Genomic DNA, 57,180 nt, shown 5'->3' with positions numbered 1-57,180 from the left:
CGAGCCGGAGGCGAGCAGCGCGCTCGCGTCGGCCGAAACCGAAACCGCGCCGGTATTCGAGATGGACACCCGCCGCGTGCTGACCGCCGGAGTGTTCAATTTCTCGCTGGTGTTCTTCGCGGTGGTCGGCGCACTGGTCAACAATCTCGATTTTCTGCTGCCGGGCGATATCTGGAACCCGCGCCGCATGCTCGACCTGTTCGGGTTCGACGACCTGTTCGCCGCGCTCGACATTGCCGCGCGCATCCTGTCGGTGATCGCGGCACTGTTCAGCCTGCTGGTCATCGGCCTGTTGGGTGGCATCATCCGCACGGGCCTGCGCGAACACGGCTTCCGGCTCGACCGCACCGAAACCGGTTTTCGCAGACGGCGCGGGCTGATCACGCTCACCGACGTGGTAATGCCGCTCCATCGCATCCAGGCAGCAGTGATCGCCACCGGGCCGGTGCGGCGGCGGCTGGGCTGGTTCGAGCTCAAGGTGCACAGCCTTGCCAGCGACAGCGACAAGGAGAGCGATCACTCGGTCGCCCCGCTGGCGCATGAAGGCGAGGTGCGCGCGATTCTGGGCGCGACAGGGATCCGATGGGACACCGATTACCCCGCGATGCGCGCCGTCGACCCCGCGATGTGGTGGGTGCCGCTGGCATTCGCGCTGCCCGTGCCGATGATCGGCATCGGTATATCGGCAACCTTAGCCAACCCCTGGCTCGCGCTGCTTTATGCGCTGGTTCCCGTCGTTCCGCTGATTTGCTGGCTGCAATGGCGCGCGCACCGCTATGCGCTGGAAGGCTCGCAGCTGTATGTTCGCGACGGCTTCTGGGCGCAACGGCTGACGCTGTTGCCGCTGCGCCGGGTGCAGAGTGTCGATATCAGGCAGAACGCGGTGAGCCGCTTCATCGGGCTTTCCGAAGTCCAGATCGGGGTTGCCGGACGGACAGCGCCGGTGACCATCCACGCGTTGCCGTTGGACGATGCGCTTGCGCTGCGGAGCCGTTTGCTCGGGGTCCACTGACAATCGACGGCCAAACTCGATGACGACCCGTCAAACCCTCCCCTGCAAGGGGAGGATTTATTGGCGTCAGAAATCGATCGCGATGCCCTTGAGCTCCCAATCGCCGAAGCGGGTGGGGCCGCGTGCGGCCTCTTGCGCCTGGTCCTCGGCGATCGGCTGCGGCTCAGGCGCAGGATCGGTCTTGGCCCAGTGCGCAGGCGGCTTGACGTGATCGGGACGGCGGGTGGCGCGCGGGGTCTCGGGCATGCGGACGGGTCCTCGGTTGGGCGCAGCCCGGATTGAAAGCGGGGCGTGCGGTATTACATCTGATGCAGGCAATATGGGGCAGACCACCCGAATGTGAAGCGGCCTGCCTCGACCGAAGCAAAAGGATTGAAGAGAAGAGCGATGAACGGGATGAAGACCACGATGCTGCTGGCAGCGATGACAGCGCTGTTCATGGCGCTGGGCTTTACGCTGGGCGGACCACGCGGCGCAGTGCTTGCGCTGCTGTTTGCTGGCGGCATGAACCTGTTTACCTTCTGGAACGCCGACAAGATTGTGCTCAAGATGCACAATGCGGTCGAAGTAAGCGCACAGAGCCACCCGGATTTCTACAATCTGGTGGCACGGCTGGCGCAGCGCGGCGGGCTGCCGATGCCGCGCGTTTACGTGATCGATCAGCCCGCCCCCAACGCTTTCGCGACGGGCCGCAACCCTGAGAACTCCGCGGTCGCCGCCACCACCGGGCTCCTGAACATGCTCAGCCGCGACGAAATCGAAGGCGTGATGGCGCACGAACTGGCGCATGTGAAGAATCGCGATACGCTGATCATGACCATGGTCACGACGATTGCGGGTGCGATTTCGATGCTCGCCAATTTCGGGCTGTTCTTCCGCGGCGACAACCGCAATCCCTGGGCGTCGATCCTCGCGGTCATTGTCGCACCGTTCGCGGCGATGATCGTCCAGATGGCGATCAGCCGCACCCGCGAATTCGGCGCGGACCGGGGTGGCGCGGAAATCAGCGGCAAGCCGATGGCGCTGGCCTCGGCGCTGGCACGGATTTCGAGGCAGGCGCAGGCCATTCCCAATCCGGTGGTCGAACGCAATCCGGCGGCGGCGCAGCTCTATATCGTCCCGTCTGGCGTCAAGGCGCTGTTTTCGACCCACCCCGACACCGGCGACCGCATCGCTGCACTGGAAGCGATCGCGCGCGACATGGGCACGGCGCCTGCACCCCGCCGCGCGGGCAGCGCGCTCGATCCACTGGGGCGCGGGTGACATCCGCAGATCCTCCCCGAGCTTGTCTCGGGGAGGGGGACCGCCGGCCGGGGGTGGAGGGGAAGCGGGATGGCACGCCCCACGATCGAAATCACTAGCCCGCTTCCCCTCCACTACCCGCTTTGCGGGCGGTCCCCCTCCCCCAGCGAGCTGGGGGAGGATTTTAGAAGGGGACTTAACCCCGCCACGATTTGCGCCTAACGCGCCCTCATGAACACGAACGCCCCATCCGATAACGCCACCCCCGGCCTTCCCGCACGCCAGGCCGCCTTGCGCATGCTCGATGCCGTCATGCGGCGCGGCGAGTCGCTTGATACCGCGCAGCATGCCGCGTGCCAGGGGATCGATGAACGCTCCGACCGCGCGCTGGCGATGGCGATCGCGGGTGAGGTGCTGCGGCATCTGCCCGGGCTCGACCTGATGATCGACAGCATGACCCGCCTGCCGCTGGCTGACGATGCCAAGGCGCGGATGGTGCTGCGCATCATGCTGGCGCAGACGCTCGCGCTGGAAACCCCGCCACATGCGACGATCGCCACCGCGCTGCCCTTGCTGCAGGGCGGGCCGCGCAAGCTGGCGCACGGCGTGTTCGGCAGCCTGATGCGCGCGGGCGCCACCCTGCCCGCGCCCGAACTCCCACCCGCCACCGCACACCGCTGGCAGGCGGCCTGGGGCGATGGCATGGTCGAGGCTGCAGGCGTTGCGCTGGGCACGCCGCCGCCGCTCGACCTGGCGCTGGCCGATGCCGCCGGAACAGATGCCCTTGCGCAGGAACTCGGCGGCATCAGCCTGATGCCCGGCCATGTCCGCCTGCCGCGCGGCGGCGCGGTCGAACTGATCCCAGGCTTCGAGGACGGCGGCTGGTGGGTGCAGGACATTTCCGCGAGCCTGCCTGCGCGCCTGCTGGGCCCGAGCCGGGGCGGCCATGTGCTCGACCTGTGCGCCGCGCCGGGCGGCAAGACGATGCAGTTGGCTGCCGCCGGGTGGAACGTCACCGCGCTCGACAACTCCGAAAAACGGCTGCGGCGGTTGCGCCAGAACCTCAAGCGCACCGGGCTGGAGGCGCAGACGGTGACCGCCAACCTGCTCGAGTGGCGCCCTGATGCGCTCGCCGATGCGGTGCTGCTCGATGCGCCGTGCAGCGCCACCGGAATCTTCCGCCGCCACCCCGACGTGCTCTACCGGATCGCCCCGCGCCATATCGAGGAACGCGCCGAACAGCAGGCGGTGCTGCTCGAGCGGGCATCGAACTGGGTCAAGCCCGGCGGGCTGCTGGTTTATGCGGTGTGCTCGCTCGAGCCCGAAGAGGGCGAAGCGGTGATCGACCAGTTCCTCGCCGCTGACAGCCGCTTTGCCATCGATCCGGTGCGCGCCGACGAGCTGCCCGCAGGGGTTGCTCCCGACGCCCGGGGTCATGTCCGCACGCTGCCTGGCATGCTTGCGGAATCGGGCGGACTCGACGGGTTCTTCATGATCCGGTTGCGCCGCACGGCATAATTTGCACCGCGTGTCCGGGGATGGGCCAAATCATGTGGAAAAGCCTGCGGACAAACCTTGCCCCACCAGATGTTGAGGGTTAAGCGCCTAAGCCTATGTCGCAGCCCCCACTGATAGCTCCATCGATCCTCTCCGCCGATTTCGCGCGCCTGGGCGAGGAAGTCCGCGCGATCGACGCTGCCGGCGCCGACTGGATTCATATCGATGTGATGGACGGGCATTTCGTGCCCAACATCACCATAGGCCCTGCGGTCGTCAAAGCGCTGCGCCCGCACACCACCAAGCCGTTCGATGTGCATCTGATGATTTCTCCGGTGGACCAGTATGTCGAAGCGTTCGCGAACGCAGGTGCCGACATCATCACCGTCCACCCCGAGGCCGGCCCGCACATCCATCGCACCGTCCAGCTGATCAAGTCACTGGGCAAGAAGGCAGGCGTGGTACTCAACCCTGCCACTCCCGCCAAGATGCTCGATTATCTGATCGATGATGTCGATCTGGTGCTGGTGATGAGCGTCAACCCCGGCTTTGGCGGCCAGAGCTTCATCTCCAGCCAGCTGCGCAAGATCGAGGCGATCGCCAAGATGATCGCCAAGACCGGGCGGCATATCGATCTGGAGGTCGATGGCGGCATCGATACGGTCACCGCGCCGCAGGCGGTGAATGCCGGGGCCAACGCGCTGGTCGCAGGCACCGCGACCTTCAAGGGCGGACCCGATCAATACGCGGCCAACATTCGGGCGCTCAAAGGCCAATGACCGATGCCCTGTCCGATAACCGGCGGACAGGCGCCCTTGCTGCCCAGGCCAGCGAATCCGACCGGCACTTGCCGATGATAGGCAGCGACGTGACAGAAACCCGCCCCGACCTGATCCACGCCAATGAGGCCGACGCGCAAAACGAGCGCAAGCAACTGATCCGGCTGGAGAACGACCGCGGCCTTTCGCTCACCGAAAGCATCGTGCATTATTTCACCCGGCTGACCTGGCGCACGCCGTTGCACAAATTGCGGCTCAAGGGCCGCTCGCCGCTGCGGCTGCTGGCTGCGCCCGACGATCCGTTCACCGGCGATGCCAAGCGCGGCAAGGCGATCCGCGCGGGCCATTTCCAGATCGCAGGCGCGCGCATCCCCACCGCCAAGCTCGATTACGCCAGCCTCAAAGGGCCAGACGAGGCGATCGACTATATCCACAGCTTTGCCTGGTTGCGTGATCTTGCCGCCGCCGCCCCGCGCGAAACCTGCGTGCCGATCGCAGAGGGCCTGGTTGATCAGTGGCTCGACGCGCATCTGGAAACCGTATCCGACCCTGCATGGCGCGCCGATATCGCCGCGCGCCGGATCCTCAACTGCGCCGCGCACGCGCCCTTGATCCTCTCGAGCAGCGATCTGGTCTATCGTTCGCGGGTGCTGCGCAACTTTGCCAGCACCGCGCGGCACCTCGATCATGTCGCCGACAAGGCACCCGAGGGCCTTGCGCGGCTGACCGCATGGGCCGGCGTGGTCGCGGCATCCTTGCTGCTGCCCGATGGCGAACCGCGCCGCATCTTTGGCGAAGCGGGGCTCAAGCGCGCGGTCGAAACCTTCATGGGTGAAGATGGCGGCGCGCTGTCGCGCTCGCCCTTGGCGCAGATCGAAGCGATCCGCGTGCTGACGATGCTCAAATCGGTCTATGCCGCGCGCAACGAACTGCTTTCGCCGATCGTCGAGCTCGCTCTCGGCCGGGCGGTGCCTGCGCTGCAGGGACTGACCCATCATGATGGCTCGCTGGGCAGCTGGCAGGGTTCGGCGGCGATCCCCGCCGAGGCGATGGCCACGCTGATCCGTGCTACGGGCGTGCGCTCGCGCCCGTTGCGCCAGGCGCGGCACTGGGGTTTCCAGCGCATTCCCGCAGGCCGCACCGTGGTGCTGGTCGATGCCGGTACCCCGCCGATCGCGCGCCACGCGGTCACCGGTTGCGCCTCTACGCTGGCTTTCGAGATGAGCCACGGCCCGCACCGGATCATCGTCAATTGCGGCGGTGCAGGCGTGCTGCCTGCCGATGTTCCCGCATCGCTGAACCGGGGTCTGCGCGCCACCGCCGCGCATTCGACCCTGTGTCTCGATGATACCAACAGCACCGCTGTGCTGCCTAAGGGACAGCTCGGCAAGGGAGTCGGGCTGGTCGAGCTCGACCGGCGCGACACCGACGATGCGGTTCGGCTCGACATGAGCCATGATGGCTATGCCAAGCGCTACAGCCTGACCCACCGCCGCCTGCTGGTGGTGCGCAGCGACGGCCGCGAAGTGCGCGGGGAGGATATTCTGGTGCCCGTGGTCAAGGGCGGCATCGGACGGGGTTTCGGGCGCGGCAAGCCCGGCGAAGTCCCGTTCGCCATCCGCTTCCACCTGGGGATCGATGCCGAGGCGCATCTGGCCAGCGACAATATGGGCGTGTTCCTGCGCATCGCCGACGGATCGCTGTGGCAGTTCCGTTCGGCAGCGTGCAACCTCACGCTCGAAGAAAGCCTGTGGGTCGATGACCGCGGGCAGATCCAACCCAGCCAGCAGATCGTGCTCACCGGCTCCGTGTCGAGCGCCGGTGGCAATTATGGCTGGCTTCTCAAACATATGGGATAATCTGAAGTGACTGATATTGCGATCAAACGCGCGCTGCTTTCCGTCTCGGACAAAAGCGGTCTGGCGCAGCTCGGGGCGAGCCTTGCTGCGCAGGGCGTCGAACTGGTGTCGACCGGTGGCACCGCCAAGGCGCTGCGCGATGCGGGGCTGACAGTGCGCGACATCTCGGAGATCACCGATTTTCCCGAGATGATGGATGGCCGCGTCAAGACATTGCACCCGATGGTCCATGGCGGGCTGCTCGCGGTACGCGATAACGCAGAGCACGTCGCCGCAATGGAAGCCCACGGCATCGGCGCGATCGATCTGGTGGTGGTCAACCTCTACCCCTTCGCCGCGACCGTCGCCAAAGGGGCAGAGCGCGACGAGATCATCGAGAATATCGACATCGGCGGACCTTCGATGGTGCGCTCGGCGGCCAAGAACCACGCGTTCGTGACGATCATTACCGATCCTGCCGATTACGCCACGCTCACCGCCGAGATGGACGCCAGCAACGGCGCCACCACCCTCGCCTTCCGCCGCAAGATGGCCGCCAAGGCCTATGCCGCAACGGCAGAATATGACGCGATGATCGCCAGCTGGTTCGCCTTTGCCGACCAAGGCGAGATGTTCCCCGAGAAGCTTTCGGTGCCGTTCCGCAAGGGCCAGGCGCTGCGCTATGGCGAAAACCCGCACCAGAGCGCGGCGCTGTATCTGCCCGCGTTCGCGCCGGGCGGATCGCCCGCCGACCACCGCCAGGTGCAGGGCAAGGAGCTCAGCTACAACAACCTCAACGACGCCGACGCCGCGCTCGAGCTGGTCGCCGAATTCCGCGATGGCCCGCCGACCGTGGTCATCGTCAAGCACGCCAACCCGTGCGGCGTGGCGAGCGGCGACGATCTGGTCAGCGCCTACAAGGCCGCGCTCCAGTGCGACAGCGTCTCGGCGTTCGGCGGCATCATCGCGGTCAACCGTCCGCTCGATGGCCCCACCGCCGAAGCGATCAGCGACATCTTCACCGAAGTCGTCTGCGCGCCCGATGCTGACGACGCTGCCAAGGCCGTGTTCGCCAAGAAGAAGAACCTGCGGCTGATCCTCACCGGCGACCTGCCCGATCCGGCGCGCGGTGGCATGGGCTTGCGGACCATCGCAGGCGGCGCCTTGTTCCAGTCGCGCGACAATGGACGCATCACCCGCGACGAGCTCAAGGTCGTCACAAAGCGCGCGCCTACGACACAGGAACTTACCGACTGCCTGTTCGCCTGGACCGTTGCCAAGCATGTGAAGTCCAACGCCATCGTCTACGCCAAGGACGGATCGACCGCGGGCATCGGCGCAGGCCAGATGAACCGCCGCGATTCGGCGCGCATCGCTGCCGCCAAGGCGATCGAGGCAGCAGAAACCTATGGCTGGTCGGAGCCGCGCACCAGGGGCTCTTCGGTGGCCTCGGACGCGTTCTTCCCGTTCGCCGACGGCTTGCTCGCCGCGGTCGAGGCAGGCGCGACCGCGGTGATCCAGCCCGGCGGATCGATGCGCGACGACGAAGTGATCGCGGCCGCCGACGAGGCAGGCTTGGCGATGGTGTTCACCGGAATGCGGCACTTCAGGCATTGATCGCAAGCGGGGGACTTCTGTTCCCCCGCATCGCGTCCTATATCCTGACCCATGGCGCTGCCGCAGATCATCCAAGACTGGTTTGCGCAGCGCGGTTGGGCTCCCCGGCGCCATCAGCTCGAGATGCTTGAGCAGGCCGACGCCGGGCACCATGCGCTTCTCGTCGCCTCGACCGGGGCAGGCAAGACGCTCGCCGGGTTCCTGCCGACGCTCGCCGATTTCACCGACGGCAAAGTCCATGACGGGCTGCACACGCTGTATATCTCGCCGTTGAAGGCGCTGGCGCACGACATTCAGCGCAATCTGCTGACCCCGGTGACCGAGATGGGGCTGGGCATCACCATCGAAACCCGCAGCGGCGATACCCCTTCGGACCGCAAGGCACGCCAGCGCGCGCGCCCGCCGAACATCCTGCTGACCACACCCGAATCGCTGAGCCTGCTGCTGTCCTACCCCGAGAGCTTCGAGATGTTCACGCGATTGAGGACCGTGATCGTCGATGAGGTTCACGCCTTTGCGACATCCAAGCGCGGTGACTTGCTCAACCTTTCGCTGGCGCGGTTGCAGGCCATCGCACCCGCGCTGCGCCGGGTTGCGCTGTCGGCGACGGTGGCGGATGCCGATGCCTATCGCGCCTGGCTCGCGCCTTATGGCGATATCGATACCGTGGCGCTGGTCGAGGGCGAGCCGGGCGCGGAGCCTGATCTTTCGATCCTGATCACCGACGACCGGGTCCCCTGGGCGGGGCACAGCGGCAACTACGCCGTGCCGCAGGTGCTCGAGGAAATTTCGCGCAATCAGACCACGCTCGTCTTCTGCAACACGCGCTTCCTCGCCGAGTTCATCTTCCAGAAGCTGTGGGAGCTGAACGAGGCGCATCTGCCGATCGGCATTCACCACGGTTCGCTCTCGGTCGAGGCGCGGTGCAAGGTCGAGGGCGCGATGGCGCGCGGCGAGCTGCGCGCGCTGGTCGCGACCGCGAGCCTCGATCTCGGCGTAGACTGGGGCAATGTCGATTGCGTGATCCAGATGGGCGCGCCCAAGGGATCGTCGCGGCTGCTCCAGCGCATCGGCCGCGCCAACCACCGGCTCGACAGCCCCAGCCGCGCGATCCTGGTGCCCGGCAACCGGTTCGAATATCTCGAGGCGCAAGCCGCGTTCGATGCGGTGACCGAAGGCCAGCGCGACGGCGAGAGCTTTCGCCCCGGCGGATTGGACGTGCTTGCGCAGCACATCATGGGCACGGCGTGCGCGGGGCCATTCCACGAGGATGCGCTGCTCGACGAGGTGCAGTCCGCTTTGCCCTATAGCGGCATCGACCGCGCAGCCTTCCAGAGGGTGCTGGGGTTCGTCGAGAACGGCGGCTATTCGCTCAGGGCCTATGACAAGTTCAAGCGGCTGGTGCGGCTGCCCGATGGGACCTGGCGGCTGGCACACCCCAAATTTGCTGCGCAATATCGCCTCAACGCCGGGATCATCGTCGATACACCGATGCTCGAGGTGCGGTTCAAGAACGGGCGTTCGCTGGGCAAGGTCGAGGAGAATTTCGCCGCGCAGCTCGCACCGGGCGATACCTTCATCTTTGCCGGGATGGGGCTCGAGGTCGAGCGGATCAAGGATATGGACCTGCTGGTCAAGGCATCGTCCAAGGCCTCGCAGATCCCCAGCTACGGCGGCGCGCGGATGCCGCTGACCACGCATCTGTCGCAGCGGGTGCGCAATTTCCTCACCGACCGGGCAAGCTGGTCGCGCTTCCCCGACGATGTGCGGGAGTGGCTCGAAATGCAGGACTGGCGCTCGGCGATGCCCGAGCCCGACCAGCTGCTGGTCGAGACCTTCCCGCATCACGGGCGGCATTACATGGTCTGCTATCCGTTCGAGGGATGGAACGCGCACCAGTCGCTGGGCATGCTGCTCACCCGGCGGATGGAGGATCGCGGGCTGCAGCCGATGGGCTTTGTCGCCAACGATTATGCGCTCGCCGTCTGGGGGCTGAAACCGATCACCGACCCCGGCGATCTTCTGTCTGCCGACATCCTCGCCGACGAGTTCACCGACTGGGTGCAGAATTCGTATCTGCTCAAGCGCGCCTTCCGCGAGGTTGCAGTGATCAGCGGGCTGGTCGAGCGCCAGCACCCGGGCAAGAAGAAGTCGGGGCGGCAGGTGACCTTCTCGACCGACCTGATCTACGACGTATTGCGCAAGTACGAGCCCGACCATGTGCTGCTCGAAGCGGCCTGGGCCGATGCGCGCGCGCGGATGACCGATGTTGGGCGACTGGGCGACCTGCTCGACCGCGCCGTCGGCACGATGCTGCACGTCGATCTCGACCGCGTCAGCCCGCTCGCGGTACCGGTGCTGGTGATGATCGGGCGCGAAAGCGTGGCGCAAGGGTCTACCGACGATGCGCTGCTGGTCGAGGCCGAGAGCCTGGCCGCGACCGCAATGCGCGGCGATTGATTGCGGGCCTCTGCCAGAAGTGGTAACTTGCCCATGCGCCCTGACAAGACCGGAACCGGCGGGCGTGTGAGAGGATCGCTACGATGACATTTCCGCCGTTTGGCCGCCCCCTTGGCCTGCGTCTGTCAGGCGCGATGGCGCTGCTGATGGCGATGACCGTCCAGGCTACCACCGCCCAAGTCACCAGCGCCCAGGCCACCAGCGCGCCGCAAACCATCGCCATCCCCGACATCACTACCGCCACCGTGGGTTCGCTGGAGGCCAATTCAGTCAGCGCCAGCGCCGAGATCATCAACATGGACCAGGACCGCGCGCGGCGGATGACGGTTCCGGTGAGCATCGACGGGCGCGGGCCGTTTTCGTTCATGATCGATACCGGGTCCGAGCGCACCGTGGTGTCGCGGGATATCGCAGGCGTTCTGGCGCTCGAATTCGCCGCCATCGCCCGGCTGGTCAGCATCGCTGGCAGCAAGATGGTCGAGACCGTCTATGTGCCCGAACTGACATTGGGCCGGCAGAATTATGGCGAGGTCGTCGCGCCGATCCTGGAGGCGCACCATATCGGCGCGGATGGGATCCTGGGGCTGGACGGGCTGCAGGACCAGCGCATCCTGTTCGACTTCATCAGCAATGCGATCAGCATCGAGGACGTCACCAAACGCGCCCCGGTGGCCGACTTCGAGATCGTCGTCACCGCGCGGCGCCGCTCTGGCCAGCTGATCTTCACCGACGCGACGCTCGACGGAAAACGCATCAGCGTGGTGATCGATACCGGCGCGCAATCGAACATCGGCAACCTGGCTTTGCAAAAGCGGCTCGGCCGGGGCAATCAGCCGGGCCAACAGCAGGCCAACCTGATGTCCGTCACCGGCCAGTCGATCATGGCGGACGCCGGGACCGCCCCGAATTTTCAGATCGGCAGGGCGCAGTTCGATTATGTGCCGATCGTCTTTGCCGATGCCGATGCCTTTCGCGAGCTGGGCCTCGACAAGACCCCGGCGCTGCTGCTGGGCATGGGAACGTTGCGCCAGTTCAACCGGATGATGATCGACTTCAAGCAACGCCGCGTTCTGTTCGACATGCCCGGTACCGCCGATCGCAAGCCTGCCAAGGCGCGAATCTAGGCGCGTATCGGGCGCGCGATCAGCACCAATCGGGGCGCCCGTTGCCGTACCACACCGCCAGCCCTTCATCGACCAGTGCGCCGCCGACGCTGGCGCCGCCGCGGGTGACCACGAACAGCGCCCGACCATAACGATCCTGCGCGCGGTCGATGGGCTCGAGCGTAAACGGCCCGGTGTTGAGCAGTTCGACCAGCCGCTGCGTCGCCTGCCTGCCGCGTTGCAACTCGGCTGGGCAGCGCGGGGAAGAAATCTCGGGCGTGTCGATATCGGCGATGCGGATCTTCTGGCCGCGCAGCCAGATCGTGTCGCCATCGACGACGCAGGTCACCCTCGCCCCGCCGCCGCAGATGCCGAACCTTGCCGACACCGTATCGGGCTGCGCGCTGACGAGCGGTGCACCGGCAAACTCCGCAACCGGCGCGGGCGCATCCTCCTGCGCCTCGAGCAGACGCCGTTGTTCGCGCGATTGCGCCCATGGGTCGGGCGCCTCAAGCTCGATCGCTGGCGACAAGCCCTCCTGCGGCACCGGCATCAGCCATGCATTGAGGTTCCAGCCGGTGAGCGCAGCAAGCAGCACCGCCAGAATGATCATGCGGGCGCTGCTTTGCTCGGCGTCGCGGGAGCGGATGGGGGATGTCCTGGGCACGCGGCATGATCGCGCGGCCCGGTTAACGGTTCGCTACCGGGCTCTAATCAATCGTGGAAAACCACGGTCTTGCCGCCGTTGACCAGCACCCGGTCTTCGAGATGAAACCGGACCGCGCGCGACAGCACGCGGCGTTCGATATCGCGCCCCTTGCGCACCAGATCGTCGGGTGTGTCGCTGTGGCTGATCGCCTCGACATCCTGGTGGATGATCGGTCCCTCGTCGAGATCGCCGGTCACGTAATGCGCGGTTGCGCCGATGATCTTCACGCCGCGTTCCCATGCCTGGTGGTAGGGCTTGGCCCCCTTGAAGCCTGGCAGGAAGCTGTGGTGAATGTTGATGCAGCGGCCCGAAAGATACCGCGCCATCTCGTCTGACAGGATCTGCATGTAGCGCGCCAGAACGACCAGCTCGGTCCCGGACTGCTCGATGATGGCGCGGATGGCCGCTTCCTGGTCAGGCTTGGTCGCCGCAGTCACCGGCAGGTGGTGAAAGGGAATGTCGCCGATCAGCGTGTGGCTGATCGCCTCGCGCGGGTGGTTGGAGACGATGCCGGTGACGACCATCTTGAGCTCGCCGATCCGCGCACGGTAGAGCAGGTCGCCGAGGCAATGGTCGAACTTCGAGACCAGCAGCAGCACCCGGCGCGGTTGCGCGGCATCGCGGATCGACCAATCCATCCCATGGGATTGCGCCACGGCCGCAAAGGCATCGCGGAAATCGTTTATCGGGCTCGCACCCTCAAGCAGCTCAAAGCCGACCCGCATGAAGAACCTGTCTTCGATCCGGTCGTTATATTGCTGCGATTCAAGGATATTGGCATGGTGGCTGGCCAGAAACCCGGCGACCGCAGCAACGATGCCGGGCCGATCGATGCAGGACAAGGTCAGGCTGTAGCTGTCGGGCATTGGGCTTCCATCGAAAAAAGGAGCGGGCGAGAAACGTCGAAACGCGCGATGGCGCGGTTACCACCTATTTGCCAACAAAAAGGAAAGCCACCCCCGCCATGATGCAGGCGAAGGCCGCCATATGGCGCCAGCTCAATGCCTCACCCAGAACCGCCACCATGAAGACTCCGAACACGGTCAGCGCGAGTGCCTCCTGCACGATCTTGAGCTGCCCCGGCGTCCAGCCATGGGCAAAACCAATGCGGTTGGCGGGTACTGCGAAACAGTATTCTACCAACGCGATCCCCCAGCTGATCGCGATCACCCAGACTATCGGACGGGCTGCCGCAGCCTCCACCCCGCCCTTCAAGTGCCAGTACCAGGCCGTGGTCATGAAGATGTTCGAAACCGCAAGCAGCAGGACGGTGGGAGCGATCTGGGTGGGCATGGGGGGCTTTCCGCTGAGTGGCCAAACGTTCGCGGCAACGGGTCGCACAGCGTCGGCAATCGCGCGAGAGGTAAAAAGAAGATAAATCTGTCGTCAACGCATTCTTAACCCTGGTTGCCAAGCAACGCTTAACCAGCAATCGGCACATCTTGTTGAACTTCAACGAGAATGGGGGTCAGCATGTCACCGGACAGTGTGTTCATATCCTTCCTTTCGATCTCGCTCGCTTCGGTTTTTCTGGCGCTGCTGATCGGTACCCGCGGCGACGAGATTCGCAGGGTGGCCATGTCGATAGCTGACGAAAGTGGCGGACTGAACCGGGGGAAGGCATCGCGCATCGCTGCGGTAGAGCGCAAGACAGCAATCGCCGACGAGGCGATGCAGGCGCGCGCACGCGGCGAGCGCTTCGTCCCCCCGCGCGATTATCGCAAGGGTCGAATCTGATACTTCAGGTCAGGCGCCGTCGATCGCGGCTTTGTGCGCCCGGGCGTTTTCGACGTAGTGGGCGACGCCCGCCTGCATTCCGGCGATCGCCGGCTCGGGCAGGTCGCGCATGAACTGCGCGGGGCGTCCGCCCCATAGCTGCCCGGCGGGAACCGCTTTGCCCGGCGTCAGCATCGCGCCGGCGGCCAGCATCGCATCGCTGCCGATCCTGCAGCCGTCCATCACGATCGAGCCCAGCCCGACGAACGCGCGGTCCTCGAGCACGCAGCCATGCACCATCGCCAGATGGCCGATCAGCACATCTTCGCCGATCAGCGTGCGATAGCCGTCTTCCAGCCCGGGGCGCGGGCTGTCGCAGTGGATGATGCTGCCGTCCTGCACATTGGTACGCGCGCCGATGACGATGCGGTTGACGTCGGCACGGATCACGCAATTGTACCAGATGCTGGCATCGGGGCCGATCTCGACATCGCCGATGATCCGGCATCCGGGCGCGATGAAGGCGCTGTCGTGGATGCGCGGCGTCTTGCCGTGCAGGCTGATGATCGAAACGTCGTGCATGGCCTTATCCCTTCGCCAGCAGCTTGGCGGCGTGGAGCGCGTGATAGGTCAGGATGCCGCTGCACCCGGCGCGGCGGAACGCGAGCAGGCTTTCGAGCACCACCGCGTCGCGATCGCCTGCGCCTGCCGCTGCCATCGCCTCGATCATCGCATATTCGCCCGACACCATATAGGCATAGGTCGGAAGCCCGAAGGTCTGCTTCACTTTCGCCGCGATATCCAGATAGGGCAGCCCGGGCTTGACCATCACGCTGTCGGCGCCCTCGGCGATGTCCATCGCGACTTCGCGCAGCGCCTCGTCGCCATTGGCCGGGTCCATCTGATAGCTCTTCTTGTCGCCCTTGAGCAGCCCCGACGAGCCCACCGCATCGCGGAACGGGCCGTAGAAGGCGCTGGCGTACTTTGCGGCGTAGCTCATGATCTGGACGTTGTGATGGCCGTGCGCCTCGAGCGCGGCGCGGATTTCACCGATGCGCCCATCCATCATGTCCGACGGCGCGATGATATCCGCGCCGGCCGCCGCTTGGTTGAGCGCCTGACCGACCAGCACTTCGACCGTGGCGTCGTTGAGCACATAGCCCTGGTCATCAATCAGCCCGTCCTGGCCGTGCGCGGTATAGGGGTCGAGCGCGACATCGGTGAGCACGCCGATGCGGTCACCAAGCTCCGCCTTGATCGCGCGGATCGCGCGGCACATCAGATTGTCGGGGTTCAGCGCCTCGGCGCCGTCCTGGCTGCGGCGCTCAGGCTGCGTGTTGGGGAACAAGGCGATGCACGCGATGCCGAGGTCGGCCGCTTCCTTCGCGCGCGCGACGATGCCATCGACCGACCAGCGCGACACGCCGGGCAGAGAGGCGATCGGATCCTCGACGCCTTCGCCTTCGGTCACGAACAACGGCCAGATCAGGTTGGCGGGGGAAAGGCTGGTTTCGCGCACCATGTCGCGGCTCCAGCGCGTCGAACGGGTGCGGCGCAGGCGGGTGGCGGGATAGGCGGTCGGGGGAAGGCTATGGGTCATGCAGGAGCATTAGCGGGTGGTGGCGCGAAGGGGAAGGTGTGATGCCGGTTGAAATCAATCACTCGACCATCGCACGACGTCCCTCGACTGCGCTCGGGAACACGGGAAGGGGGCTTATGCGGCCAGGTATCGCGTGTTCAGGCCCGACATACCAAATAGCCAAACACCCCCACCCCGCCTATCCCGAGCGAAGTCGAGGGACGCTCACAACCCCTCACCCCACCGGCAGCGTCAGCACCGCGCGCAGGCCTTCGATCGCGCCGCCTGCACCGCGCCGGTTCTGCACCGTCAGCGTGCCGCCATGCTGATGCGCCACCGCGCGGGCGAGCGTCAGCCCCAGCCCCGTTCCGCCGGTTGCCATGTTGCGCGAGGCTTCGAGCCGGGTGAACGGTTCGAACATCCGTTCGATCTGGTCGTCGGGAATGCCAGGTCCGTCATCGTCGATGGTGATCGTGGCGCTCTTGGCTTGCCGCATGATGCTGATCCTCGCGCGCGTCCCATAGCGCACCGCATTGCCGATCACGTTGCGCAGCGCACGGCGGATCCAGGTCAGCTGCAACGGCGCGACGATCCGCTCGCAATCGGCCAGCTCGACGTCCTGCCCAAGATCTCGATACTCGTCGGCGATCATCTCGACCAGCGCGCCCAGATTGACAGGCTCGGGCGCCTCGCCGGTCCGTCCAATCCGCGCCAGCGAAAGGATATCGTCGAGCGTCCGGGTAATATCGTCGATGCTCGCGACCATGCGCGCACGCTGGCGGTCGTCGGGGACCGATTCGACGCGGACCCTGAGCGCGGCCAGCGGGGTCTTGAGATCATGCCCGATGGCGCCCAGCATCACGTCCTTTTCGTTCAGCATCGCCGATATCCGCGCGCTCATCGCATTGAACGACCGCGTCAGGTCGGCGAGATCGCTGGGTCCCGAAGGCGTGATCGGTTCGGCCTGCTGGGTCTGCTCGAATTGCGCGACGCCATCGCGCAGCGCACCCATCGATCGGGCGATGCGCCGGGTCAGCCAGACCAGCGGCACCAGCATCACCAGATACAGCACCACGGTCTGGACGATGATCGTCGAACCTATGCGGCTGGAGGCTTCGGGCACGGGCACGCGGACGCTGAGCCACTGGCCGTCGGGACGCTCGATCGCGATCAACGCGAGCTGGCGGATCTCGCCGTCGTCGTTTCCGCCGATCTCGGCCGACAGCCGCGCCATGCGCCGAGGCCGCGGCGGGGCGGGCATCGCGCCTGCAGCGATCTGGCGATATTCCACTCCATAGCTGGGCAGGATGGCGCTCAACCGTTGCTCGAGCTGCGGCAACACCCGGATGCCCGGATCGAGCGGGTTGGCGGGCGTCAGTTCGGTGCGGCGCAGCCTGAGGCCAGGCGCACGGTTCATCCGGCCAAGCCGTCGCTCGCGCAATGGGCGCCCCTGCTCGATCCGGTCGGTCGCGGCAATCAGCCGCACCGCAGCTTCCGCAGCGACCCGGTCCATCGCCTGCGCGCGCTGGGCGCGGACCAGCAGCACGCCGTTGACCAGCTGCCCGACCAGCAGCGCAAGCGCGATGGTCAGCAGCAGTCGGCCGGCAAGGCTGGACGGCCACAACCTCTTGAAAACGGGCCGCCTGAGCAAGGTCATGAGCCCTCAGGGCTCGCCAGGCGGCGCACCTTGGCGGCGAGCGTATAGCCCCCGCCCCATACGGTCTTGATCAACTTCGGGCTGCGGTTGTCGACCTCGACCTTCTTGCGCAGACGGCTGATCTGGTTGTCGATCGCGCGGTCGAACAGATGCGCCTCGCGGCCATGCGCAAGGTCGAGCAATTGATCACGGTTGAGCACATGCCCCGCATGCTCGGCAAACACCTGCAGCAGCTTGAATTCGGCGGTGGAAATCGGGACGAGCGCGCCATCGGGGTCGATCAGGCGGCGCTTGACCGTGTCGAGCGTCCAGCCATCGAATTCAAAGCCCTGCACCTCTTCTTCCAGAGCCTGGGGTGAACGCGAGGTGCGGCGCAGCACGGTCTTGATCCGCGCAACGAGTTCGCGCGGGTCGAACGGCTTGACGACGTAATCGTCGGCGCCGATCTCAAGCCCGATGATCCGGTCCATCGCCTCGCCCTTGGCGGTGAGCAGGATGACCGGGATTTCGGACTGCGCCGCGACATGGCGACACAGGCTCAGGCCATCTTCGCCGGGCATCATGATGTCGAGCAGCAGGATCGAAAAACGCTGGTCGCGCATCAAGGTGCGCGCCTTGGCGGCATCGCTGGCCTCGGTCACGTCGAACCCCTGCGCCACGAGATATTCGGCCAGCGGTTCGCGCAGCGACGGTTCGTCATCGACGAGCAGGATGTGGGCAGGGTCAGTCATGTCAGTTCAGCATGTGCCGGTTACGGCGGTCAAAGGCAACCGGCCCCGCTGCAGCGGGGAACCTGCAACGGGGCCGGAAGAGTGTCGTGGGTCAGCGATCAGCCAGCAGGCTTGGCACGCTTTTCCTGCCAGCGCTGCTTCATCGCTTCGCGGGCGGCATCCCGCTCGGCCTTGGTCACCTGGCCGTCATTGTTGGTGTCCTGCCGCTTGAAGCGCTCGATTGCGGCGGCTTCGAATTCGGCCAGCGAAATCGCGCCATCGTTGTTGGTATCAAGCCGCATCATGCCGCGCTGCATGCCTTCGCCGTCACCGCCACGCTTGCCGCGCCATTTGCCGCCCTTGCGCTCGCCGGCTTCACCCTGGCGGGCTTCGGGACGCGATGCCATGCGTTCGGCGCGCTTGGCCTGGCGCGCCTCGCGGAGCGCCGTCATCTCGGCCTGGTCGATCTTGCCATCGTTGTTGATGTCCATCTTGGCGAAGCGCTCACGCGCATGGGCGCGGACTTCCGCTTCGGTGATCACACCATCTTGGTTGGCATCGGGTCCGCGCATCTTGCCGCCGCCCGGTTGGGCAATGGCGATGCTGCCAGTGAGCATCGCGGCGAGAGCGGCACCTGCAATAAGGGTCTTTTTCATGGGGATTTCCTTTGTGTTGCGTTCCATTGTGGAGGAGGCCGCCCCGGCCCCGCTGCAAAGGGGGATGTGGGGACCGGAACGACTTCCTTGAGAACCGTTCTAGGGGTCCAATGTCGCACAGCTATGCCGGATCACCGGCAAAAGTGTCGCAAAGTGTATCAATTGAAGCCTTGCATTCATCGGGGCGCAATCTGATCGCAGGATTTTGCGGGCTTTCGCTGCGTTGCAGCAACGCCCCGCTTGGCTAATGCGCCGCAGGCTGGTAGGCGCGCGGGCATGCTCGCAATGAACAACATCACCGTCCGGCTGGGTGGCCGCACGATCCTCGACGGCGCAACCGCAGCCATTCCCCCCGGCGGCCGCATCGGCCTGATCGGGCGCAACGGCGCGGGCAAGTCCACGCTGATGAAGGTGATGATCGGCGAACTCGAGCCCGATGACGGCGAAATCGAGCTGCCGCGCCTCGCCAAACTCGGCTATATCGCGCAGGAAGCCCCGCACGGCGCGATGACCCCGCTCGAGACCGTGCTCGCCGCCGATGTCGAGCGCATGCAGTTGCTCGAGGAAGCCGAAACCTGCACCGATCCCGACCGGCTGGGCGATGTCCACGAACGGCTGCTCGCGATCGACGCGTACAGCGCCCCATCGCGCGCGGCGATCATCCTCACCGGCCTGGGCTTCGACGACGAGATGCAGAACCGCCCGCTCGACAGCTTTTCGGGCGGCTGGAAGATGCGTGTCGCCCTGGGCGCGCTGCTGTTCTCGCAACCCGACGTGCTGCTGCTCGATGAGCCTTCTAACCACCTCGATCTTGAAGCGACCTTGTGGCTGGAGAACTTCCTCAAGGCATATCCGGCGACGCTGATCGTCATCAGCCATGAGCGCGATCTGCTCAACAACGTGGTCGACCACATCCTGCACCTGCAGGGCGGCAAGGTGACGCTGTATCCCGGTGGCTATGACAGCTTCGAGCGCCAGCGCGCCGAACGCGCAGCCCAGCTCGCCGCCGCCAAGGCCTCACAGGATGCCCAGCGTGCCAAGCTGCAGGATTATGTCGCGCGCAACAGCGCCCGCGCATCGACCGCAAAACAGGCGCAGTCGCGCGCCAAGATGCTCGCCAAGATGCAGCCGATCACCGCGCTGATGGAAGATCCAAGCCTGACTTTTGACTTCCCCAGCCCGTCCGAGCTGAAACCCCCGCTGATCACGCTCGATCTCGCTGCGGTCGGCTACAGCGCGGACACCCCGATCCTGCGGCGGCTGAACCTGCGGATCGATCCCGATGACCGGATCGCGCTGCTGGGCCGCAACGGCAACGGCAAGACCACGCTCGCCCGCCTGCTCGCAGCACAGCTGCCGCCGCTCGAAGGCGCGATGGAAACCGCAGGCAAGATGCAGATCGGCTATTTCACCCAGTATCAGGTCGAAGAACTCGAGAGCGACAGCACCCCGCTCGAGCAGATGACCCGCGCGATGAAGGGCAAGACCCCCGCTGCCGTGCGCGCGCAGCTGGGCCGGTTCGGCTTTTCGGGCAACCGCGCGATGTCGAGCGTTGGCACGCTGTCGGGCGGCGAACGCGCAAGGCTTGCACTCGCCTTGATCACCCGCGATGCACCGCATCTGCTGATCCTCGACGAGCCGACCAACCACCTCGACGTCGATGCGCGCGAAGCCCTGGTGCAGGCGCTTAACGAATATGACGGCGCGGTGATACTGATCAGCCATGACCGGCACATGGTCGAGCTGACCGCCGACCGTCTGGTGCTGGTCGATGGCGGCACCGCCACCGAATACAGCGGCTCGATGCGCGATTACATGGACTTCGTGCTCGGCATCAACCAGCCCAAGGGCGAGGCCAAGCCCAAGATGTCCAAAAAGGACAAGAAGGCCGACGCCTTCCACCGCGATCAGGTTCGCAAGGCCGAAAACAAGGTCAAGGCCGCAGAGAAGGCGGTGGCGGAGTTGCAGGCGCAATGTTCGGACATCGACCGCGCGATGTTCGACCCTTCATCGGCCAAGCCCGAGCTCGCCAAGCTGACGATGAGCGAACTGGCGCGGCAGCGCACGAGACTTGGCGATGCGCTCGCCGCTGCCGAAGCGACATGGCTTGAATGCAATGAGCAGCTCGAAACGATGAATTGACGCTTGAAGGGCTCCCCGGGTTGGTTTAATTGATCGATTAAATCAACGAGACCCGAGAGGATACCTGCATGGCCGACGCCTATATCATCGATGCTGTCCGCACCCCGCGCGGAGTCGGCAAGCCCGGCAAGGGCGCGCTATCGCACCTGCACCCGCAGGATCTGGCCGCGACCGTGCTCAAGGCGATCAAGGAGCGTAATTCGCTCGACACCGCAACCGTGGACGACGTCATCTGGTCGACATCGACCCAGAAGGGCAAGCAGGGCGGCGACCTTGGCCGGATGGCTGCGCTCGCAGCTGGCTATGACGTCAAGGCCAGCGGCATGACGCTCGACCGCTTCTGCGGCGGCGGCATCACCTCGGTGAACCTCGCGACTGCAGCGGTGATGTCGGGCATGGAAGATTGCGTGATCGCGGGCGGCACCGAGATGATGAGCTACACCCAGACCGTGGGCGCTGCCGAGGCCAATGCCGGGATGCCGCCGCCACTGATGGGGTCGCACAACCCCGCGCTCGACGAACTGCACCCGCAGTCGCACCAGGGCGTGTGCGGCGATGCCATTGCCTCGATGGAAGGCATTTCGCGCGAAGCACTCGATGCGCTCGCTCTGGTCAGCCAGCAGCGCGCCGCGCGTGCGATTTCAGAAGGCCGCTTCGACAAGTCGCTGGTGCCGGTGCACAATCCCGACGGCACGTTGGCGCTCGACCGCGAGGAGTTCCCGCGCCCCGAAACCACTGCCGAGAGCCTGGCCGCATTGAAGCCTGCCTTTGCCGGCATGGCCGATTTCGAGATTGGCGGCACCACCTTCCGCAAGCAGATCAACCGGCGCTACCCCGACCTCAAGATCGAGCACATGCACCATGCTGGCAACAGCTCGGGCGTGGTCGATGGGGCAGCAGCGGTGCTGATCACCTCAAAGGATTATGCCGACAAGCACGGGCTCAAGCCCCGCGCGCGCATCGTTACCTATGTCAACATGGGCGATGACCCGACGCTGATGCTCAACGCCCCCGTCCCCGCCGCCAAGAAGGCGCTCGAACGCGCTGGCCTGACCAAGGACGATATCGACGTCTGGGAAATCAACGAGGCGTTTTCGGTGGTCGCAGAAAAGTTCATCCGCGACCTCGATCTCGACCGTGAGAAGGTCAACATCAACGGCGGCGCGATGGCGCTGGGCCACCCGATCGGCGCCACCGGTTCGATGCTGATCGGCACCGCGCTCGACGAACTCGAACGGTCGGGCGGCCGTTATGGCCTGATCACGATGTGCGCAGCTGGCGGTATGGCCCCTGCGATCATCATAGAGCGTATCTGAACTGAACCACGGCCCGGTGAACGCGCTAAAATATGGTTGGTCGTGATTTCCGAGCCGTGAAATGTTCCATTTCACTCGAAATCACTTCAGACCAGCGCGTTCACCGCCGCCATGAACGGGCCGATCGAGACCGGCTTGGAGACATAGCCTTCCGCCCCGGCGGCGCGAATCCGGTCCTCGTCGCCCTTCCCGGCATAGGCGGTGACCGCCATGATCGGGATAAGCCGCAGGTCGCGGTCGGCCTTGATCGCCTCGATCAGTTCCAGCCCGCTGATATGCGGCAGCTGGATGTCCATGATGATCAGCCCGGGGACGAAATCGCGCGCCCGTTCCATCACCTCGCGGCCATCGGCCAGCCCCTCGACGGCAAAGCCGTGCGCGGTGAGGAGATCGCAGAAAAGTTTGCGATTGAGGTCGTTATCCTCGACAACCAGCACTCTTTTTGCCACTGAACCCCATATCCAAATTGCCGGGCCGCAAGGCGCCGGTGGTTGCCCTTATTACGCGGATGTAGGCCAAAGCCGTGACCGACACAATCAGGCCAAATGCCACCCCATCGAATGATCCGGCCATCATGGCGCTGCTGGCGCTGTCGTGGCTGCTGGGCGATGCCGAGCGCGCCGACCGGCTGCTGGCGCTCACCGGAATGACGGTCGAGGACCTGCGCCAGGGGGCATCGAGCCCCGCTATCCTCGCAGAATTCATCCGCTATCTGGAAGCGCATGAAGCAGACCTGATCGCCGCCGCCGACGCCACCGGCACCACGCCCGCAGCCTTGGTCAACGCCCGCATCCAGCTCGACCGTCAATCATGATCCCGAACGGAACCGCTATGAACACGTCACCCCGCCCGCTGCTGATCACCGATTGCGACGAGGTGTTGCTGTACATGGTCGCGCCGTTCCGCGAATGGCTCGACGAGGTCCATGAAATCGATTTCGATTTTTCCGGCGGTGATTTCGCCAAGGCGCTGGTCGATCGCAAATCCCGCGAGGCGGTGAAGCCGGGCGATATCTGGCCGCTGCTCAATGCCTTCTTCGACACCGAGATGCACCGCCAGAAGCCGATCCCCGGCGCGATCGAGGCATTGCAGGCGATCGGCGAGCATGCCGATATCGTGGTGCTGACCAACCTCAACGACCATCGGCAGCAGGCGCGCAGTGCGCAGCTTGCCCGCTTTGGCGTTCACCACCGCGTGGTCTGCAACCAGGGCCCCAAGGGCGAACCGCTGCAGCGCATCGTCGATGAGCACGCGCCGTCGGTGGCGATCTTCGTCGACGACCTGCCGCAGCATCACGAATCCGCCGCCGAGCACGCGCCCGACGTCTGGCGGCTGCACATGGTCGGCGAGGCCGCCTTGGCACCGCACATTGCCTGCGCTGCCGAAGCTGGCCATGCCCATGCCCGGATCGACAGCTGGACCGAGGCGCTCGAATGGGTGCTCGAACGCTTCGCGATGGGCGTCCCCGCCCCCGGCATCAAGGCTGCGGCTTGACGCTGGCCTGCACATTGGAGAATACGAGCATATGACTGACAGCATTGAACAAAAGCTCGCCGAGTTGGGTCTGGAACTGCCCCAGCCCGCCGCTCCCGTCGCCTCTTATGTGCCCGCCGTGGAAATCGGCGGCCTGCTTTACATCTCGGGCCAGCTGCCGTTCGTCGACGGCAAGGTGGTTACCGGACGGTTGGGCGAGAACGTCTCGCTCGAAGCCGGCGAGGAAGCGGCGCGCGCCTGCGGGATCATGCTGATCGCGCAGATGAAGGCCGCGCTCGGATCGCTCGACCGGGTCGAACGGATCGTCAAGCTGGGCGCCTTCATTTCAAGCACGCCCGAATTCAGCGCACAGCCCAAGGTGGCCAATGGCGCATCCGACCTGATGGTGCAGGTGTTCGGCCCCGCCGGCCAGCATGCGCGCAGCGCCGTCGGTGTTCCCGTCCTGCCATTGGGCGCCGCCGTGGAGATCGATGCAATTGTCGCCGTTCGGCCTGCTTGACGGCTGGCTGGCGCCGCCACCCGATCCGCGCCGCATCGCCTGGCTCGGAGAGCAGCCCTATGCGCATCGTGGCCTGCACGACGGCATGTGGAGCGGTCCGGTCGTCGAGAACGGCCTGCCCGCGTTCGCTGCGGCAATCGCGGCGGGGCACGGTATCGAATGCGATGTCCAGCGCAGCGGCGACAACCGCGCGGTGGTGTTCCACGATTTCTCGCTGAGCCGGCTGACGCTTTCGCAGGGCCGGGTCGATGGCAAGACCGCCGCCGAACTCACGCAGATCCGGCTGATGGGGCAGAACGGCGCGATCGCCGAGCTCGGCGCGGTGCTTGGCGTGGTGCGCGGTCGCGCGCCGATTCTGATCGAGATCAAGACCGAGAGCGACCATGTCGCGCCGCTGTGCCTCGCGGTCCGCCGTGCGCTCGAGGGCTATGGCGGCAAGGCGGCGATCATGAGCTTCCATCCCGGGGTTTCGGCGTGGTTCCGCCGGCAGGCGCCGCACATCACGCGCGGGCTGGTGATCACCGAGGAGGGCAGCCGCAACTGGAAGGGCACGCTGCAGCGCCACCGTGACCTGTGGCGCGCCAAGCCCGATTTCCTGGCCTATGATATCCGCGACCTGCCCAGCCCTTTCGCCGCAGCCCAGCGGGCCCGCGGGCTGCCGGTGCTGACCTGGACCGTCCGCAGCGACGAGCAGCATGCCATCGCTGCGACCCACGCCGATGCGCCGATCTACGAACGGGCCGCCAATCCGGACACCGCGCTACCGGCATGAGCGAGCGGGCGATCACCGCCGAGGTCGGCCGCAGCATCGCCGCGCTGGATGCGGGTCAATGGGACGCTTTGGCCGGGCCGGACAATCCGTTCGTCAGCCACGCATTCCTGAGCCTGCTCGAAACATCGGGCAGCGTCGGGCGCGGCACCGGCTGGACCCCTGCCCCGATTACCATCCGAGGCGAGGACGGCGCGCTGGTCGCCGCGCTGCCCGCATATCTCAAGAGCCACAGCCAGGGCGAATATGTCTTCGACCACAGCTGGGCGCATGCGTGGGAGAATGCCGGGGGGAGCTATTACCCCAAGCTCCAGATATCCGTACCCTTCACGCCCGCGACCGGGCCGCGCATCCTGCTGCAGGATTCCGCGTGGGCACTGCCGATCCTCACCGCTGCACAGACCCTCGCTGAACAGAACAACCTGTCCTCGGTCCACGCGACCTTTATCGAGCCAGCGCAACTGCCGCTGTTCGAGCAGGCCGGATGGCTGCTGCGCGCCGATACGCAGTTCCACTGGCACGACGAGGACTATAGCGATTTCGAGGGCTTTCTCGCCTCGCTGACCTCGCGCAAGCGCAAGGATCTGCGCAAGGAACGCGCCAAGGCGCAGGAAGGTGTCGAGATCGTCCACATGACGGGCGACATGATCACCGAGGAGCACTGGGACGCGTTCTGGGTGTTCTATCAGGACACCGGCGCGCGCAAATGGGGCCAGCCGTATCTCACCCGCGAGGCGTTCAGCCTGATGGGGCAGACGATGGCCGACCACATCCTGCTGATCCTCGCACTCTACGACGGCGCGCCCATCGCAGGCGCGCTCAACTTCATCGGCAGCGACACCATGTATGGCCGCTATTGGGGCTGCACCATCGACAAGCCGTTCCTGCATTTCGAGCTTTGCTATTATCAAGCCATCGACGCGGCGCTGGCGCGCGGCCTCTCCCGCGTCGAGGCGGGCGCACAGGGCGGGCACAAGATGGCGCGGGGCTATGCGCCCGAAATCACCTGGTCGGCGCATTATATCCCGGATCCCGGCTTCCGTCGTGCGGTAGGCGATTTCCTCAAGCACGAGCGCGCAGCGGTGCAGGCCGACCGCGAGATGCTGACCGAAATGCTGCCGTTCAAACGCAGTACATCCGGTGCTTGACGCATGCCCGCCGACGGCGCACGATCTACCTGAACTGCCTGTCCCAAGCCACTGACCTTTCAGCAGAAAGACTATATCCCATGCGCACTGTCCGCCTTGCCGCCCTGCTGCTCGCCTTCACCAGCCCGACCGCCCTGCTTGCCCAGGCCGCGCCCGATACCCGGCTGACGGGGCAGGACCTGTTCTCGCTCGAGGTTGCCGCCGATCCGCAGATCGCGCCCGATGGCAGCGCAATCGCCTTCGTACGCCGCGCCAACGACATCATGGCGGACAAGGCGGTCTCCTCGATCTGGCTGGTGAATGCAGCCAATGGCGAGATGACCCCGCTGGCCGCTGGTCCCGGAGGGCACAGCCAGCCGCGCTGGTCACCCGATGGCAAGCGGCTGGCTTATGTCTCGACTGCCGAAGGCGGCGCGCCGCAACTCTACGTGCGCTGGATGGCGAGCGGAGAGGCAGTGCGGATCACCGGCCTGCCCGAAAGCCCCGGCAATATCGCCTGGTCCCCCGATGGCAGCCAGATCGCTTACACCATGTTCGTGCCCGCAGAAGGCCCGAAGCTGGGCAAGGCGCCCGACAAGCCCGAAGGTGCGATCTGGGCTGCACCGCTCGAGACTTATGACCTGCTCTCCTATCGCGCTGATGGCGCAGGCTATATCAAGCCCGGCTTCGACAAGATCTTCGTCGTTCCCGCCACCGGCGGCGCGCCGCGCCAGCTGAGCTTTGGCGACTATCACGACGGCGGTGGGCTGACCTGGAGCAAGGACGGCAACACCCTGTACTTCGCCGGCAACCGCTCGCCCGACTGGGAGAGCGACCCCGTTGATGCGGAAATCTATGCGCTCGATATCGCCAGCGGCGCGATCAGCGCATTGACCGACCGCGACGGGCCGGATGCATCGCCGGTGGTTTCACCCGATGGCAGCAAGATCGCCTATATCGGCTTCGACGACAGATTGCTCGGCTATCACAACGCCCAGGCCTATGTGATGAATCGCGACGGCAGCGGCAAACGCGCGGTCGCCCCGGCGCTCGACCGCAGCATCGATACGCTCGTGTGGGCGCCCGACGGCCAGGCGCTGATCGCTCAATATGACGACCATGGCGAGACGCTGGTTGCCCGGATCGGCATGGACGGGTCGGTGCGCGAGATCGTGCGCGGCCTGACCGGCCCGTCGCTCGACCGGCCCTATTCGGGCGGATCGTTCAGCGTCGCGAAGAACGGCGCGATTGCCTATTCGGGCGGCAACGCCACCAAGCCTGCCGATGTGATGCTGGCAAGCGGCGGCAAGACCCGCGCGCTGACCCGGTTCAACCAGTCGCTGATGGCCAGCAAGCGGTTGGGCGAGGTGCGCAAGATGACCGCCGCCTCGACCTTCGATGGCCGTGAGGTCGAAGGCTGGCTGACGCTTCCGCCGGGTCACGTCCCTGGCACGCGGGTTCCGCTGGTACTGGAAATCCATGGCGGGCCGTTCGCCGCTTATGGCCCGCATTTTTCCACCGACAACCAGCTTTATGCAGCATCAGGCTATGCAGTGCTCTCGGTCAATCCCCGCGGATCAACGAGTTACGGTGCGGAGTTCGCAAACCTTATCCACCATGCCTATCCGGGCAATGACTATGATGATCTGATCGCGATGGTCGACAAGGCTATCGCCGATGGGGTCGCGGACCCCGATCAGCTGTTCGTCACCGGCGGATCGGGCGGCGGGGTGTTGACCAGCTGGATCGTCGGCAAGACCGACCGGTTCAAGGCCGCCGCGACGCAAAAGCCGGTGATCAACTGGACCAGCCAGGCGCTGACCGCCGATGGCCCTGCGTTCTTTGCCAAATACTGGTTCGGGAAAATGCCGTGGGAGGACCAGCAGAGCTATTGGGCGCGCTCGCCGCTGTCGCTGGTCGCCAACGTGAAGACGCCAACGCTGGTGGTGGTCGGCAGCGAGGATTACCGCACACCGGTGAGTGAGTCCGAGCAGTACTATACCGCGCTCAAGCTGGTCGGCGTGCCGACGGCTTTGGTCAAGGTGCCGGGCGCCAGCCATGGCGGCATCGCGGCGCGGCCATCGCAAAGCGCGGCCAAGGCCTCGGCGATCATCGCCTGGTTCGAACGCTACCGTAAACCGGCAGCGCAATAGGTCAGGCGGCGCGCGCTGCGATCTGCTGGAGCCAGGCGCGGGCTTCGCGCTGGGCTTCGGCGATCTGCCGTGCGGTCATTTCCTCGGAGATTTCCGCGCGGCAAAGCTGGCTTTCCTCATGGCCCTTGACGGCGGCGAGGTTGAACCATTTGTGCGCCTCGATCAGGTCGACGTTGACGCCGTGCCCGCCGGTGGAAAACGCCACCCCAAGGTCGAAATAAGCGTTGATGTCGCCCCGTGCTGCCGCAGCAAGCTTGGTCTCCATCAGAAACGTTGCGGATTTCAGACTGTTAGCCATCACTCATGCCCCTCTTTGCATGGCCGGTTGATCCGACAGGGGCGAGAGTGAGAAAAAGCGGTGAAAAAAGGGTTAATACCGGGGTAACCATGCCCCAGGTTTTACATTATCGCGGATTTACGGCCATATTATCGATGAGCCGAGTGCCGCCGATCCGCGCGGCGACCAGAAGACGCGCGGGGCGATCGGCGGTTTCGATCGGCTCCAGCGTCGTTGCATCGGCAAGCGTTACATAATCGACCGACGCAAATCCGGCTGCGAGCAACGCCTGCTCGATACCACGCGTGGCCTCAGTCACCGGACCGCCTGCCTCGATCACCGCGATCCCCGCCTGCATGGCGCGCGGCAGCATCGTGGCGGCGGCACGCTGTTCTGGGGTCAGATATGCGTTGCGCGATGACAGCGCGAGGCCATCGGTATCGCGCACCGTCGGCACCCCGATGATGTCGAGCCCGAAGTTGAGATCGCGCGCCATTGCGCGGATGACGGCGAGCTGCTGGTAATCCTTCTCGCCGAACAGCGCCATGTCGGGCTGGACCTGATTGAACAACTTGGCGACCACCGTGGCGACGCCATCAAAATGGCCGGGCCGTGCCGCCCCGCACAGACCATCGCTGACCCCGGCGACCCGGACGTTGGTGGCAAAGCCGGGCGGATAGACCTGATCGACGTCGGGCGCCCACAAGATCGCCACCCCTGCCTCGCTCAGCATCGCGGCGTCGGTCTCTTCCTGGCGCGGATAGGCGTCGAGGTCCTCGTTCGCCCCGAACTGCATGGGATTGACGAAGATCGAGGCGACGACATGGTCGGCGCGCTGCTTCGCTTCCCGGACCAGTTGCATATGCCCGGCGTGCAGCGCGCCCATGGTCGGAACCAGAGCCACTTCTCCGCCCTGCCGCCGAAGCAGCGAAACCGCCGACCGCAACCGGTCTACCCGACGTATGATTTGCACCTTGCCAAAGCCTCCGATAGGGAACTGCCGCTATGGGGTACGGGTTGTGCCCGCACGTGATTCACTAGGCAGCACTGGCACATTCGTCGTCCTGCTGGAAGGGGCAGAAAAACCATGGACATGATGACGCGCAAGGCGTCCGCGCACCATATCGTATTCGCGAATGAAAAGGGCGGTACCGGCAAATCGACGAGCGCGGTTCACGTGGCTGTTGCCCTGTCCTATCTGGGATTCCGGGTGAGTGCGATCGACCTCGATCCGCGCCAGCGCACCTTGCACCGCTATCTGGAGAACCGTGTCGCCACCCAGCAACGGCGCAGCGTCACCCTGCCCACACCGACGTTCGATGTGTACAATGGCGACACCCAAGAAGGCCTTGAGGAGATGGTCGCCAAGATGAGCCAGGAGTGCGACTTTCTGGTCTTCGATACGCCGGGCCGCGACGATACCTTCGCGCGCTTCGTCGCCACCCGCGCCGATACGCTGGTGACGCCGCTCAACGACAGCTTCGTCGATTTCGACCTGATCGGTCAGGTGGACCCGGAAAACTTCAAGGTCCGCCGCCTGAGCTTCTATGCCGAGCTGATCTGGGAGGCGCGCAAGGCGCGCGCCAAGTCCGATGGCATCGAGATCGACTGGGTGGTGCTGCGCAACCGTACCCAGCAGACCGATGCACGCAACAAGCGCAGGCTGGATGCCGCGCTGGCCGAGCTCTCCAAGCGCGTCGGCTTCCGCTATGTCCAGGGGCTGTCCGAGCGCGTGGTCTATCGCGAGCTGTTCCCATCCGGTCTGACGTTGCTCGACAAGGGTCACCTTGCCGATCTGGGCACCAGCCACATCATCGCGCGGCAGGAACTGCGCGAGATGGTCTCGGCGCTCAACCTGCCCGGCGTCGGCAGCCGGGCAACCGAGCGCCAGCCGCAGATGGTCTGACGCCCGAGGGCTTGATCACGGCGCCTTTGCCATCAACTTGAGCGTCATCGCGGTCATCGCCTCGGCGGCGGTCGCGATGACGGTGTCGGCCTCGGGTGCCCAGAACGGGCTGTGCAGCGAGGGCATGTCCGTGCCCTCCTTCTTCGCCTTGTTGTATTCGGCCAGCGGCACCCCGCCGACCCAGAAGATCAGGCTGGTGATGTTGTCCGGATCGGCGCGATAGAACCGGCTGAAATCCTCGCCGCCCATCGACGGTGACACCTGCGCCACGCGCTGCTCGCCAAAGCGGGCCTTGAGGAAAGCGGCCTGCTCCTGCGTGAAATCTGGGCTGTTGTAGACGGCAGGCGTGAACTGGTCGTTCATGGTCACCACCGGCATCTTGTCGTCGGGAACGCCAGCTGCAATCGCCTCGCCTCTGGCAATGCGCTTGATCCCGTCGAGGATTTTTGCCCGCGTTTCGTCCGAATAGCTGCGCACGGTGAGCAGCAAGGTCGCCTCGTCCGAGATGATGTTGTGCTTGGCGCCCGCCTGGAAGCTTCCGACGGTAACGACAGCGGCATCCTGCGGATCAAGCTCGCGGCTGATCAGCGTCTGCAGCGTGGTGACGATCCGCGCGCCGAGCACGATCGGGTCCTTGGTCGATTGCGGATAGGCGCCGTGGCCGCCCAGCCCCTTCACCTTGATATCGACGCTGTCGACATTGGCGAGCGCAAAGCCCGGCGTGTAGCCGATGAAGCCGGCAGGCGCCTGCGCGGCGTCATGGAAACCGAGCACATATTCGGGCTTGGGAAAGCGCGTGTAGAGCCCGTCCTCGAGCATCGCCAGTGCGCCCGATCCGATCTCTTCGGCCGGTTGCAGAATCATCACCAGCGTGCCCGACCATTCGGCCTTGCGCTTGACCAGCTGCCGCGCAGTGGCGACCCAGCCGGTCATGTGGGTATCGTGCCCGCAGGCGTGCATCACCCCGGTCTCGATGCCTGCAGGGCTCATCGCACGCACCTTGCTGGCATAAGGCAGCCCGGTCTGCTCGACCACCGGCAGCCCGTCCATGTCGGCGCGCAGCATCACCACCGGGCCTGCGCCGTTCTTCATCACCGCAACCACGCCGGTCCTGCCGACGCCCTCGGTGACTTCGAAGCCCAGCCTGCGCGCCTCGGCGGCGAGCTTGGCGGCGGTCTTGACCTCCTGGAAGCTGAGTTCGGGGTTGGCGTGCAGATCGCGGTATAATTCCATCAGACCGGGCATGTCGGCAGCGATATCGGCGCGGATGGTATCCTGCGCCTGGGCGGGCATGGCGATCGCCAGCGCGAGAGTGGATGCAGCAAATGCGCGCGCGAGAAAGGATGCGACCGGCATGTTTGTCTCCCCAGACATATGTTTGGAGGGGAGGCTAACGTGTTGACCGCATTACGCCAACGGTTTTGAGCATGCCGTCATTCCCGCGAACGCGGGAATCCCGCTTTTTGCGTTACCGGTGAGCAGAAGCGGGACCCCCGCGTCCGCGGGGGTGACGGAAAGAAGGTTTCGCGGAAGACGCTCCGTCCTCTCAGCGGTGCGGGGCCAGATCGAATGCGGCGGTCTTGCCGTCCATGATGTTCCGCGCGAGCAGATCACCCTTGCGCATCACCGCCTGCACCGCCTCGATACCCTGATCCCAATGCATGTCCATCGTCGAGCGGGTGAACTCGAAGTCGCGCATGCCGCTCTCCCATTTCTGGACGTTGTAGATCAGGTGGACGATATTGACCGCATTGTCCTCGACCAGCGCACGCATGCGCTCGACATCGGGGTCGGTCCGCATGTCAGGGGGCAGCATCGCCAGCACGTTGCGCAGCGCCTCGTGCTCCTTGCGCAGCTTGAGATAATAATCGGTCACCTGCCGGGTGCGGCTGGAATAGCGGATATCCTTTTCGCGGCTCATCGCATCGGCGAACTTGGTCGGCAGGTCGCCGCGTGCGGGGAAAAGATCGACCTGGAACGCCAGCATGTCGCTCGTCTGGTTGTCGAGCACGTACGCCAGCGGCGTATTGCTGACGAGACCGCCGTCCCAATAGTGCTTGCCGTTGATCTCCACTGGCGCAAACCCCGGCGGCAGCGCGCCCGAGGCCATGATGTGGCGCGCGTCGATGGTCTGCGGGCCGTGCGGATCGCGGGTATCGAAGTAATAGAAATTGCCCGATTCCACGTTAACCGCGCCGACCGAAAAGCGCATCGGCCCGTTGTTGAGTCGGTCCCAGTCGATAAAGCGGTTGAGCGTGTCGATCATCGGCGTGGTGTCGTACATGCTGACTGCGGCGGGCGTACCCGGCCAGGCAAGAGACGGCGGCAGCAGGTGCGGACGGTAAAACCCGGGCACGCCGACGCTCGCTGCCATAGCGGCGCCAGCAAAATGGTTCACCTCGCGCCAGAAATGGGTGTCGCCAAAGGCAAAGTCGATCGTGCCCGAGGTGACGAGTTCCCAGAACTCGCGCAGACGCTGGCAGGCGGTTTCCGGAGGATTGCCCGCAATGATCGCCGAATTGATCGCTCCGATCGAAATCCCTGCGACCCAGTCGATGCGAACATTCTGGCGCACGAGTTCGCTGAACACGCCCGCCTGATAAGAGCCTAGCGCCCCGCCGCCCTGGAGCACCAGGGCCACGGTCGCGGGCAGCGGAACGGCTGCAGACTGGGTGTCCAGCGCGTCTTTGGTTCGCGGCATTGCATATCCTTCTTGCGGCAGCGAGAGCGCACACCGCTTGGCACTATCTTATGACGCACTGCACAATAACGCAAATGACGTGAAAAAACGGTGCTGCCAAATCGGCATCTGCGGCGTAAACGGGGATCAAGGCAGGACAGGGACGACCCATCGCATGAAGCTCGACGATTATCGCACGTCCGACAATGTTTCCGACCAGCGCGGGCGCGGTGGCGGCGGTCCGCGCCTTCCGATCGGCGGCGGCAAGATGGGCATCGGCACGATCATCATTCTTGGCATCGCAGCTTTGGTGTTCGGCGTGAACCCGATGGAGCTGATCCAGGGGGGCGGCATGACCGGCGGCGCACCTGTCCAGACGCAAGGCCCTGGGGCGGCGGGCGGCCAGAACGCGGCGCAAAGCTGCGCAGTCGATGAAAAGAGCAAGTTCAGCTGCCAGGTTCTGGCGAGCACCGAAGACACTTGGGGCCAGCTGTTCAAGGCGCAGGGCCAAACCTATCAGCCGGCGATGCTGACCTTTTACGACCGCAACGGCCAGTCGGGCTGCGGCGCGGCGCAGAGCGCGATGGGGCCATTCTATTGCCCTGCCGACAACGGCATCTACCTCGACACCAGCTTCTTCGACGAGCTCGCCACCCGCTTCGGCGCCGCGGGTGATTTCGCGCAGGCCTATGTCATCGCGCACGAGGTGGGACACCACATCCAGACGATCAGCGGCCGATCCGACCAGGTGCGCCGGGCCCAGAGCACCGCCAGCGAGGCGCAAGGCAACGAACTGCAGGTGCGCATGGAACTTGAGGCGGACTGCTACGCCGGGGTCTGGGCAGCGCGCAACCGCGAACGCATCGAACCGGGCGATATCGAGGAAGGCATGGCCGCTGCCAATGCGATCGGTGACGATACGCTGCAAAAGGCCGCAGGGCGCCGGCCCGTGCCCGAAAGCTTCACCCATGGCACATCGGCACAGCGCATGGCATGGTTGAACAAGGGCCTGAGCACCGGCGATCCGGCGCAATGCGACACGTTCAGTTCAGCGCGCTTGTAGACCGGCGCATCGTTTCGAATGTCCGTGCGTATGCGCTTCACGGGTGTCCATCGTGACGCCGCCATGAGGGAAACATCTATGCATCGCAGTTTGATCACGCTTGCCAGCCTTGGTTTCATCGTCAGCGCCCTGCCCGCCAGTGCGCAAAATCCGAACGCCAGGCCACGTTCGACCGAGCAGGTGGCAGAGGATGTCGTCGCCCAGCCGGTGCAGGATGTCGGGATCGACAAGAAGGACATTCCGGAAAATCTGATCGCCATCCAGGACAAGCCGTATTCGCTGGTCGGCATCAAGACCTGCGCCCAGATCCGCAGCGCCATCGGCGACATGGACGCGGTGCTTGGCGAAGATCTCGACGTGCCTTACCAGGCGACCCGCGACGACAAGCGCAAGGACACGGCCGGCAAGGTCGGCGGGCTGATCGTCAATTCGATCATCCCCTTCCGCGGCGTGATCCGCGAGATTTCCGGCGCAGCCGCGCAAGAGCGTCGTTACAATTCTGCGGTCTATGCAGGCGTCGTGCGGCGCAGCTTCCTCAAGGGTGTCGGCCACCAGCGTGGCTGCAAATACCCTTCGGCGCCCGAACCCAGTGCAATGAAGTAACTTTCTTCAAAATCCTCTCCCTTCAGGGGAGGAGGCTCGCCGCAGGCGAGACGGAGGGGTGTCCACGGCCGCGCAAGGTTGACACCCCTGCCCCATCCTGCGGATGGTCCCCCTCCCCTTGCAGGGGAGGATTTTGATTCGGGGGCACACACCAATGCGACGTTTTCCGGTCCGGCGGCTGGCCGATTGCCATACGGTCGATGATTTCCGCGAACTTGCGCGCCGCAAGCTGCCCTATCCGGTGTTCCACTATATCGATGGTGCGGCCGATGACGAGATAACCCGCAATCGTAACACCACGGCCTTTGAAGAGTGCGACCTCGTCCCCAACGTGTTGGCCGGGGTCGCCGATATCGACATGTCGACCACCTTGATGGGCCGCAAGATCGACATGCCGCTGTTCCTTTCGCCGACCGCGCTGCAACGGCTGTTCCATTGGCGCGGCGAGAAGGCGGTCGGCGCAGCGGCGCAGAAGTTCAACACGTTCTTCGGCATCTCCTCGCTCGCCACGGTCAGCCTTGCCGAAATCGGCGACAGCATAGCGAGCCCCAAGATGTTCCAGCTTTATGTCCACAAGGACAAGGGGCTCAACGCTGCATTGATCGAGGCGGCGAAGGCGGCAAAGTTCGATGCGCTGGCGCTGACGGTCGATACCATCGTCTCGGGCAAGCGCGAGCGCTGCCTGCACACTGGCTTCACTTCGCCGCCGCGCCTGACACCGCGCTCGGCGCTGAGCTTTGCGACGCATCCGGGCTGGTCGCTCAATTACATGGGCCGCGAACGCTTCTCGCTGCCCAACCTCGAAAGCCATATCGCCGCCGGAACCAACGCCGCGATTTCGGTGGCGGATTATTTCAACACCATGCTCGACCAGCAGATGGACTGGGCGATGGCCGAAGATATCCGCAAGGCATGGGACGGCCCGTTCTGCCTCAAGGGGATCATGAGTGTCGAGGATGCGCGCCGCGCCGTGGCGATCGGCGCGACCGCAATCATGGTGTCCAACCACGGCGGACGCCAGCTCGATGGCAGCCGCGCGCCGTTCGATCAATTGGCCGAGATCGTCGATGCGGTCGGCGACAGGATCGAGGTGATCTGCGATGGTGGCATCACCCGGGGCACGCATGTGCTCAAAGCGCTGAGCGTCGGCGCGAAGGCGTGTTCGGGCGGGCGGCTGTATCTCTATGCGCTCGCCGCCGGAGGCCAGCGCGGGGTCGAGCGGACATTGGGCAATCTGCGCGGTGAGATCGAGCGGGGCATGAAGCTGATGGGCGTGACCCGGCTCGACCAGCTGGGTCGCGACAACCTGCGCTGGCGGTGATTATTGCGGGCGACCGACCTCGCCGGTCGCGCTGATGATGATCCGGTCGCTGTTCGCACCACGCGAAAGCACCACCTCGACCGGCGCGTTGGGAAGGCCGGTGCTGTCGAACCAGAAGCGCGCGCGCGAGGGTGCGGCTGCAGCGGCGGGGTCGGTCCCCGGCGGCGCGGCGTTCTGCGCCGCCTCGCCCTCAATCGTCGCAACCGTCCCCGGCTTCCAGTCGCGGTTGGCGAGCGTGCGCGCATTGAGCGGCACCCATTGCCGGTCCTGCCGCGCATCGAAGCCATAGCCCGATGGCGCGATCCATACCGCGATCGGTCGTGCCCCGACGATGGCCTCGTCGCGCGCCGCAGCGACACGGGCGGCAAAACGATCGGCGTCTTCGGACAGCGCAGCGCTGTCCCCGGGCAGCGACAGCACCACCGCGCCTGCGACCAGGCCGATGATGACCAGGGTTACCATGAGTTCGATCAGGGTGAAACCTTGATCGCCCAAACAGTCGCCCTCACCCTTCCCACTCCGCTTCGCGTCGCGGGCCCCTTCCCTCTCCCATTGGGAGAGGGAGGGAGGCGCGAAGCGCCGGAAGGGTGAGGGTGACAGGCGGATCACCCCACCCTCAAAGCCCAGCAGCGGTAATATCCGCATTCTCGTTCTCGCCGCCCGGAGCGCCGTCGGCGCCCAGCGAGTACAGATCGAATGCGCCGGTCGTGCCAGGGCTGGTGTACTGATACGGGCGGCCCCAGGGGTCCTGCGGCAGCTTCTTGATATAGCCGCCGCTGCGATAGCGGCCCGGCTGCGCCAAGGTCGGCGGCGCGGTGACCAGCGCGTTGAGCCCTTCGGCAGAACCCGGATAGGTCAGATTGTCGAGCCGGTACATTTCGAGTGCCTGGCTCAGCGTCGCGATATCGCTGCGCGCCTTTTCGGTCATCGCGCGGTCCTGGCTGGGCAGCACGTTGATGACGACGATCGTCGCGAGCAGCCCGATGATGAAGATCACCACCATCAGTTCAACCAGGGTGAAGCCACGTTCGCTGTCCTTCGCCGTTCTCCGGCGAAAGCCGGAGCCCAGAGCGATGTTGTGCCAAGCCGCCCTGGACTCCGGCTTTCGCCGGAGAACGGAAGCAAGCGACGTGGGGGATGTTTTCAACATGATATTCCTCATAAGCCAGTCAGGTTCTGAAGCTGCAGGATCGGCAGCAGGATCGACAGGATGATCATGGCGACCACCCCGCCCATCACCACGATGATCGCCGGTTCGAGCAGCGCCATCGCGGTGGAGGTGAAGTTCTGAAACTCGCGCTCCAGATAATCGGCAGCGCGCTCGAGCATGGTATCGAGCTGCCCGGCGCTCTCGCCGCTGGCGACGAGATATACCAGAAGCGGCGGAAAGGTGCCCGCGTTTCTGAGCGCACCCGATAGCGACCCACCCGAGCGGATCGATTCGACCGCCTCTTCGAGCGCCTCGCGCAGCACCGCGTTGCGCACCGTGCGCGTGGTCAACTTCATGCCCTCGAGCAACGGCAGCCGGCTGTGCACCATTGTCGCCAGCGTCCGCGCCAGCTTGGCCGCGTTCATGTCGCGGATCAGCCGCCCGATCAACGGCAGCTTGAGCAGCATGCCATCGAAGCGGTATTTGAACGCCTTGACCTGCATCGCCCGCCAGAAGGCAATTCCGGCAATCACCATGAGGATGAAGAGCGCCCACCACCAGTTGCTCAGGAAATCCGAAATGCCGATGACGATCCGGGTGATCAGCGGCAGCTGGGTCGAAGCATTGTCGAACTGCTCGACCACGCGCGGCACCACCGAGATCATCAGCCCTGCGACCACGCCGAACGCGACCAGAGTGAGGATGATCGGATAGGCGAGCGCCGAGATGATCTTGCCGCGCACCTCGGCCTGCTGCTCGAGCAGCGCGGCAAGCCGCTCGGTGATCACCGGCAGCGAGCCCGAGCTTTCGCCTGCGCTGATCATCGCACGAAACAGCGGCGGGAAGCTGCGCGGCTCGCGCGCCATCGATTCGGCGAGCGACTGGCCCTCCATCACGCCGGCATGCACGTTGATCAGCACGTCGCGGGCATTGGCCTTCTCGGTCTGGCGGCTGATCGTCCGCAGCGCCTCTTCCAGGGGGCTGACGCTCATCAGCGACGACATCTGCCGGGTGAACAGGGTGAGCTGCTTGGGGCTGAGCCGCGCGGTGCGCTGCGAAATCAGCGCCTTGCGCGGCGGCGCAGGCGCGATCGTGACGATGTGGAATGCCTTGCGGATCAACGCGGCGCGCGCCTGCGCATCGGAAGGCGCGCTGATCCGCCCCTGCCGCTCGCGCCCGGCCGCATCTATCACCTTGTAGGCAAAGTCAGCCATCAGAGCCTGATGGCGTGGGATTGCACCACCGTGATTGCCGGTGGAAGGTCTCCGGCAAGGCGCGGTGTGCAGGACGGGCTGGTTGCCCGTTCAAGCAGCGCAACGCAGTCCGGAGGGCTTCCACCGGCAACCGCACGCGGCGGGCCGATTTTGGCCGATTGCCGCGTCACTCGTCGGTCACTATGCGAAAACATAACTCCCTCCTCGTTCCTTGCACTCGGCCAAAATCGGCTCCGTCACGGCGGTGTAATCCCACGTCATCAGGCTCTCAGCGGTTCGGGCACCGGCTCTGCCTCGCGCCGCGATATACGGATCGCCTCTTCCGCGGTGGTCTGGCCGGTGCGGACCAGTTCGCGCGCCGCCGAGCCGAGGTTGGGCGCGTTCAGGAAGGCGTGACGCGAGATGATCGCCTCGTCGCCCCCATCATTGATCAGCCGCCGGATCGTCTCGTCGACCCGCACCGCCTCGAACACGCCGATCCGGCCCGCGAACCCCGTGTGGTTGCACGAATCGCAGCCGACCGGGCGATAGACCACGGTGCCCTTGTCGAAGCCGAGCAGCGAGGCGAGCGAGCCATCGGCCTGAACAGGCTCGCGGCACTCGGGGCACAGCCGCCGCACCAGCCGCTGAGCGACCACCGCGCGCAAGGTCGAGGCGAGCAGGAACGGCTCGATCTTCATGTCGCGCATCCGGGTTATCGCGCCGATCGCATCGTTGGTGTGGACGGTCGAGAGCACGAGATGCCCGGTGAGCGAGGCCTGCACCGCGATCTCGGCGGTCTCGTAGTCGCGGATTTCGCCGATCATCACCACATCGGGGTCCTGGCGCAGGATCGCGCGCAACCCAGCGGCAAAGGTCAGGCCGACCTTGGGGTTGACCTGGGTCTGGCCGACGCCTTCGATCGCATATTCGACCGGATCCTCGACGGTCAGCATGTTGCGCGAACCATCGTTCAACTGCTTGAGGCACGAATACAGCGTCGTCGTCTTGCCCGATCCGGTGGGCCCAGTGACCAGCACGATGCCATTGGGCTCGGACAGCGCCTCGGCGAGGATCTTGTGGGTGCGCGGGCTCATGCCCAGCAGGCCCAGATCCATGTTGGCGTTTTCCTTGTCGAGCAGGCGCAGCACGACTCGTTCGCCCGCGCGGCTGGGCAGCGTCGAGACGCGCACGTCGAGCAGCTTGCCGCCGATGGTGAGGCCGATGCGGCCGTCCTGCGGCACCCGGCGCTCGGCAATGTCGAGCCGCGCCATCACCTTGATCCGGCTGACGATCACCGACGCGACATTGGGTGGCATCCGCAGCTTTTCCTGCAGCACGCCATCCATCCGCATGCGGATGACGAGGCCGGTTTCGTAAGGCTCGATATGGATATCCGACACGCCCTGCCGCGCGGCTTCCGCGATCACCCCGTTGATCAGCCGGATCGCGGGCGCATCGTCGGCGCTGTCGAGCAGGTCCTCGGCGCTGGGCAGGTCGCTCGCCAGCATTTCGAGGTCGCCGCCATCGATGTTCATCGAACTCGCCATCGCCGCGGCATTGCCCTCGACCGCGTAGTGATCGGACAGATAGCGCTCGAACTGCGCCACCGGGGCGAGCTCGACATCGAACGGCATCGCCAGATAGCGCCGTACCTCGAGCAGCACGATCGGGTCGGCGCCCTCGCGCAGCGCGACCTTGAGCCGCCCTTCGGCCTCACCCAGCATCACCACGCCATTGTCACGGGCAAAACCATAGGGAATGTCGAGCATCATCCGCGCCAGGCTGCGGTCGATCGAAAGATCGATCGGTGCATCGACGACATCCAGGGTAGCTTGCGCCCCGCCTGGCCCCCTGTCGGCCCCCTCGCCTGCAACGCCCTTGCGGATTTTCATGGCTGGCCTCCTCCAACCGGCGGCAGTTCGCCAAGCTGGCTCGGCGGCAGCGGCGTGCTGTCGAGCGGCCCGCTGTTCGGCATCGCGCGCGGTAGAATGATCTGGTCGCCCGGCCCCGGAGGCGGCGCGACAGGGATGTTGGCGCCCATATAATCGCGCACGATGGTGTCGAGCGCGGGCTCAACCTTGGGATTGAACTCGATCTGCGCGCCGCGCACATAGTTGTAGCGGCGGGCGGCGATGGCCTGCGCATCCTGCGCTGTCCGCAGGATCGTCGGGCGAATGAACACCATCAGGTTGGTCTTGACCCGCTCGCGCCCGCGCGACTTGAACAACTCGCCCAGGATCGGGATGTCGCCGAGCAAGGGGATTTTCTGGATCGTCCGGCGCTCGTTGTCGTCGAGCAGGCCGCCCAGCGCGATGATTTCCCGGTCAGCCACCGTCACGGTGGTCTTCACTTCGCGCTTGTTGATGATCAGGTCGGCAAAGTCGCTGCTTACCGGGCCGACGATCGAGCTGACCTCCTGCCTGATGTCGAGCTTGACCTGGTTGCCCGCGTTGATCTGCGGCTTGACCTCGAGCTCGATGCCGACATTCTGGCGCTGAATGGTACGGAAGGCGTTGTCGAAATTGCCCGACAAGGCCTCGCCGGTGCTGATCGGGATTTCCTGCCCGAACAGGATCGATCCCTGCACATTGTCGTTCACGGTCAGCGATGGGGTCGACAGGATGTTCGACTCGCTGTCTTCCTGCACCGCGTTGATGATCGCGCCGAGCACGCGGTTGTTGCCGATATCGGCCGCAAAGCCGGTATAGCCACCACGCGCACCGAGCACCCGATTGGCCGCGTTCTGGCGGAGGAAATCGCTGACCTGGCTGTTGGTGCTGGTGGTCACCGTGTCGCCGTCGCGGATCGTGGTCGTCTGGTCCAGCTGACCTGCAAGTAGACCGCCGGCAATATCGAGAATATTGGGCGAGACGTTCGAGAACGGCGTCACGAGGAACGGGATGTCTTTGCCGCCGATCAGGAACTGCACGCCCAGTTCGCGCGCGACGCGGTCCGAGATCTCGACGATGATGGCCTCGACCAGCACCTGTTCCTGGCGGATATCGAGCTGGCGGACGAGCTCGGACAGCGAGCGCTGCACATCGACGGGCGCAGCGATGATCACCGCGTTGGCGCCCTCGTAGCGCGTGATGATCGCCGTTCCGCGGCCGTTGGACAGTCCGACCGCACCGCCGACCGATGCGGGTGCAGCAGCCGGTGCTGCGCCGGTGGCGTTGGCCACTTGCGGCGCGACCGAATTGACCGACAGTGGCTGCATCCCGCTGCTGCCCTGGCTGCCCGCCATCATCTGCAACACCGGCACCAGCTTTTCGGCATCGGCATAATCGAGCCAGATCACGCGGATCTCGCTGCCGTTGGCGGCGCGCGCATCGAGCTCGCGCGCGATCGCCGTAAGCCGGGCAATGGTCGGTGCATCGCCGCGCAGAGCGACGGAATTGCTGCTATCGACCGCAACCACCGAAACCAGAGGCGCTCCGCCGCCGCCCTCTCCGCCCGGCGCGGGGCTGAGCTGCTGCAGCGTCATCGCGATTTCGCGCGCGCCGGCATGGTTCAGCGTGATCACCTGCGTCGTTGCATTGTCCCGATCGATCTGGCTAATCAACGCGCGGATGCGCCTGATGTTGTCTGCATAATCGGCGACGACCAGGCTGTTGCCGCTGCGGTTGGCGGTGATCGATCCTTCGCGGCTGACCAGAGGCCGCAAGGTTTCCACCGCCGTGGTCGCATCGATCGCGCGCAGCCGGAACACCTCGGTGACGAACTCGTTCTGCCCGCCGCGGCTGCCCACCCGGCCCGGCGCAGCGGCCGCGCCATCGGTCGGCTGGATGCGGTACGCGCCGTTGGCGGTCGGCACCGCGATCAGTCCGTTGGCGCGCAGCGTGGAGAGGAAAACCTCGAAATATTCGCTCCGGCTCAGCGGCCGGTCGGTGACCACCGAGACCTTGCCCTGCACCCGGCCATCGATGATGAAGGTCCGGCCCGTGACCGAGGCTGCATCCTCGATAAAGGCGCGGACATCGGCATCGCGGACATTCAGGCTGTGCTGCGCAGCGACAGGAGACGCGAACACGAGCGCGGCGCACAGCGCCAGGGTTGAAATGTGTTTTTTCATGGTTCCGGGATAATCAGGGCAATGGGAAGGGTTTCGGTGCCGCGCTCGACGAGCAGCGAAATGCGGGCACCCGGGCGAAGCTGCCCTGCCAGCGCCGCGCCATCCTGGGCGGAGCTGACCTTGCGGCCATTGATCTCGACGACGATATCGCCTGGCTTGAACCCGGCCTGCGCGAACACCGCGCCATCGGCCTTGGGGGTGACGGCAAAGCCGCTGACACGGCCGTTTTCGGTGCGTGGTGCAAAGCCGATACCCGCAGTGATCGCCTCTGCCGTCAACGGCCCGGCCTGCACCACCGGCAACGACTGCTTGCCGGGTGCAGGCGCAGCGCCAGGGTCGCCCACCGTCGCTGCCGGGACCGACTGATCGATGAACAGGCTTTCGCGCAAGCCCCCGCGCTCCAGCACGACGTGATCGAAGTGCACCTCGACCAGCCTGACGCCGGGTGCAACCTCTTCCCCGACATTATAGCTGCGCTGCACGCCATCGGAGCCTGCGACGATCGCCGAGCCGCCGCCCGAGGCTTCGTTCATCCGCAGGCCGTACAATGTCAGGTCGAGCGAGGTTACCGCCGCGCTGGCATCGCCGGTGGCGGCAGCGCGATCGAACCCGTCGAAGCTGGCAAAAAGAGCGGCGCGCGAGGGTGCCGACATGATGTTGGCGGTGCGCGCCTGCCAGTCGCCCAGGGGTGCGATCGGGGTGACGACCGTCCAGATCAGCCGCGCGACCTGGATGATCAGGACGAAGATCAGCAAAGCCCTCAGCCAGCCATACAGGCCAACGGGCAGATACCGGGAAAGACCATTGGTCTGGCTTGCGAACCTTGCCGACCGGAATCGGGAAAGCGAAGCACCAAGGCCTGTCGGCGTGCCGTTATGGGCCGCTGATGCCACGAATCACTCCCCGTTGCGGGCCGATCCCCTTGGCCCTGCGACGCTGCTAGGCGCAGCGCATGACGGTTGGATTACCAGTTTGTGACAGATATTTGAACGCGGATTCAGCGCTCGCCGGTCGATGACAGCAAGAAGGGGACCGGTTTGCGACCAGCCCCCTTCCGCGTTGATAGGCTTTTCCCGATCGGGAAGGTCAGAACTGCAGCGATGCGCTCACCTGGAAGCCGCGGCCAATGTCATAGGCATTGTTGCGGATCACCGAGCTGTTCAGCTGCTGGAATTCGACATAGTCGGTGCCCAGCAGGTTGCGCGCCTCGAACTTCAGTTCGCCCAGCTTGCCGAACAGGTTGAAGCCTTCACGCCACACGAAGTCGAGGCGCGGTCCGGTGTATTCAACGAAATCGGGCTGCCCGGCGGGGCCACGATTGGTGACGCGGTTGCTGTTCCACGAGATCAGCAAGGTCTGCTGCGAAAGACGGTCGCCCGTGCTTTCCATGCCGAACTGCAGATTGGCGATATGATCGGACTGACCCGTCAGGGCAAACCCGCCCGGACGGAAAATGGCCGTGGCAGGCACCAGGTTTCCGCTGAGCGGATCGGCGATCTGGTCGTCTGCGGTCACTTCGACATTGGAGTTGGTGTAGGTGTAGTTGCCGGCCCACAGCATGCGGCGCTGTTCGAAGAAGGTCCCGCCCAGCACATCGAGATCAAAATACTTCACGACCTCGATTTCCGCGCCGTACAGCGTCGCCTGCGGCGCATTGGCAAAGGTCGTGAAGAAGTTGTCGCCCTGACGGAAACCGAGGTTCTCAATCGGATTGCGGATGTCCTTGTAGAACACTGCCGCAGTCAAACGCTCGTCCTGACCAAAATAATATTCGTAGCGTGCCTCGAGATTGATGAGGCGGCTGTTCTTCAGATAGGGATTGCCGAAGAAGGTGCGGTCGAACTCGAGATCGAGATATTGCTGCGGCGCCAGTTCGCGGAACTGCGGCCGGGCGATGGTTTTCGAAGCGGCAAACCTAAGCTGCATGTCATCGGCAAAGTTCCAGGTCAGCGTCGCTGCCGGGAGCCAGTCGTCCTTCTTGATGTTGGTGGCATCAAGGTTGGAACCGCCGAGGCCGAACAGGTCGAGCGGCGTCACGAACTGGTCGCCGTCTTCATACCGGACGCCAGCCTGCAGGCGCAGGCCTTCCGTCAGCTCCGCCTCGAACTGCAGATATCCTGCATGCACTTCAAGTCCGGCGTCATAGGCGGCAGCGCCGTTGGAACCCGAGGTCTCCACCAGACGAACGTCGTAGGTGTAGACGTTGAAGTCAGACAGCAGAAAGTCTGGCCGTTGCTGCGACACTGCAAACGGCAGAGCGCCCTGCGCACTCAGGAAGCGGAAGTCACGGCGGACCGAGATACGATCGTTCTTGTAATAGGCATAACCACCCGAAAAGGTGATCGGAATGCCGATATCGGCTTCATAGGCCAGATCGAGGTTCGCGCCGTAGACGTTGTCGTCCAGTTCGCTGAAGGCGATCCGCGAGCTTTCGCCAGCCGACTGCAGATCGTTGACGAAATCACCGGCAATCTGGTTGAAGGTGTAATCGAAGGTCCGCTCATACGGCGCGTTACGCTGCGAATTGGCATAGCTGCCGCGGACGTTCAGACGCAGCCTGTCGAACTTCATTTCCCCGACGAACTGGGTATTGAACAGCTGGCGTTCGAACCAGGTGGTCCGGCTGCGGTTGATCAACCGGGTATCGGATACGCGCGCATCAAAGCCCTCGCGGATCGAGGCATCCTTCAAAGTGTCGCGAATGAACAGGTTGGTGAGCTTGAACTTGTGCTCGCCGACATCGGCGGTGAGGCCGAACAGGCCATTGACCACGATCCGGTTTTCCGTCGTGAGGTAGCGGAAATCGATGTCGGGCAGCAGCGTGTCGACGCCGTTGATCGGAACGATGCCCTGCGAGATCTGCTGAATACCACCACGCGTACGCCAGGTGTTGTTGATCCCAGCGGCGCCCACGACCCCGATGTTGACGTCGCCGACCAGAAAGCTGGTGGCGCCGCTGAGCTGTCCAGAAAAGTTGACCGGAATGTCGTTGTTGCGCTGGATCAGCGTGGTGTTGGCGTTGGCAAGGCTGGCGGTGAGATCGCGGATTTCGCTTGCCGAGAAATTGGTGCCTGTGGTGATCGGATTGCCCGACGCAAAGGCGTCAGCCAGCCCGCGCGGCAGGCTGCGGGCGCCATTGTCAAACCCGGTGAAATCGGTCGAGGAGCCGAAATAGGTATAGCCCAGCTGGCCCGTGGTAACCGTGTCGCCGCCGACACCGAATTCGATCTTGAAGAACGGATCGCGGGTCACCGATTTGGTGGTCAGGTTGATGGCACCGCCGCCGAATTCGCCCGGATAATCGACCGAGTAGCTCTTCTGAATGGTAGTCGAGGCGATGACGCTGGTGGGGAAGATATCGAGCGGCACCGTGCGGCGCAGCGGATCGGGCGATGTCAGCGGCGATCCGTTGAGCAGTGCCAGCGAATAGCGCTCACCCAGGCCGCGGACGAACACGAAGCGCCCACCGACGACGCTCAGGCCGGTCACCCGCTGCAGCGATCCGGCGATGTCGCCATCTGCGGTACGCGCGATATCGGCTTCGGAAAGGACCGACAGCACTTCGGCGGTGGCCCGGATCGGGTTGGGAATGAAACGCCCCCGAACCACGATCTCGCTGTTGCCGCCGGCGCCGGGACCCGAGATTTCAATCTCTTCCTGTTCGGCTTCGTTGATCGGCGTATCCGCGCCGCCCGGGTTCTGCGTGACAGGAGCTTCTTGCGCAAAGGCGGCAGGCGAAACAAGCGCCGAGCTGATCATCAGCGAAGCAGCGAACGAAAGCGGCGTCAATTTCGCCATGGGTCCCTCCAAGAATTCATCAAAAAGGGGCGGCGGCGCTTTTCGCCGCCGCCCCGAAACCGGTCAGCGGTTTACAATCAGGCAGTCGGGATGACTGGCACGTTGGTGCACAGCGGGGTGCTGCTGTACAATCCGCAGGTCCATCCCTGGAACCGGGTGTCGGCTGCATCGCGAACGGCACCGATATAGGGCACGTTGACGTAGTAGCTGTTGATCGCGGCGACGTTGAACGCGGGGCGAGCCGTCTCATTGGCGCCGTTGATGAAGATCGCCGACAGCGTCGAGGTGCCGTTGGTCACGTTGTTCGATCCAGCGGTGAACAGCGCCAGCTGGGTCGCCTCGGGCACGTTGCCGTTGGTGCGAACCGGGCTGGGGCAGCTCATGAACACCGATTCAAAGCGCGGCGGACCGGCTTTGTCGGTGGCCGGATTGGCGGCACCCACCGTCACCAGGCTGCGTGCGTCGAAGCAGGTGCCGACACCGGTGAAGATGCTGTTGAAGGCCGAGAAGTCCATGCCGCCACGGATCATCACCGCAGCTTCGTCCTGTGCAGGGCGGATCGAGACGAAGGTGGCGTTCGACATCGACCAGTTGGTGCGCGGCTGCGCATCTTCGTTGCCGTTCGAGTCGCCCTCGATCACGTGGTTGGCGCCATTGGCCTGAATGCCGAGCAGGAACTGATTGAAGCCCTTGTAGCCCAGATCCATGTCGAAGGTGTCATCGTCATTGCCCAGGCCGACGAGGTTGCGTCCGTTGACGCGACCGCCGAACCATTCGATGCCATCGTCCGAGCTGTTGTAGACCTGGATGTTCTCGAAGAACGTGCCCGAGCCGACGCCGGCCAGCGTGATGCCGTTCAGCTCGTTGCCGGGCTGGATTTCGAAGCCGGAGAACCGGATCTGCAGGAAGGACATGCGACCGCTGTTGTCGGTCGGCACCGGGCCGCCATAATTGGCGTTGGTGCCTTCGACCACGCCCGAGCAATCCGTGCGGGTGCCGCCGGGGTTGGTCGGAGCGCCGGTGGCGCAATCAGACAGCGGCGCGCGGCCGAGAATGACCAGACCGCCCCAAAGACCCTTGGAGGTTGCGGTGGCGGTGCCTTCGATGTTGGCACGCGCGGTCATGATGATCGGCTGGGTCGCGGTGCCTTCGGCAAAAAGCTGCGAACCACGGTTGATCAACAGGAAGTCCGAACCCGACGATCCGAAGAAGGTCACGCCCGGCTCGATGGTCAGGATTGCGGCCGTGCCGGTGCTGGCGGTTGGACCGACGTCCGTACCCACCTGAACGCGGCCGGAGAACGAATAGATGGTGCCAGCGCGACGGGGAATGACCAGATTGCTCAAGATGGTGCCGGAAAGCTGGCAGTTGCGGACGACTGCGCCACCGCCCATCGTGATGGTGCCGACATTGGCGGTGCCGCTGGGGCAATCGGCAGCAGGGCCGGTCGGCGTGGGGGTCGGGGTCGGGGTTGGCGTGGGGGTCGGCGTCGGCGTGGGGGTTGGCGTCGGTGCGGGGACAACGATGACACCTTCACCAGGCGAGGCAACGTCGTCCGCGCCGCAGGCGGTAACTACCATGGCCGCAGCCGAAGCCATCAGGACCGAACGAATACGTGCATTAAGCATCTTTGAATCTCCGCAAATCAAGACAGGCGTTGCTGTCGGCTTTTCAGGAACGAAGCGGAGATGAGCTGATTCCACCCCCTGGAACGCCGTTCGAAGGGGCAGATAGGCAGGCAAGATGAACCTGCGGCGCTATTTCAATGACAGTAGCGCGACAGCAATATGACGATTTGGAGTCTTATATGACAGCCATGGGTCAACTGCCCGAAAGCTGTCTCTAAAGTATTGTTCTAAATATGGTTTTCGACAGTCTCTTTGGCAGACAAGTCGGCGCGAGCGTGCTCCGGATGCCCGCTGGCGCCGTGCGGGACTTCGCAATACCGTTGCGAAGTGGCAATTGTGCCACAGGCGCCCGCTCTACCCATGCAAAAGCCCGGCCGAAACGAATTCAGCCGGGCCTTGCGAGCGATCGATATTGATGTGCTGGTTCAGCGGCTGGCATAACCCTGATCAAGACGGCGCAATGCGTGGCGCGCGGCAACCCGGCTGTCCATGATGCGGCCATCCGACAGGATGATGTCGAACGATGACGGAGCGCTGATCGCGGCCTGATAATGCGCGCGCGCGTTGGCCGTGTCGCCCATCTTGGCATAGGCCAGGCCCATGTTGATCAACCTTGCGGGATCGCGGCGGGCAGCCGGTGAAACCTGTTTTTCTGCGGCCTGCATCTGTTCGAGCGCGACCGGGTAATTGCCCTGCAGCAGCGCGGCATAGCCAAGCGTGCCTGCGTCATAGCCGATTTCACTCGCCGCCGCCCGGTTCTGCACAGGCTGGGCAAAGCCAGGCGCAGCCATCCCGAGGGCGGCCACAGCCGCGATTGCGATAACTTTGGTGTTCATGTCATCTGGTCCTTTCTCAACGTGACAGATGGAATGCTATGCCTATGTGACACCCAATGCAATATCTTTGTCACAAACATTACGCTTAAATGTCATATTTCTGTAATTTACAAAATGTGGGCAGATTTCCGGCCACCGTCACACGCACGACACATGACTTGATCATCACCCGCACGCGCTGTCCGATCCGGACAGAACATTACCGGGGAGAGGACGTGCCATGACGATGAGGATCGATCGCAGACTGCTGATCAAGGGTGGCACGATCGGGCTTGCCGCGCTCGCCATCCCCGGCGCGGCGCAGGCGCTGCTTTCCGGTCGCGGTTTTACGCATGGGGTCGCCAGCGGTGAGCCTTCGGGCGATTCGGTGCTGCTGTGGACGCGTTTCGTCGCCGACAGCGATACCCGGCTGACCGCAGAGCTATCCCCCTCTCCCGATTTCACCCGGCCTGTCGCCGGCGGATCGGTGACCGCCAGCGGCGCGCGCGACCATATCGCCAAGCTGACCGTGTCAGGCCTGAAGCCCGACAGCTGGTATTACTATCGCTTCATCGCCGCCGACGGCAGCACCTCGCCGGTCGGGCGTACCCGCACGCTCCCGGTTGGCGAGACGACCGCTTTCAACATCGGCGTGTTCTCCTGCTCGAACCTGCCCTTCGGCTGGTTCAACGGCTATGCCCATGCTGCCGCGCGCAACGACATCGATCTGGCCGTCCATACCGGCGATTACCTCTATGAATACGGTCTGGACGTATACCCGACGCTCAGCCAGGCGGTCCCCGGCCGCAGCGTCCAGCCCGACCACGAAATGGTGACTCTGGCCGATTACCGGCTGCGCTATGCCAGCTATCGGCTCGATGCCGATCTGCAGCGGCTGCATCAGGTGGTGCCGATGATCGCGATGTGGGACGACCACGAGATCGCCAACGATGCGTATCGCGACGGCGCGCAGAATCACCAGAGCGCGACCGAGGGCGACTATATGGTTCGTCGCCGGATCGCCGAGCAGGTCTATCGCGAGTGGATGCCGGTTGCCGATCTGGCGCCTGCCGATACCCTCTGGAAAAGCTACCAGATCGGCGACCTCGCCACGCTGATCCGCACCGAAAGCCGCTTGTCGGGACGCGACAAGCCAGCCGAGCTGGGCGAAGCCCTGGCCGGGCGCGCTGACATGGCCGCCGCCCTGGCAAGTTTCCGTGATGGCACATGGGTCGATCCCGATCGCCGCATGCTGGGCGAGGATCAGGCGCGCTGGCTTGGGGATCAGTTCAAGGCTTCCAAGGCGGCGGGTACGCGCTGGCAGGTCTGGGCGCAGCAGTGCGTGATGGGGTCGATGAAACTGCCGCTGGAAACCGCAGACTGGGTGCCCAAGGATGCCCCTGCGATCGTGCGGACGCGGTCGGCCGCCGGGATTGCCGCGAGCAAGGCCGGACTGCCGTTCAACATGGACGCATGGGATGGCTATCCCGTCCAGCGCGAGGCATTGCTCAAGTCCGCGCAAGCTGCAGATGCCGATCTGGTCGTGCTCTCGGGCGACAGCCACAACGCATGGGGTTTTGATCTCGATGCCGACGGCAAGCCCGCCGGTGTCGAGTTTGCAGGTCATGCGATCAGTTCGCCAGGGTTCGAAGCTTATGCACCGACGATTGCACCGGACGATGTTGCAGGCGCACTGGTCCGCGCCAACCCCCAGCTCAAATGGGCTGACACCAGTTCGCGCGGCTATATGACGCTGTCCCTGACGCAGCAGAGCGCCACCGCGCACTGGCACAAGCTGCGCACGATACGCGAGCGCAGCACCGATCTTGCCGGGTCGACCAGCCTCAGCGTTGTGCCCGGTCGGCGGACCATCGCCATGCCTGGCTGACGGCGAAGGCGCTTTCCTGGAGGCGGCGTGGATCGACCGCAGTACGCCGTTGGTCGATTGTGACCTAACGTCTGCCGAAAAGCTTTGCCCGCACATCAGACACGTCTTAGGTTGGTGCCATCGTCGCAACCCGCTGTCATGGCTGGAAATTGCGGCCGCCCGCCATCCGGGCTCAGCTGACTTTACGGGAGCAATTCATGATCAAATCGATTCTGCTGGCATCGGCAGCGCTCGTCGCGCTGACGACCGCTCCGGCACAGGCCCATGGCACCACCGCCGACGGTCCCGACATCGACCTGCTGATCCAGGGCGAAGCCACTGGGGATGCCCCCATGACCGGCACCCCCGATGCCGAGGGCATCACCACCACCGCGCGCGACTATTGGGGCACCTGGGGCGTCGACACCACCGTGATGAACCCGGCGGTCAAGCCGGGCGACGACTTCTATGCCTATGTCAACGGCAAGTGGCTCGACAGCTTCCAGATCCCAGCCGATCGCGGCCGTTATGGCGCGTTCACCCTGCTCGCCGAAAAGTCCGAGCAGCGCGTGCGCAAGATTATCGACGAGCTCGCCGCAACGAAGCCCGACCCGTCGACCGGCGCCGGCAAGGTGGCGGCATTCTATAACGCCTATCTCGACACCGCCGCGATCGATGCGGCCGGCCTTGCCCCTGCCCAGCCCTATCTCGACAAGATCAAGGCGGCAAAAACCCGTGAAGACCTGGCGAAGCTGTTCGGCACGCCCGGTTTCCGCAGCCCCGTGGCCGGCTTTGTCGATATCGATTCCAAGCAGACCGACACCTATATCTTTCAGGTAACCCAGGCAGGCCTGGGCCTGCCCGACCGCGATTATTATCTGGTCGACAGCGAGGCGAACCTGAAGATCCGCGAAGGATACATGACCTATCTGACCTTCCTGATGGGCAAGGCCGGATATGCCGACCCTGCGGCCACCGCCAAGACGGTGTACGACCTGGAAAAGGCGATGGCGGCCGAGCATTGGGATCGCGCCGTCGGTCGCAACCGCAACCTCACCTACAACAAGCTGTCCAAGGCCGAGATGGTGGCGCTGGGCGGCGGTTTCCCGGTCCAAAGCTTCCTGCAGGCGATCAGCGTCGACGGGCAGCAGGAATTCATCGTCCGTCAAGTGACCCCGACGGCCGAGGAACTGGCTGCCGAAAACATGACGGCGGAGCAGGCGGCAAAGCTTGGCGGCGGCATCCCCGGCCTGTTCAGGCTGGCCAACACCGCGCCGATTGCAGCGTGGCAGGCTTGGCTGACCGCCGGTTTCCTCTCGAGCAACGCCAGCGTGCTGCCTTCGGACATCGATAACGCCAACTTCGCCTTCTACGGCACGGTGCTGGGCGGTCAGGAAAAGCAGCGCGAGCGCTGGCAGCGCGGCGTCGGGGCTGTCGAAGGCACGATGGGTGAAATCGTCGGCAAGATCTATGCAGACCGCTATTTCCCCCCCGAGAACATGGCGGCGATGAACGAGCTGGTCGAAAACCTGCGCAAGGCGATGGCCGCCAACCTGGTCGAGATCGACTGGATGGGCGAGGCCACCAAGGTCGAGGCACGCGAGAAGCTGGCCAAGTTCATGCCCAAGATCGGCTATACCGAAAAGTTCGAAACCTATGACAGCCTGAACATCACACCCGGCAAGGCGCTCGACAACGTCATCGCGGCCACGACATGGGGCTACAAGGACAACATCGCGAAACTGGGCAAGCCGATCGACAAAACCGAATGGTTTATGCTGCCGCAGACGGTGAACGCCTATTACTCGCCGCCGCGCAACGAGATCGTCTTCCCCGCCGCGATCCTGCAGCCGCCATTCTTCAACCTCTCGGCGGACCCGGCGGTGAACTATGGCGCGATCGGCGGCGTCATCGGGCACGAAATGGGCCATGGCTTCGACGATCAGGGCTCCAAGTCGGATGGCGACGGCATGCTGCGCGACTGGTGGACGCCTGAGGATCAGGCCAACTTCAAGAAGCTGACCAGCGCGCTGGTGGCGCAATACGGCGCGCTCTGCCCGCTCGACGACGGCAAGACCTGCGTCAACGGAGCGCTGACCCTGGGCGAGAACATCGGCGATGTCGGCGGTCTGTCGATGGCCTACCGTGCCTACAAGATCCATCTCGATGGCAAGGAAGACAAGGTGATCGACGGGTTCACCGGAGACCAGCGCTTCTTCATGGCCTGGGCACAGGTGTGGCGCAACAAATCGCGCGAACAGCAGCTGCGCCAGCAGCTGCAGACCGATACCCACTCGCCGCCGAATTACCGCGCCAACGGCACCGTGCGCAACTTCGACGAATGGTACAAGGCGTTCGATATCAAGCCTGGCGATGCGCTCTATCTGCCGCCGGAAGAGCGCATCCGCATCTGGTAACGGACGCAGCGCAAGACGAGCATGCAAAAGGGGCGCTGTCATTGCCGTGACAGCGCCCCGAACTTTTGGCGATCTCGCTCTTTAACTCGACGAGGTCGGCGCTCAGTGCGTTCTGAGCTTGCCGAAATGCGTCTCGAGCAGCGCCTGCATCTTGTCGGCGGCATCGCGAAGCGCAGATTCTGCCTGGCCCGCGTTGCCTTTGACCGTGACCGGCTTGCCGCCCTCGGGACGCGCCTCGAGCGTGCAGACAATATCGTCGCTGCCGCCGCGCGGACCGTTGACGTCTGCCAGATGGATTTCCACCCGGCTCAGCCGGCTAGAAAAGCGGTTCAGCCGCGAAACGACGATCTCTTCGGCCTGTGCGGCCAAGGCCTCGTCGCCGGTGATGCGGTTGTCGGTGTTAAACTGGATCAGCATGAAGCTTACCTGACCTTTCTGGAGCGTTCGAGGACGGGGCGGTGCCCTTCGGCATCCAGCGCACCCATCGGCGGATTGTGACTGCTCGGCTCGCTGATGCGACCGGTGCCGGCCGTATCGGTCTGCCGATCGAGATACTCCGCATCGTCAGGATTTTCGCCCTGCTGCTTGAGGTTCAGCGCGTTTTCAGACAGCTCGGTCTGGTCTGGCGCAGGCGGCGCTTTTTCGGTTTTCTTGGTCATGTGACACTAACGCACTGAGCCCATTGGAGGTTCCTCTGCCGTCGTGCTGCGAGAGGCGGCAGCGGTGCGGGCCAAAGCCCTCCCCCTTGGTGGGGGAAGGTTGGGTGGTGGTGATCTCTCCGGATTGCGCGAACGGTGCGACGCCGTGCCGTGGGCATTAGGCCGCACCATCACCCTCACCGCTGCAACCAGGCAGCAAGCTGCCAAGTTTCGCTGCCGCTCCCATCAAGGGAGAGGCGGCGCGCGGTCGCCGTTAGCGCGCCGCAGTCTCGGTTGGGCGGGTCGTCATGGTCGGGTTGCTGACACGCCAGATGATGCCCGCCACGTCGTCGGTCACCAGCAGTGCGCCACGCGCATCGATGGTGACATCGGTGGGACGGCCGCGGGCGGATCCATTGTCGCTCAGGAAGCCGGTGAGCACGTCGACCGGCAGCCCGCCGGTGACTTCGTTCTGGGCGTTGCGGGTGACGGCAGGGCGACCGTCTTGACCAAACGGCACGAACACGACCTTGTAGCCCGACGCCGGCTTGCGGTTCCACGATCCGTGCAGCGCGACGAACGCGCCGTTGGCGAATTTGCCGCCGAGCGTCGCGTTGCTGGCAAAGGTCAGTCCCAGAGGCGCGACATGGCTGCCCAACGCGTAATCAGGCCGGCGGGTGTATTCGCGCAGTTCCTGACGGCGCGGCTCGACGCGGAAATCCTCGTAGCCGCCCCAATAGTTCCACGGCCAGCCAAAGTGCATCCCTGCCTCGACCCTGGTCAGATAATCGGGGACCAGATCCGAGCCCAGCATGTCGCGCTCGTTGACCACAGTCCAAAGTGCGTCGGTGGTCGGCTCCCAGGCGAGGCCCACGGGATTGCGCAGGCCAACCGCGAAGTTCCGCGCCTTGCCGGTGGCAAGGTTGATCTCGATGATCCGCGCGCGTCCCCTTTCGACCTCCAAACCCTTTTCGGCGATGTTGGTGGCAGAGCCGATCGCGACATACAGCCGGGTACCATCGGCATTGGCGAGCAGATTGCGGGTCCAGTGGTTGTTGGGCTTGGCTGCGGGCATATCGATGATCTTGCGCCCAGCGCCCGAGATTTTCACCTGGCCGGGGGTATAGGGATAAGCCATCACCGCATCGGTGTTGGCGACGTACAGCGTCTCGCCGACCAGCGCCATGCCATAAGGCGAGTTCAGCCCTTCGAGCAGCACCGTCTTCGATTCGGCCCTGCCATCGCCATCGGCATCGCGCAGCAGCGAGATGCGGTTGGCCGACGGAACCCCTGCACCCGCCTTGTTCATCAGCATCCGCATGATGAAGCCCTCGATACCCTTGTTCTCGCGCGGCGGGCTGTTGGTTTCGGCGACAAGCACGTCGCCGTTGGGCAGCACCAGCATCGAGCGGGGATGGTCGAGTTCGTCGGCAAAACGGACGACCGAAAGCCCCTCGGCCGCGACGGGCGCTTCATTCGCACGCCAGACATCGACCTCGGCGACGTTGATCGTCGGGAAGGTTTCCTTGCGCGGCGGCAGGATCGTCGGCGACGGACCGCTCACCGCCGCAATATCGAGCTCGGCGGTGTCGCCGCTCAGGAAATACCAACCTGCCCCGCCGACGATGGCGGTGGTCAGGCCCAGAAAGATGAGGATGTTGCGTGCTTTGTTGGTCATGCCCAACGAATTAGGGGGCGCAGCCTTTGCGCGCAAGCGGGTTCACCCGGTATAATCGGGCAGCGAATGGAATGCGGTCTTGAGCGCGTCGCTCCACTGGTCGGCGATCAGGTTGTAATACGGATCGCTCCCCAGAATACGGCGGTTGCGTCCGGCAAAGCTGTTCGATGCATAGATTTGCAGATCGAGCGGAAGATCGACAGAGAGGTTGGCCTTGATCGTCGAATCGAACGACACCATCAGCAGCTTGATCGCATCGTTGAACGACATGTCGCGGTCATAGGCGCGGACCAGGATGGGCCGGCCGTATTTGGTTTCGCCGATCTGGAAGAACGGCGTGTCGTCGCCCGCCTCGATGAAGTTGCCTTCGGGATAGACCAGGAACAATTTGGGATCCATGCCCTGGATCTGCCCGCCGACGATCATCGATGCGCTGAACGAGGAGGTCGCTGTTTCGCCAGCAATAGACCTCGTCCGCAGGATTTCATCGCGCAGCGCCTCGCCGATCAGCCGCGCGACCTGGAACATCGTCGGCGCTTCCATGATCGAAGGCTTGCGCTCGTGCGGTACCTTGGTGCGCTCTTCGAGCACGCTGATCACGCCCTGGGTGGTCGCCAGATTGCCCGCCGTCATCACCGTGATGTAGCGGTCGCCCGGCTTTTCCCAGGTGAACATCTTCTTGAACACGCTGATGTTATCGACACCAGAATTGGTGCGGGTGTCCGACATGAACACCAGTCCCTTGTCCAGGCGCATCCCGACGCAATATGTCATAGGAGCGGCCTCCCCCTTTGCTCTCATGTGGTTTATAAGGGGCCAAGCGCAACTAACGGTCAAGCGCGAATGCCGCCCTGACCGCAATGTCTGTGCAAAAAGCTGTTATTGCTGCGCGTGAACCTGTTGCACCGTCAACGTGACATTCATCGCCTCGTTCCCCTTGCCGAAGGTAATTCCTCCGATCGGGGCGGCTTCGCGATAGTCCAGTCCGGTGGCGACGCGGACATATCGCTCGTCGGGCGAATAGCCGTTGGAGACGTCGAAGCCGATCCAGCCGAGCCCATCGACATGCACCTCGGCCCAGCCATGCCCGGCATCCTGATCGATCCTGTCGTTCATCAGCAGATAGCCGCTGACATACCGTGCGGGGTAGCCCAGCATCCGGGCCAATGCGATGAACAGATGGGCGTGGTCCTGACAGACGCCGTGCCCGGCATTCAGCGCCTCTTCCGCCGTTGTGGTCGCGCCGGTCTGGCCGACCTCATAGGCTACCCCGCTGCGTACCAGCTCTGACAGGGCATGCAGCCGTGGAACATCGCTATCGGCCGCGCCGGGGTCGTCGAACTGCCGCAGCAGCTTGCGGATCGCGGGCCCGGGCCGGGTGAACGGCGTTTCGGTACAGAAATACCACAACGGCGCCGACCCGCCATGCTGGCCGACCATCCCTGCGTGATCGCTGGTCTCGACTTCACCCTCGCAATGGATGATGACCTCGTGCTGGTGCGGGTTGAAGCTGAACAATTCGACATGGTTGTTGTGGTGATCGATATAATCGACCTGCTTCGAGCCGCCCTCGACCTGCGTCTTCCAGCGCACCACGCGCTGCCCGGCGGAATCCTTCGGAATCATCCGCAGCCGCTGCAGGGCATAGGGCATAGGGCTGTCGTAATTATAGGATGTTCGGTGAACGATATGCAGACGCATGAGTGACCCGTAACCCTTCGTGACCTGACCGCCCCCCGCCAGGAACTAAATACACCAGAAACTACATGTAAAAGCGGAATTCCTGCTCGATCCTTGCAGAAATGGCGTTGTTGCGCTTGATGAAATCCTGAATGAACTGGTGCAGGCCGTTGTCGACGATCATGTCGATATTCGCCGTCTCCAGATCCCGCCGCAGCGCGCAGGCAAGTGCCAGGCTTTCGCCGTCGGTGCCGTATTCGCGTGAGATCGCCTCGAGCGCGCTCGCCATCCGGCCCGCGCAGAACGACAGCGAACG

General features: G+C 64.5%; 52 protein-coding genes (2 of these 52 cut by a window edge). 23 read left to right on the top strand and 29 right to left on the bottom strand.

Annotated elements, in window-relative coordinates; translation table 11 throughout:
- Positions 1-1,012: the 3' portion of a PH domain-containing protein gene (locus tag ACK4R0_RS03130; RefSeq protein ID WP_409670043.1), read on the top strand. 500 nt of this gene lie to the left of the window's left edge; the window shows 1,012 of its 1,512 coding nt (coding positions 501-1,512); its start codon lies beyond the left edge, outside the window; its stop codon occupies positions 1,010-1,012.
- Between the two features lie 66 nt (positions 1,013-1,078).
- On the opposite strand, the gene ACK4R0_RS03125 is transcribed toward ACK4R0_RS03130, so the two are convergent.
- Positions 1,079-1,258, bottom strand: coding sequence for a DUF1674 domain-containing protein (locus ACK4R0_RS03125; RefSeq protein WP_409670040.1), 180 nt, complete (start codon positions 1,256-1,258; stop codon positions 1,079-1,081).
- Between the two features lie 141 nt (positions 1,259-1,399).
- On the opposite strand from ACK4R0_RS03125, the gene ACK4R0_RS03120 reads away from it, so the two are divergent.
- The 7 genes from ACK4R0_RS03120 (at position 1,400) to ACK4R0_RS03090 (ending at position 11,569) form a co-directional block, all read left to right on the top strand.
- On the top strand, positions 1,400-2,275 hold the full coding sequence (locus ACK4R0_RS03120; protein ID WP_409670037.1) for a M48 family metalloprotease: 876 nt from the start codon (positions 1,400-1,402) through the stop codon (positions 2,273-2,275).
- 210 nt (positions 2,276-2,485) lie between these two features.
- Entirely contained in the window at positions 2,486-3,772 is a 1,287-nt protein-coding gene (locus ACK4R0_RS03115; protein ID WP_409670034.1) for an RsmB/NOP family class I SAM-dependent RNA methyltransferase, read from the top strand.
- Positions 3,773-3,867: 95 nt separating this feature from the next.
- Entirely contained in the window at positions 3,868-4,530 is a 663-nt protein-coding gene (rpe, locus tag ACK4R0_RS03110) for a ribulose-phosphate 3-epimerase (RefSeq protein WP_409670031.1), read from the top strand.
- An 89-nt stretch (positions 4,531-4,619) separates the two neighbouring features.
- A complete protein-coding gene (locus ACK4R0_RS03105) occupies positions 4,620-6,389 on the top strand; it encodes a heparinase II/III family protein (protein WP_409670028.1) in 1,770 nt (589 codons plus the stop codon).
- A 6-nt stretch (positions 6,390-6,395) separates the two neighbouring features.
- Positions 6,396-7,985: a bifunctional phosphoribosylaminoimidazolecarboxamide formyltransferase/IMP cyclohydrolase gene (gene purH, locus ACK4R0_RS03100; RefSeq protein ID WP_409670025.1), complete on the top strand. Its 1,590-nt coding sequence runs from the start codon at positions 6,396-6,398 to the stop codon at positions 7,983-7,985.
- 51 nt (positions 7,986-8,036) lie between these two features.
- Positions 8,037-10,445 carry a ligase-associated DNA damage response DEXH box helicase gene (locus ACK4R0_RS03095; protein ID WP_409670023.1) on the top strand — a complete coding sequence of 803 codons (2,409 nt, stop codon included), beginning with the start codon at positions 8,037-8,039 and terminating at the stop codon, positions 10,443-10,445.
- A gap of 83 nt (positions 10,446-10,528) precedes the next feature.
- Positions 10,529-11,569 (top strand): retroviral-like aspartic protease family protein, encoded by a 1,041-nt coding sequence (locus ACK4R0_RS03090; RefSeq protein ID WP_409670020.1) that lies wholly within the window; start codon positions 10,529-10,531, stop codon positions 11,567-11,569.
- A 19-nt stretch (positions 11,570-11,588) separates the two neighbouring features.
- On the opposite strand, the gene ACK4R0_RS03085 is transcribed toward ACK4R0_RS03090, so the two are convergent.
- The 3 genes from ACK4R0_RS03085 to ACK4R0_RS03075 all read right to left on the bottom strand — a co-directional run bounded on the left by ACK4R0_RS03085 (position 11,589) and on the right by ACK4R0_RS03075 (position 13,550).
- Positions 11,589-12,161, bottom strand: coding sequence for a thermonuclease family protein (locus tag ACK4R0_RS03085; protein ID WP_409670017.1), 573 nt, complete (start codon positions 12,159-12,161; stop codon positions 11,589-11,591).
- 101 nt (positions 12,162-12,262) lie between these two features.
- Positions 12,263-13,123 carry a formyltetrahydrofolate deformylase gene (gene purU / locus ACK4R0_RS03080; RefSeq protein ID WP_409670014.1) on the bottom strand — a complete coding sequence of 287 codons (861 nt, stop codon included), beginning with the start codon at positions 13,121-13,123 and terminating at the stop codon, positions 12,263-12,265.
- Between the two features lie 64 nt (positions 13,124-13,187).
- Positions 13,188-13,550, bottom strand: a complete 363-nt coding sequence (locus tag ACK4R0_RS03075; RefSeq protein ID WP_409670011.1) for a DMT family protein — start codon at positions 13,548-13,550, stop codon at positions 13,188-13,190.
- 180 nt (positions 13,551-13,730) lie between these two features.
- Between ACK4R0_RS03075 and ACK4R0_RS03070 the strand changes: the two genes are divergently transcribed.
- On the top strand, positions 13,731-13,994 hold the full coding sequence (locus ACK4R0_RS03070; protein WP_409670008.1) for a hypothetical protein: 264 nt from the start codon (positions 13,731-13,733) through the stop codon (positions 13,992-13,994).
- 9 nt (positions 13,995-14,003) lie between these two features.
- Here the strand turns inward: ACK4R0_RS03070 and ACK4R0_RS03065 are convergent, their stop codons facing one another.
- The 5 genes from ACK4R0_RS03065 to ACK4R0_RS03045 form a co-directional block, all read right to left on the bottom strand.
- The gene (locus tag ACK4R0_RS03065) at positions 14,004-14,555 is read right to left on the bottom strand and encodes a gamma carbonic anhydrase family protein (protein ID WP_409670005.1); all 552 of its coding nucleotides are present in this window, start codon (positions 14,553-14,555) and stop codon (positions 14,004-14,006) included.
- Positions 14,556-14,559: 4 nt separating this feature from the next.
- Entirely contained in the window at positions 14,560-15,573 is a 1,014-nt protein-coding gene (gene hemB / locus ACK4R0_RS03060) for a porphobilinogen synthase (protein WP_409670003.1), read from the bottom strand.
- 214 nt (positions 15,574-15,787) lie between these two features.
- Entirely contained in the window at positions 15,788-17,209 is a 1,422-nt protein-coding gene (locus ACK4R0_RS03055) for a sensor histidine kinase (RefSeq protein ID WP_409670000.1), read from the bottom strand.
- Positions 17,206-17,940 (bottom strand): response regulator, encoded by a 735-nt coding sequence (locus tag ACK4R0_RS03050; protein WP_409669997.1) that lies wholly within the window; start codon positions 17,938-17,940, stop codon positions 17,206-17,208. The genes ACK4R0_RS03055 and ACK4R0_RS03050 overlap by 4 nt, the downstream gene beginning before the upstream one ends.
- A 98-nt stretch (positions 17,941-18,038) precedes the next feature.
- On the bottom strand, positions 18,039-18,575 hold the full coding sequence (locus tag ACK4R0_RS03045; protein ID WP_409669995.1) for an EF-hand domain-containing protein: 537 nt from the start codon (positions 18,573-18,575) through the stop codon (positions 18,039-18,041).
- Positions 18,576-18,851: 276 nt separating this feature from the next.
- Between ACK4R0_RS03045 and ACK4R0_RS03040 the strand changes: the two genes are divergently transcribed.
- Both ACK4R0_RS03040 and ACK4R0_RS03035 read left to right on the top strand, forming a co-directional pair.
- Positions 18,852-20,717 carry an ABC-F family ATP-binding cassette domain-containing protein gene (locus ACK4R0_RS03040; RefSeq protein WP_409669992.1) on the top strand — a complete coding sequence of 622 codons (1,866 nt, stop codon included), beginning with the start codon at positions 18,852-18,854 and terminating at the stop codon, positions 20,715-20,717.
- A 68-nt stretch (positions 20,718-20,785) separates the two neighbouring features.
- Positions 20,786-22,033, top strand: coding sequence for an acetyl-CoA C-acetyltransferase (locus ACK4R0_RS03035; protein ID WP_409669989.1), 1,248 nt, complete (start codon positions 20,786-20,788; stop codon positions 22,031-22,033).
- A gap of 86 nt (positions 22,034-22,119) precedes the next feature.
- Here ACK4R0_RS03035 and ACK4R0_RS03030 read toward each other — a convergent pair whose 3' ends face one another.
- Positions 22,120-22,482 (bottom strand): response regulator, encoded by a 363-nt coding sequence (locus tag ACK4R0_RS03030; RefSeq protein WP_409669986.1) that lies wholly within the window; start codon positions 22,480-22,482, stop codon positions 22,120-22,122.
- A 74-nt stretch (positions 22,483-22,556) separates the two neighbouring features.
- Between ACK4R0_RS03030 and ACK4R0_RS03025 the strand changes: the two genes are divergently transcribed.
- The 6 genes from ACK4R0_RS03025 (at position 22,557) to ACK4R0_RS03000 (ending at position 28,075) form a co-directional block, all read left to right on the top strand.
- Complete coding sequence (locus ACK4R0_RS03025; protein ID WP_409669983.1) at positions 22,557-22,847, top strand: DUF3572 family protein; 291 nt, start codon at positions 22,557-22,559, stop codon at positions 22,845-22,847.
- 17 nt (positions 22,848-22,864) lie between these two features.
- The gene (locus ACK4R0_RS03020; protein WP_409669980.1) at positions 22,865-23,527 is read left to right on the top strand and encodes an HAD family hydrolase; all 663 of its coding nucleotides are present in this window, start codon (positions 22,865-22,867) and stop codon (positions 23,525-23,527) included.
- Positions 23,528-23,558: 31 nt separating this feature from the next.
- A complete protein-coding gene (locus ACK4R0_RS03015; protein ID WP_409669977.1) occupies positions 23,559-24,026 on the top strand; it encodes a RidA family protein in 468 nt (155 codons plus the stop codon).
- Positions 23,998-24,798 carry a glycerophosphodiester phosphodiesterase family protein gene (locus ACK4R0_RS03010; RefSeq protein ID WP_409669974.1) on the top strand — a complete coding sequence of 267 codons (801 nt, stop codon included), beginning with the start codon at positions 23,998-24,000 and terminating at the stop codon, positions 24,796-24,798. Before ACK4R0_RS03015 ends, ACK4R0_RS03010 begins: the two co-directional genes overlap by 29 nt.
- Positions 24,795-25,943, top strand: a complete 1,149-nt coding sequence (locus ACK4R0_RS03005; RefSeq protein WP_409669971.1) for a GNAT family N-acetyltransferase — start codon at positions 24,795-24,797, stop codon at positions 25,941-25,943. The genes ACK4R0_RS03010 and ACK4R0_RS03005 overlap by 4 nt, the downstream gene beginning before the upstream one ends.
- An 80-nt stretch (positions 25,944-26,023) precedes the next feature.
- The gene (locus ACK4R0_RS03000; RefSeq protein ID WP_409669968.1) at positions 26,024-28,075 is read left to right on the top strand and encodes a S9 family peptidase; all 2,052 of its coding nucleotides are present in this window, start codon (positions 26,024-26,026) and stop codon (positions 28,073-28,075) included.
- Position 28,076: 1 nt separating this feature from the next.
- Here ACK4R0_RS03000 and ACK4R0_RS02995 read toward each other — a convergent pair whose 3' ends face one another.
- On the bottom strand, positions 28,077-28,373 hold the full coding sequence (locus ACK4R0_RS02995; RefSeq protein ID WP_409669966.1) for a hypothetical protein: 297 nt from the start codon (positions 28,371-28,373) through the stop codon (positions 28,077-28,079).
- Between the two features lie 106 nt (positions 28,374-28,479).
- On the bottom strand, positions 28,480-29,325 hold the full coding sequence (panC, locus tag ACK4R0_RS02990) for a pantoate--beta-alanine ligase (RefSeq protein ID WP_409669963.1): 846 nt from the start codon (positions 29,323-29,325) through the stop codon (positions 28,480-28,482).
- A 114-nt stretch (positions 29,326-29,439) separates the two neighbouring features.
- Here panC and ACK4R0_RS02985 point away from each other — a divergent pair, with 114 nt between their 5' ends.
- A complete protein-coding gene (locus ACK4R0_RS02985) occupies positions 29,440-30,258 on the top strand; it encodes a division plane positioning ATPase MipZ (RefSeq protein ID WP_409669960.1) in 819 nt (272 codons plus the stop codon).
- Between the two features lie 15 nt (positions 30,259-30,273).
- Here the strand turns inward: ACK4R0_RS02985 and ACK4R0_RS02980 are convergent, their stop codons facing one another.
- Both ACK4R0_RS02980 and ACK4R0_RS02975 read right to left on the bottom strand, forming a co-directional pair.
- Positions 30,274-31,614 carry an amidohydrolase gene (locus ACK4R0_RS02980; RefSeq protein ID WP_409669957.1) on the bottom strand — a complete coding sequence of 447 codons (1,341 nt, stop codon included), beginning with the start codon at positions 31,612-31,614 and terminating at the stop codon, positions 30,274-30,276.
- 190 nt (positions 31,615-31,804) lie between these two features.
- Complete coding sequence (locus ACK4R0_RS02975; protein ID WP_409669954.1) at positions 31,805-32,959, bottom strand: patatin-like phospholipase family protein; 1,155 nt, start codon at positions 32,957-32,959, stop codon at positions 31,805-31,807.
- Between the two features lie 154 nt (positions 32,960-33,113).
- Here ACK4R0_RS02975 and ACK4R0_RS02970 point away from each other — a divergent pair, with 154 nt between their 5' ends.
- The 3 genes from ACK4R0_RS02970 (at position 33,114) to ACK4R0_RS02960 (ending at position 35,925) form a co-directional block, all read left to right on the top strand.
- Positions 33,114-34,001: a neutral zinc metallopeptidase gene (locus ACK4R0_RS02970; protein ID WP_409669952.1), complete on the top strand. Its 888-nt coding sequence runs from the start codon at positions 33,114-33,116 to the stop codon at positions 33,999-34,001.
- A 78-nt stretch (positions 34,002-34,079) separates the two neighbouring features.
- Entirely contained in the window at positions 34,080-34,604 is a 525-nt protein-coding gene (locus ACK4R0_RS02965) for a hypothetical protein (protein ID WP_409669949.1), read from the top strand.
- Between the two features lie 154 nt (positions 34,605-34,758).
- Positions 34,759-35,925, top strand: a complete 1,167-nt coding sequence (locus ACK4R0_RS02960) for an alpha-hydroxy-acid oxidizing protein (RefSeq protein ID WP_409669947.1) — start codon at positions 34,759-34,761, stop codon at positions 35,923-35,925.
- Here the strand turns inward: ACK4R0_RS02960 and ACK4R0_RS02955 are convergent, their stop codons facing one another.
- The 9 genes from ACK4R0_RS02955 to ACK4R0_RS02915 all read right to left on the bottom strand — a co-directional run bounded on the left by ACK4R0_RS02955 (position 35,926) and on the right by ACK4R0_RS02915 (position 48,605).
- A complete protein-coding gene (locus tag ACK4R0_RS02955) occupies positions 35,926-36,570 on the bottom strand; it encodes a GspH/FimT family pseudopilin (protein WP_409669944.1) in 645 nt (214 codons plus the stop codon).
- Entirely contained in the window at positions 36,542-37,000 is a 459-nt protein-coding gene (gene gspG, locus ACK4R0_RS02950) for a type II secretion system major pseudopilin GspG (protein WP_409670887.1), read from the bottom strand. The genes ACK4R0_RS02955 and gspG overlap by 29 nt, the downstream gene beginning before the upstream one ends.
- An 83-nt stretch (positions 37,001-37,083) precedes the next feature.
- Positions 37,084-38,289 carry a type II secretion system inner membrane protein GspF gene (gspF, locus tag ACK4R0_RS02945; RefSeq protein WP_409669941.1) on the bottom strand — a complete coding sequence of 402 codons (1,206 nt, stop codon included), beginning with the start codon at positions 38,287-38,289 and terminating at the stop codon, positions 37,084-37,086.
- 260 nt (positions 38,290-38,549) lie between these two features.
- On the bottom strand, positions 38,550-40,043 hold the full coding sequence (gene gspE, locus ACK4R0_RS02940) for a type II secretion system ATPase GspE (protein ID WP_409670884.1): 1,494 nt from the start codon (positions 40,041-40,043) through the stop codon (positions 38,550-38,552).
- Positions 40,044-40,159: 116 nt separating this feature from the next.
- Complete coding sequence (gene gspD, locus ACK4R0_RS02935) at positions 40,160-42,343, bottom strand: type II secretion system secretin GspD (RefSeq protein ID WP_409669938.1); 2,184 nt, start codon at positions 42,341-42,343, stop codon at positions 40,160-40,162.
- Complete coding sequence (locus tag ACK4R0_RS02930; protein ID WP_409669935.1) at positions 42,340-43,236, bottom strand: type II secretion system protein N; 897 nt, start codon at positions 43,234-43,236, stop codon at positions 42,340-42,342. Before ACK4R0_RS02930 ends, gspD begins: the two co-directional genes overlap by 4 nt.
- A 193-nt stretch (positions 43,237-43,429) precedes the next feature.
- A complete protein-coding gene (locus ACK4R0_RS02925) occupies positions 43,430-46,141 on the bottom strand; it encodes a TonB-dependent receptor domain-containing protein (RefSeq protein ID WP_409669932.1) in 2,712 nt (903 codons plus the stop codon).
- A 77-nt stretch (positions 46,142-46,218) separates the two neighbouring features.
- The gene (locus ACK4R0_RS02920; protein ID WP_409669930.1) at positions 46,219-47,721 is read right to left on the bottom strand and encodes a hypothetical protein; all 1,503 of its coding nucleotides are present in this window, start codon (positions 47,719-47,721) and stop codon (positions 46,219-46,221) included.
- A gap of 473 nt (positions 47,722-48,194) precedes the next feature.
- The gene (locus ACK4R0_RS02915) at positions 48,195-48,605 is read right to left on the bottom strand and encodes a tetratricopeptide repeat protein (RefSeq protein ID WP_409669927.1); all 411 of its coding nucleotides are present in this window, start codon (positions 48,603-48,605) and stop codon (positions 48,195-48,197) included.
- A gap of 220 nt (positions 48,606-48,825) precedes the next feature.
- Between ACK4R0_RS02915 and ACK4R0_RS02910 the strand changes: the two genes are divergently transcribed.
- Both ACK4R0_RS02910 and ACK4R0_RS02905 read left to right on the top strand, forming a co-directional pair.
- Positions 48,826-50,472, top strand: a complete 1,647-nt coding sequence (locus ACK4R0_RS02910; protein ID WP_409669924.1) for an alkaline phosphatase D family protein — start codon at positions 48,826-48,828, stop codon at positions 50,470-50,472.
- A 197-nt stretch (positions 50,473-50,669) separates the two neighbouring features.
- Positions 50,670-52,868: a M13 family metallopeptidase gene (locus ACK4R0_RS02905; RefSeq protein WP_409669921.1), complete on the top strand. Its 2,199-nt coding sequence runs from the start codon at positions 50,670-50,672 to the stop codon at positions 52,866-52,868.
- Positions 52,869-52,970: 102 nt separating this feature from the next.
- Here ACK4R0_RS02905 and ACK4R0_RS02900 read toward each other — a convergent pair whose 3' ends face one another.
- The 6 genes from ACK4R0_RS02900 to ACK4R0_RS02875 all read right to left on the bottom strand — a co-directional run.
- Positions 52,971-53,285 carry an HPF/RaiA family ribosome-associated protein gene (locus ACK4R0_RS02900; protein ID WP_409669918.1) on the bottom strand — a complete coding sequence of 105 codons (315 nt, stop codon included), beginning with the start codon at positions 53,283-53,285 and terminating at the stop codon, positions 52,971-52,973.
- A gap of 5 nt (positions 53,286-53,290) precedes the next feature.
- On the bottom strand, positions 53,291-53,527 hold the full coding sequence (locus tag ACK4R0_RS02895; RefSeq protein WP_409669915.1) for a hypothetical protein: 237 nt from the start codon (positions 53,525-53,527) through the stop codon (positions 53,291-53,293).
- Between the two features lie 253 nt (positions 53,528-53,780).
- The gene (locus ACK4R0_RS02890) at positions 53,781-55,184 is read right to left on the bottom strand and encodes a PQQ-dependent sugar dehydrogenase (protein ID WP_409669912.1); all 1,404 of its coding nucleotides are present in this window, start codon (positions 55,182-55,184) and stop codon (positions 53,781-53,783) included.
- 42 nt (positions 55,185-55,226) lie between these two features.
- Positions 55,227-55,958: a peptidase gene (locus tag ACK4R0_RS02885; protein ID WP_409669910.1), complete on the bottom strand. Its 732-nt coding sequence runs from the start codon at positions 55,956-55,958 to the stop codon at positions 55,227-55,229.
- 105 nt (positions 55,959-56,063) lie between these two features.
- Positions 56,064-56,885, bottom strand: coding sequence for a transglutaminase domain-containing protein (locus ACK4R0_RS02880; protein ID WP_409669907.1), 822 nt, complete (start codon positions 56,883-56,885; stop codon positions 56,064-56,066).
- Between the two features lie 61 nt (positions 56,886-56,946).
- Positions 56,947-57,180: the final stretch of an alpha-E domain-containing protein gene (locus ACK4R0_RS02875; RefSeq protein WP_409669904.1), read on the bottom strand. 708 nt of this gene lie beyond the right edge of the window; only the last 234 of its 942 coding nucleotides appear in the window; its start codon lies beyond the right edge, outside the window; its stop codon occupies positions 56,947-56,949.

The organism is Blastomonas sp. (assembly GCF_046294995.1).
In the GTDB taxonomy this organism is placed as follows: Bacteria; Pseudomonadota; Alphaproteobacteria; order Sphingomonadales; family Sphingomonadaceae; genus Blastomonas.
The sequence above is the reverse complement of the archived record's forward strand: the minus strand, read 5'-3'. Positions and strand labels throughout refer to the sequence as shown.

Bases quoted from the DNA above. Each gene is read 5' to 3' on its own strand.
- ACK4R0_RS03065 (WP_409670005.1), bottom strand. From the start codon at position 14,555: ATGCACGACGTTTCGATCATCAGCCTGCACGGCAAGACGCCGCGCATC.
- ACK4R0_RS02955 (WP_409669944.1), bottom strand. From the start codon at position 36,570: ATGCGGATATTACCGCTGCTGGGCTTTGAGGGTGGGGTGATCCGCCTG.
- ACK4R0_RS02900 (WP_409669918.1), bottom strand. From the start codon at position 53,285: ATGCTGATCCAGTTTAACACCGACAACCGCATCACCGGCGACGAGGCC.
- ACK4R0_RS02920 (WP_409669930.1), bottom strand. From the start codon at position 47,721: ATGGTAGTTACCGCCTGCGGCGCGGACGACGTTGCCTCGCCTGGTGAA.
- ACK4R0_RS02980 (WP_409669957.1), bottom strand. From the start codon at position 31,614: ATGCCGGTCGCATCCTTTCTCGCGCGCGCATTTGCTGCATCCACTCTC.
- ACK4R0_RS02995 (WP_409669966.1), bottom strand. From the start codon at position 28,373: ATGGCTAACAGTCTGAAATCCGCAACGTTTCTGATGGAGACCAAGCTT.
- ACK4R0_RS03000 (WP_409669968.1), top strand. From the start codon at position 26,024: ATGCGCACTGTCCGCCTTGCCGCCCTGCTGCTCGCCTTCACCAGCCCG.
- ACK4R0_RS02885 (WP_409669910.1), bottom strand. From the start codon at position 55,958: ATGACATATTGCGTCGGGATGCGCCTGGACAAGGGACTGGTGTTCATG.
- ACK4R0_RS02880 (WP_409669907.1), bottom strand. From the start codon at position 56,885: ATGCGTCTGCATATCGTTCACCGAACATCCTATAATTACGACAGCCCT.
- gspE (WP_409670884.1), bottom strand. From the start codon at position 40,043: ATGATGCTCGACATTCCCTATGGTTTTGCCCGTGACAATGGCGTGGTG.
- ACK4R0_RS03040 (WP_409669992.1), top strand. From the start codon at position 18,852: ATGCTCGCAATGAACAACATCACCGTCCGGCTGGGTGGCCGCACGATC.
- ACK4R0_RS02970 (WP_409669952.1), top strand. From the start codon at position 33,114: ATGAAGCTCGACGATTATCGCACGTCCGACAATGTTTCCGACCAGCGC.
- ACK4R0_RS03035 (WP_409669989.1), top strand. From the start codon at position 20,786: ATGGCCGACGCCTATATCATCGATGCTGTCCGCACCCCGCGCGGAGTC.
- ACK4R0_RS03055 (WP_409670000.1), bottom strand. From the start codon at position 17,209: ATGACCTTGCTCAGGCGGCCCGTTTTCAAGAGGTTGTGGCCGTCCAGC.
- ACK4R0_RS03120 (WP_409670037.1), top strand. From the start codon at position 1,400: ATGAACGGGATGAAGACCACGATGCTGCTGGCAGCGATGACAGCGCTG.
- ACK4R0_RS02975 (WP_409669954.1), bottom strand. From the start codon at position 32,959: ATGCCGCGAACCAAAGACGCGCTGGACACCCAGTCTGCAGCCGTTCCG.
- ACK4R0_RS03020 (WP_409669980.1), top strand. From the start codon at position 22,865: ATGAACACGTCACCCCGCCCGCTGCTGATCACCGATTGCGACGAGGTG.
- hemB (WP_409670003.1), bottom strand. From the start codon at position 15,573: ATGACCCATAGCCTTCCCCCGACCGCCTATCCCGCCACCCGCCTGCGC.
- ACK4R0_RS03070 (WP_409670008.1), top strand. From the start codon at position 13,731: ATGTCACCGGACAGTGTGTTCATATCCTTCCTTTCGATCTCGCTCGCT.
- ACK4R0_RS02895 (WP_409669915.1), bottom strand. From the start codon at position 53,527: ATGACCAAGAAAACCGAAAAAGCGCCGCCTGCGCCAGACCAGACCGAG.
- ACK4R0_RS03075 (WP_409670011.1), bottom strand. From the start codon at position 13,550: ATGCCCACCCAGATCGCTCCCACCGTCCTGCTGCTTGCGGTTTCGAAC.
- ACK4R0_RS03005 (WP_409669971.1), top strand. From the start codon at position 24,795: ATGAGCGAGCGGGCGATCACCGCCGAGGTCGGCCGCAGCATCGCCGCG.
- rpe (WP_409670031.1), top strand. From the start codon at position 3,868: ATGTCGCAGCCCCCACTGATAGCTCCATCGATCCTCTCCGCCGATTTC.
- ACK4R0_RS02925 (WP_409669932.1), bottom strand. From the start codon at position 46,141: ATGGCGAAATTGACGCCGCTTTCGTTCGCTGCTTCGCTGATGATCAGC.
- ACK4R0_RS02910 (WP_409669924.1), top strand. From the start codon at position 48,826: ATGACGATGAGGATCGATCGCAGACTGCTGATCAAGGGTGGCACGATC.
- gspF (WP_409669941.1), bottom strand. From the start codon at position 38,289: ATGGCTGACTTTGCCTACAAGGTGATAGATGCGGCCGGGCGCGAGCGG.
- ACK4R0_RS03095 (WP_409670023.1), top strand. From the start codon at position 8,037: ATGGCGCTGCCGCAGATCATCCAAGACTGGTTTGCGCAGCGCGGTTGG.
- gspD (WP_409669938.1), bottom strand. From the start codon at position 42,343: ATGAAAAAACACATTTCAACCCTGGCGCTGTGCGCCGCGCTCGTGTTC.
- ACK4R0_RS03085 (WP_409670017.1), bottom strand. From the start codon at position 12,161: ATGATCATTCTGGCGGTGCTGCTTGCTGCGCTCACCGGCTGGAACCTC.
- ACK4R0_RS03010 (WP_409669974.1), top strand. From the start codon at position 23,998: ATGCAATTGTCGCCGTTCGGCCTGCTTGACGGCTGGCTGGCGCCGCCA.
- ACK4R0_RS03050 (WP_409669997.1), bottom strand. From the start codon at position 17,940: ATGACTGACCCTGCCCACATCCTGCTCGTCGATGACGAACCGTCGCTG.
- ACK4R0_RS03090 (WP_409670020.1), top strand. From the start codon at position 10,529: ATGACATTTCCGCCGTTTGGCCGCCCCCTTGGCCTGCGTCTGTCAGGC.
- ACK4R0_RS03015 (WP_409669977.1), top strand. From the start codon at position 23,559: ATGACTGACAGCATTGAACAAAAGCTCGCCGAGTTGGGTCTGGAACTG.
- ACK4R0_RS03125 (WP_409670040.1), bottom strand. From the start codon at position 1,258: ATGCCCGAGACCCCGCGCGCCACCCGCCGTCCCGATCACGTCAAGCCG.
- ACK4R0_RS02985 (WP_409669960.1), top strand. From the start codon at position 29,440: ATGGACATGATGACGCGCAAGGCGTCCGCGCACCATATCGTATTCGCG.
- purU (WP_409670014.1), bottom strand. From the start codon at position 13,123: ATGCCCGACAGCTACAGCCTGACCTTGTCCTGCATCGATCGGCCCGGC.
- ACK4R0_RS02960 (WP_409669947.1), top strand. From the start codon at position 34,759: ATGCGACGTTTTCCGGTCCGGCGGCTGGCCGATTGCCATACGGTCGAT.
- ACK4R0_RS02965 (WP_409669949.1), top strand. From the start codon at position 34,080: ATGCATCGCAGTTTGATCACGCTTGCCAGCCTTGGTTTCATCGTCAGC.
- ACK4R0_RS02905 (WP_409669921.1), top strand. From the start codon at position 50,670: ATGATCAAATCGATTCTGCTGGCATCGGCAGCGCTCGTCGCGCTGACG.
- ACK4R0_RS03115 (WP_409670034.1), top strand. From the start codon at position 2,486: ATGAACACGAACGCCCCATCCGATAACGCCACCCCCGGCCTTCCCGCA.
- ACK4R0_RS02915 (WP_409669927.1), bottom strand. From the start codon at position 48,605: ATGAACACCAAAGTTATCGCAATCGCGGCTGTGGCCGCCCTCGGGATG.
- ACK4R0_RS02890 (WP_409669912.1), bottom strand. From the start codon at position 55,184: ATGACCAACAAAGCACGCAACATCCTCATCTTTCTGGGCCTGACCACC.
- ACK4R0_RS03045 (WP_409669995.1), bottom strand. From the start codon at position 18,575: ATGAAAAAGACCCTTATTGCAGGTGCCGCTCTCGCCGCGATGCTCACT.